Annotated in this window: 44 protein-coding genes, 8 tRNA genes and 2 riboswitches (2 of these 54 running past the window's edge); of the genes, 46 read left to right on the top strand and 6 right to left on the bottom strand. The window is 41.7% G+C overall.

Annotation, left to right across the window (positions count from 1 at the left end; all coding sequences use genetic code 11):
* The 37 genes from G631_RS0107510 to G631_RS0107325 form a co-directional block, all read left to right on the top strand.
* Window positions 1-249 carry the 3' end of a M18 family aminopeptidase gene (locus G631_RS0107510; RefSeq protein WP_026488928.1) on the top strand. 1,074 nt of this gene lie to the left of the window's left edge, so 249 of the gene's 1,323 nt are visible here — the last part of the coding sequence; its start codon lies off the left edge, out of view; it ends in the stop codon at window positions 247-249.
* A gap of 75 nt (window positions 250-324) precedes the next feature.
* The gene (locus G631_RS0107505; protein ID WP_026488927.1) at window positions 325-1,629 is read left to right on the top strand and encodes an SseB family protein; all 1,305 of its coding nucleotides are present in this window, start codon (window positions 325-327) and stop codon (window positions 1,627-1,629) included.
* A gap of 108 nt (window positions 1,630-1,737) precedes the next feature.
* Window positions 1,738-2,622 carry a chemotaxis protein CheX gene (locus G631_RS0107500; protein WP_026488926.1) on the top strand — a complete coding sequence of 295 codons (885 nt, stop codon included), beginning with the start codon at window positions 1,738-1,740 and terminating at the stop codon, window positions 2,620-2,622.
* Window positions 2,623-2,646: 24 nt separating this feature from the next.
* Window positions 2,647-3,000, top strand: a complete 354-nt coding sequence (locus tag G631_RS0107495) for a response regulator (RefSeq protein ID WP_026488925.1) — start codon at window positions 2,647-2,649, stop codon at window positions 2,998-3,000.
* Between the two features lie 82 nt (window positions 3,001-3,082).
* Window positions 3,083-3,805, top strand: coding sequence for an elongation factor P 5-aminopentanone reductase (ymfI, locus tag G631_RS0107490; RefSeq protein ID WP_026488924.1), 723 nt, complete (start codon window positions 3,083-3,085; stop codon window positions 3,803-3,805).
* A 127-nt stretch (window positions 3,806-3,932) separates the two neighbouring features.
* Window positions 3,933-4,871: a thioredoxin-disulfide reductase gene (trxB, locus tag G631_RS0107485; protein ID WP_026488923.1), complete on the top strand. Its 939-nt coding sequence runs from the start codon at window positions 3,933-3,935 to the stop codon at window positions 4,869-4,871.
* A 118-nt stretch (window positions 4,872-4,989) separates the two neighbouring features.
* Window positions 4,990-6,327, top strand: a complete 1,338-nt coding sequence (locus tag G631_RS0107480) for a C40 family peptidase (RefSeq protein ID WP_026488922.1) — start codon at window positions 4,990-4,992, stop codon at window positions 6,325-6,327.
* A 532-nt stretch (window positions 6,328-6,859) separates the two neighbouring features.
* Window positions 6,860-7,390, top strand: coding sequence for a ribosome hibernation-promoting factor, HPF/YfiA family (gene hpf / locus G631_RS0107475; RefSeq protein WP_026488921.1), 531 nt, complete (start codon window positions 6,860-6,862; stop codon window positions 7,388-7,390).
* A gap of 287 nt (window positions 7,391-7,677) precedes the next feature.
* Complete coding sequence (locus tag G631_RS0107470; protein WP_026488920.1) at window positions 7,678-8,871, top strand: acetyl-CoA C-acetyltransferase; 1,194 nt, start codon at window positions 7,678-7,680, stop codon at window positions 8,869-8,871.
* A gap of 71 nt (window positions 8,872-8,942) precedes the next feature.
* Entirely contained in the window at window positions 8,943-9,737 is a 795-nt protein-coding gene (locus G631_RS0107465; RefSeq protein ID WP_026488919.1) for an enoyl-CoA hydratase-related protein, read from the top strand.
* A 187-nt stretch (window positions 9,738-9,924) separates the two neighbouring features.
* Window positions 9,925-10,797, top strand: coding sequence for a 3-hydroxyacyl-CoA dehydrogenase family protein (locus G631_RS0107460; RefSeq protein WP_026488918.1), 873 nt, complete (start codon window positions 9,925-9,927; stop codon window positions 10,795-10,797).
* Window positions 10,798-10,882: 85 nt separating this feature from the next.
* The gene (locus G631_RS0107455) at window positions 10,883-12,043 is read left to right on the top strand and encodes an acyl-CoA dehydrogenase (protein WP_026488917.1); all 1,161 of its coding nucleotides are present in this window, start codon (window positions 10,883-10,885) and stop codon (window positions 12,041-12,043) included.
* 44 nt (window positions 12,044-12,087) lie between these two features.
* Window positions 12,088-12,879, top strand: a complete 792-nt coding sequence (locus G631_RS0107450; protein WP_026488916.1) for an electron transfer flavoprotein subunit beta/FixA family protein — start codon at window positions 12,088-12,090, stop codon at window positions 12,877-12,879.
* 203 nt (window positions 12,880-13,082) lie between these two features.
* On the top strand, window positions 13,083-14,132 hold the full coding sequence (locus tag G631_RS0107445) for an electron transfer flavoprotein subunit alpha/FixB family protein (protein ID WP_026488915.1): 1,050 nt from the start codon (window positions 13,083-13,085) through the stop codon (window positions 14,130-14,132).
* A 118-nt stretch (window positions 14,133-14,250) separates the two neighbouring features.
* Window positions 14,251-14,445, top strand: coding sequence for a hypothetical protein (locus tag G631_RS0107440; protein WP_026488914.1), 195 nt, complete (start codon window positions 14,251-14,253; stop codon window positions 14,443-14,445).
* 182 nt (window positions 14,446-14,627) lie between these two features.
* Window positions 14,628-17,597 (top strand): alpha-L-rhamnosidase, encoded by a 2,970-nt coding sequence (locus tag G631_RS0107435; protein ID WP_207637878.1) that lies wholly within the window; start codon window positions 14,628-14,630, stop codon window positions 17,595-17,597.
* 27 nt (window positions 17,598-17,624) lie between these two features.
* Window positions 17,625-18,725 (top strand): S-methyl-5-thioribose-1-phosphate isomerase, encoded by a 1,101-nt coding sequence (gene mtnA / locus G631_RS0107430; protein ID WP_026488912.1) that lies wholly within the window; start codon window positions 17,625-17,627, stop codon window positions 18,723-18,725.
* Between the two features lie 423 nt (window positions 18,726-19,148).
* Window positions 19,149-20,162: an energy-coupling factor ABC transporter permease gene (locus tag G631_RS0107425; protein ID WP_026488911.1), complete on the top strand. Its 1,014-nt coding sequence runs from the start codon at window positions 19,149-19,151 to the stop codon at window positions 20,160-20,162.
* Window positions 20,163-20,290: 128 nt separating this feature from the next.
* On the top strand, window positions 20,291-21,001 hold the full coding sequence (gene cbiQ / locus G631_RS0107420) for a cobalt ECF transporter T component CbiQ (protein ID WP_242829076.1): 711 nt from the start codon (window positions 20,291-20,293) through the stop codon (window positions 20,999-21,001).
* A 3-nt stretch (window positions 21,002-21,004) separates the two neighbouring features.
* Window positions 21,005-21,748 carry an energy-coupling factor ABC transporter ATP-binding protein gene (locus G631_RS0107415; RefSeq protein ID WP_035789479.1) on the top strand — a complete coding sequence of 248 codons (744 nt, stop codon included), beginning with the start codon at window positions 21,005-21,007 and terminating at the stop codon, window positions 21,746-21,748.
* Between the two features lie 165 nt (window positions 21,749-21,913).
* Complete coding sequence (locus G631_RS0107410; protein WP_026488908.1) at window positions 21,914-23,095, top strand: acetyl-CoA C-acetyltransferase; 1,182 nt, start codon at window positions 21,914-21,916, stop codon at window positions 23,093-23,095.
* Window positions 23,096-23,128: 33 nt separating this feature from the next.
* A complete protein-coding gene (locus tag G631_RS0107405; RefSeq protein WP_026488907.1) occupies window positions 23,129-24,244 on the top strand; it encodes an HD domain-containing phosphohydrolase in 1,116 nt (371 codons plus the stop codon).
* Window positions 24,245-24,304: 60 nt separating this feature from the next.
* Window positions 24,305-24,378, top strand: a tRNA-Arg gene (locus G631_RS0107400).
* A gap of 346 nt (window positions 24,379-24,724) precedes the next feature.
* Entirely contained in the window at window positions 24,725-32,647 is a 7,923-nt protein-coding gene (locus G631_RS20140; RefSeq protein WP_051196991.1) for a pectinesterase family protein, read from the top strand.
* Between the two features lie 112 nt (window positions 32,648-32,759).
* Window positions 32,760-33,908, top strand: a complete 1,149-nt coding sequence (locus G631_RS0107385; protein ID WP_026488906.1) for a THUMP domain-containing class I SAM-dependent RNA methyltransferase — start codon at window positions 32,760-32,762, stop codon at window positions 33,906-33,908.
* A gap of 6 nt (window positions 33,909-33,914) precedes the next feature.
* Window positions 33,915-34,961, top strand: coding sequence for an N-acetylmuramoyl-L-alanine amidase (locus tag G631_RS0107380; protein WP_081671279.1), 1,047 nt, complete (start codon window positions 33,915-33,917; stop codon window positions 34,959-34,961).
* The gene (gene rdgB, locus G631_RS0107375; RefSeq protein WP_026488904.1) at window positions 34,958-35,575 is read left to right on the top strand and encodes an RdgB/HAM1 family non-canonical purine NTP pyrophosphatase; all 618 of its coding nucleotides are present in this window, start codon (window positions 34,958-34,960) and stop codon (window positions 35,573-35,575) included. The genes G631_RS0107380 and rdgB overlap by 4 nt, the downstream gene beginning before the upstream one ends.
* A 44-nt stretch (window positions 35,576-35,619) precedes the next feature.
* Window positions 35,620-36,102: a metallophosphoesterase gene (locus tag G631_RS0107370; protein ID WP_026488903.1), complete on the top strand. Its 483-nt coding sequence runs from the start codon at window positions 35,620-35,622 to the stop codon at window positions 36,100-36,102.
* Between the two features lie 99 nt (window positions 36,103-36,201).
* A tRNA-Pro gene (locus tag G631_RS0107365) sits at window positions 36,202-36,276 on the top strand.
* Between the two features lie 18 nt (window positions 36,277-36,294).
* A tRNA-Gly gene (locus G631_RS0107360) sits at window positions 36,295-36,365 on the top strand.
* Window positions 36,366-36,395: 30 nt separating this feature from the next.
* A tRNA-Arg gene (locus tag G631_RS0107355) sits at window positions 36,396-36,469 on the top strand.
* A gap of 100 nt (window positions 36,470-36,569) precedes the next feature.
* A tRNA-His gene (locus G631_RS0107350) sits at window positions 36,570-36,643 on the top strand.
* A 114-nt stretch (window positions 36,644-36,757) separates the two neighbouring features.
* Window positions 36,758-36,829: transfer RNA gene (locus G631_RS0107345), tRNA-Gln, on the top strand.
* 50 nt (window positions 36,830-36,879) lie between these two features.
* A tRNA-Lys gene (locus tag G631_RS0107340) sits at window positions 36,880-36,952 on the top strand.
* Window positions 36,953-37,011: 59 nt separating this feature from the next.
* Window positions 37,012-37,091 (top strand) — tRNA-Leu (locus tag G631_RS0107335).
* 148 nt (window positions 37,092-37,239) lie between these two features.
* Window positions 37,240-38,637: an MATE family efflux transporter gene (locus G631_RS0107330; RefSeq protein WP_026488902.1), complete on the top strand. Its 1,398-nt coding sequence runs from the start codon at window positions 37,240-37,242 to the stop codon at window positions 38,635-38,637.
* A 118-nt stretch (window positions 38,638-38,755) separates the two neighbouring features.
* On the top strand, window positions 38,756-39,547 hold the full coding sequence (locus G631_RS0107325) for a radical SAM protein (protein ID WP_242829075.1): 792 nt from the start codon (window positions 38,756-38,758) through the stop codon (window positions 39,545-39,547).
* A gap of 161 nt (window positions 39,548-39,708) precedes the next feature.
* On the opposite strand, the gene G631_RS0107320 is transcribed toward G631_RS0107325, so the two are convergent.
* From G631_RS0107320 to typA, 3 genes are all read right to left on the bottom strand, one after another.
* Entirely contained in the window at window positions 39,709-42,450 is a 2,742-nt protein-coding gene (locus G631_RS0107320; protein WP_026488900.1) for a transglycosylase domain-containing protein, read from the bottom strand.
* A 797-nt stretch (window positions 42,451-43,247) separates the two neighbouring features.
* Window positions 43,248-43,880, bottom strand: coding sequence for a YigZ family protein (locus G631_RS0107315; protein WP_035789478.1), 633 nt, complete (start codon window positions 43,878-43,880; stop codon window positions 43,248-43,250).
* A 131-nt stretch (window positions 43,881-44,011) separates the two neighbouring features.
* Window positions 44,012-45,841 carry a translational GTPase TypA gene (gene typA / locus G631_RS0107310; protein WP_026488898.1) on the bottom strand — a complete coding sequence of 610 codons (1,830 nt, stop codon included), beginning with the start codon at window positions 45,839-45,841 and terminating at the stop codon, window positions 44,012-44,014.
* Between the two features lie 185 nt (window positions 45,842-46,026).
* Window positions 46,027-46,198, top strand: a riboswitch (Lysine riboswitch).
* Window positions 46,199-46,311: 113 nt separating this feature from the next.
* On the opposite strand from typA, the gene dapA reads away from it, so the two are divergent.
* From dapA to hisA, 3 genes are all read left to right on the top strand, one after another.
* Window positions 46,312-47,196 carry a 4-hydroxy-tetrahydrodipicolinate synthase gene (gene dapA, locus G631_RS0107300; protein WP_026488896.1) on the top strand — a complete coding sequence of 295 codons (885 nt, stop codon included), beginning with the start codon at window positions 46,312-46,314 and terminating at the stop codon, window positions 47,194-47,196.
* Window positions 47,197-47,266: 70 nt separating this feature from the next.
* Window positions 47,267-48,022, top strand: a complete 756-nt coding sequence (dapB, locus tag G631_RS0107295; protein WP_026488895.1) for a 4-hydroxy-tetrahydrodipicolinate reductase — start codon at window positions 47,267-47,269, stop codon at window positions 48,020-48,022.
* Window positions 48,023-48,052: 30 nt separating this feature from the next.
* Window positions 48,053-48,883, top strand: a complete 831-nt coding sequence (gene hisA, locus G631_RS0107290) for a phosphoribosylformimino-5-aminoimidazole carboxamide ribotide isomerase (RefSeq protein WP_026488894.1) — start codon at window positions 48,053-48,055, stop codon at window positions 48,881-48,883.
* A gap of 159 nt (window positions 48,884-49,042) precedes the next feature.
* Here hisA and G631_RS0107285 read toward each other — a convergent pair whose 3' ends face one another.
* The gene (locus tag G631_RS0107285) at window positions 49,043-49,243 is read right to left on the bottom strand and encodes a cold-shock protein (RefSeq protein WP_013281837.1); all 201 of its coding nucleotides are present in this window, start codon (window positions 49,241-49,243) and stop codon (window positions 49,043-49,045) included.
* 204 nt (window positions 49,244-49,447) lie between these two features.
* Here G631_RS0107285 and G631_RS0107280 point away from each other — a divergent pair, with 204 nt between their 5' ends.
* Window positions 49,448-49,735, top strand: a complete 288-nt coding sequence (locus G631_RS0107280; protein ID WP_026488893.1) for a YerC/YecD family TrpR-related protein — start codon at window positions 49,448-49,450, stop codon at window positions 49,733-49,735.
* A gap of 80 nt (window positions 49,736-49,815) precedes the next feature.
* Here the strand turns inward: G631_RS0107280 and G631_RS18425 are convergent, their stop codons facing one another.
* The gene (locus tag G631_RS18425) at window positions 49,816-50,277 is read right to left on the bottom strand and encodes a bactofilin family protein (RefSeq protein ID WP_051196989.1); all 462 of its coding nucleotides are present in this window, start codon (window positions 50,275-50,277) and stop codon (window positions 49,816-49,818) included.
* A gap of 15 nt (window positions 50,278-50,292) precedes the next feature.
* A complete protein-coding gene (locus G631_RS0107270) occupies window positions 50,293-51,075 on the bottom strand; it encodes a murein hydrolase activator EnvC family protein (RefSeq protein WP_026488892.1) in 783 nt (260 codons plus the stop codon).
* Window positions 51,076-51,218: 143 nt separating this feature from the next.
* A riboswitch (cobalamin riboswitch) is annotated at window positions 51,219-51,445 on the top strand.
* A gap of 195 nt (window positions 51,446-51,640) precedes the next feature.
* Here G631_RS0107270 and G631_RS18420 point away from each other — a divergent pair.
* The 5 genes in view from G631_RS18420 to cbiD are tightly spaced (at most 12 nt apart) and all read left to right on the top strand, a layout consistent with a single transcriptional unit that may run on beyond the window.
* Entirely contained in the window at window positions 51,641-53,257 is a 1,617-nt protein-coding gene (locus tag G631_RS18420) for a sirohydrochlorin cobaltochelatase (protein ID WP_330365677.1), read from the top strand.
* The gene (locus G631_RS18415) at window positions 53,244-54,755 is read left to right on the top strand and encodes an ABC transporter substrate-binding protein (RefSeq protein WP_051196987.1); all 1,512 of its coding nucleotides are present in this window, start codon (window positions 53,244-53,246) and stop codon (window positions 54,753-54,755) included. The genes G631_RS18420 and G631_RS18415 overlap by 14 nt, the downstream gene beginning before the upstream one ends.
* Window positions 54,756-54,767: 12 nt before the next feature.
* Complete coding sequence (locus tag G631_RS0107255; protein ID WP_026488891.1) at window positions 54,768-56,237, top strand: cobyric acid synthase; 1,470 nt, start codon at window positions 54,768-54,770, stop codon at window positions 56,235-56,237.
* Between the two features lie 11 nt (window positions 56,238-56,248).
* Window positions 56,249-56,875: a precorrin-8X methylmutase gene (locus G631_RS0107250; RefSeq protein WP_026488890.1), complete on the top strand. Its 627-nt coding sequence runs from the start codon at window positions 56,249-56,251 to the stop codon at window positions 56,873-56,875.
* 6 nt (window positions 56,876-56,881) lie between these two features.
* A protein-coding gene (gene cbiD, locus G631_RS0107245; RefSeq protein WP_051196985.1) for a cobalt-precorrin-5B (C(1))-methyltransferase CbiD crosses the window boundary here: on the top strand, window positions 56,882-57,671 show its 5' portion. 359 nt of this gene lie beyond the right edge of the window; 790 of the gene's 1,149 nt are visible here — the first part of the coding sequence; the start codon lies at window positions 56,882-56,884; the stop codon falls past the right edge of the window.

Raw genomic sequence — 57,671 nt, 5'->3', positions numbered from 1 at the left:
ACAGATGCTGTTTCTGCTGCTACTTTTAAGATGATGTGCGACAAGGCAGGTGTGCCTTACCAGAGCTTTACAAACCGCTCTGATATGCCAGGAGGATCAACACTTGGTAATATTTCAACTGCTCAGGTGGCTGTCAATACTGTAGATATTGGTCTTGCACAGCTTGCAATGCACTCTCCATATGAGACTGCAGGCAGTAGAGACCCTGAGTATCTTGCTGCAGTATCACAGGTCTTTTACGAGAGCTGAGAAATAATAAAATATCCATTTCAGATTTTTTTATTCGTCGGGGCGAATTCTGAAATGGCCAATTTAGGAGGAATTATGGGTTTATTTGATTTGTTTGGAGGGAAGAAAGCTTCTGAGGAAGCCAAGGCGCAGGAGGAACTTAGCGCTGCAAGCCAGAAGGAAAAAGAGATGCAGGCTGCAATGGATGCGCATGCAGATATGGAGTGGCCAGGATTTCCACGTCTTAATCCGGTAAACGGCCAGGAAATTGGCGAGGATGCCATGCCTGAGACAGTGACACAAGAGAGGAAAAATGAGATAGGAGAGATGATCTATGACGATGATATCTCGCCAGATTCTCTTAGATTTTTATCTAATCAGGAAGTGCTGTTTCTTTTAACTGCTCTTGAAGTGTTCCAGAAGAAGGCTCCACTTCCAGGTTTTGAAAAGAACCACAGAAAGATCTATAACGAACTTTTAAACAGGGTAAGAGATGCAGAAACTTTGTACGTTCTGTATGATGCAACTACAGGCTATCCGTTTATAGATCATGGCTTTGGAAATGTTTATTTCGAGAAGGAACTTGCCGAGAAGGCAGCAGGTCTTTTTGCCAAGCAGTTTAGAAAACTTATGGTCAGAGATATCAAGGTTGAGAATCCTGATGATACAGCGGCTGTAAAGAGAGGTTTCTTTGATTACCTGTATTATATAGGTGTTGAGAACATTTTTGTGGATAACGGAGCTTACAGAGCAAGATTTAAGAGAAACGAGATAGTGGCTGCGCCTGGTGATTGGAATAACGAAGACCTTGGCAAGCATCCTGTTAATCCCGCACTTAATTTTGCAATGCTTGACTTCATCGAAGAAATCAGATGGCCTGTTCAGTATGAGAAGAGGAATGAGATTATAAGAGCCAAGGAGATGAGGATGTTATCACTCATCAGATCCAGCAACTTTATTGTGCCTATGCAGCATGAAGGTCCCGCTGAGGTTCTAGAAGATGGCAGAATGAAGTTCAATAAGGATTCCAAGTTCAAGTTCCTTATGCTCAATACCAAGGATGACAAGCACTTTCTTCCTATATTTACAGATGGTATAGAATTTGGCAAGAAGCTTCGCGGTACTGAGTGGAATGCTGCTGTATTCAAGTATCAGGATATTTTGAAATTTATGTCTGACAAGGATGGCATCACCATTAACCCAGAGGGACAGAGCATTGTTCTTCCAAGAGAGAGAATGGCCATGTTGGAGGCCGCTGGAATACAGGCGGACAAGATGAAGGCACAGGCTGGAGTAGGCCCTAAACCAGCGACCAGCTCAGCTAGTGACTCTCAGGACGTGGCTGTACAGAAAGCTTTAAATCAGGCCATGGCTCGCATGAACGAGAAAAAAGATAACTGATAATTAGCTTGTTAATAAACGGATATTAGTCTAAAATATATAATGTAGACTAATATCCGTTTTCGTATGTATTAAAGAGTTGCTTTTAGTACCTAACGAGGTAAAAATATGCTGGATAGATTACTGGGAAACTATATGCTTGAAAAGGGTCTTCTTAGTAAGGGGCAGTTAATTCAGGCGTTTCAGACTCAGGAGAGTAAAAGAGCCAAGCTCGGCGTAATTGCAGTATCAGAAAAACTCATGACCATAGCTCAGGCAGAACAGGTAAATGCTCTGCAGGCATCTATGGATAAGCGTTTTGGAGATATTGCTATTGAAAAGGGATATCTATCAGAAATTCAGTTGTCCAGACTTCTGGAGCTTCAGGGTAATTCATACCTGTCATTTGTCCAGTCCCTGGTTGATGATGGGCTTCTATCTATGGAGCAGGTAACAAAGGCAGAAGAAGACTATCAGAAGGAAAATGGATTTACGGCCACAGATATGGCGGAACTTAAATCAGGGAATATTGACAGAATAGTTTCTATCTTTATTGATAGCGCTGATGAGGCTTACAAGAAGCTCTTTTCCATGGCAATCAAAACTATGTACAGATTAGTGGATAATCATGTGTATATAGGCAAAGCCTATAGAACAAATTCTATAAGAGCAGAAGTTTTGGGTTATCAGAAATATAGAGGTGATGAAAAGGCAACAGTGGCCATCAGTGGGAAATATGCTGATGTGCAAAAGGTTGCTATAGCCTATACCAAGGAAGAATTTATTGAAACGGAGGAGGATGCACTAGACGCCACCTGTGAGTTCATAAACTGCATTGATGGACTCTATGCTACTGAAAAGAGCCTTGAGGGCATCAAGATTGAACTTGATCCACCGGAATTCTTTGTATCCTATACGGAGGCTACAGGTCCTATAGTGGCTATACCGGTTTATCTTAGTGGCGGAGAGATTCTTTTCTTTGGAACAATAGCAGAGGACATGAAGATCGGATAAAGGTTAATCCTTTGGAGGAAGGCAATGAAGACTGTACTAATAGTTGATGATTCAAGAACATCACGCAGGATACTAAGGGACATTCTCGAAAAAGCAGGCTACGAAGTTGTAGGTGAGGCAGTAAATGGTCAGGACGGTTTTGATCAGTATGTTAAGCTTGGACCGGATGTAGTAACCATGGATATTACAATGCCTCAGGTAGACGGCCTTGAGTCTTTAAAGCTGATAAGGAAATTCAATCCAAATGCCAAGGTTATTATGATCACCGCGGCCGGACAAAAAGAGAAAATGGTAGAGGCAGTAAAATACGGGGCTATAGAATTTATTGCCAAGCCATTTATGGAATCTAGCGTGTTAGAGGCACTTAAGCATTGCTAATAAAGGAGATATTTGCGACAATATAAGCCGAGGGGATTTTTGGTCTCTTCGGCTTTTCTTTATGTTTTTTTGGAGGCTTTTTATGAATAGAAAGGTACTTATTACAGGAGCGTCAAGAGGAATAGGACGCAGCATTGCAGAAGGCTTTGCCAGAGAGAAGGATAATCTTTTCCTTATTTGCCAGAATAGTTACGATTCACTTAGCTCTTTTGCACGGGAACTTTCAGATAAATATGGAATAAAGGCAAAGGCCTTTGGATGTGATGTGGGAGATTATGAGAGCCTTAGGCAGGTCTTTTTGCAGATAGAGGATCTTGACATTGTTGTTAACAATGCTGGTGTGGCCTGGCTTGGACTTTTGACGGATATGGAGATTACAGATTGGAAAAAACTGATGGCCACAAATCTGGATTCAGTCTTTTATACAAGTAAGCTTGCGGTTCCTATGATGGTTTCAAAACACAGCGGAAGAATAGTAAATATTTCCTCTGTATGGGGAAATGTTGGCGCATCATGCGAGGTGGCCTATTCAGCTTCCAAGGGCGGCGTTAATTCTTTTACCAGGGCTCTGGCAAAAGAACTTGCACCAAGCGGTATAGCTGTTAATGCGGTGGCCTGTGGTGTTATAGATACAGATATGAACAGAAAACATTTATCTGAGGAAGATATGGAAGAACTTCGATCCGAGATTCCAATGGACAGGATAGGTGACCCAAAAGAGGTAGCAGAACTCGTTATAAAAGTCTGTGAGGCTCCTATATATATGACGGGACAGATAATCACAATTGACGGAGGCTGGGTGTAATATAGCTATTTAATTTTCTTTTTAGAAAATAGGTCTTTACAAAAGCAATATGATATTATAAATTAAATTGTACACAATCTAAATAAAACGTAAATTTGATTTTTTTTATAGCAAAAGGAGGCATTTTATGTACGATCTTATTATAGTAGGTTCAGGACCAGCAGGTCTTTCAGCAGCAGTTTACGCCAAGAGAGCAGGACTCAAAATGATCATTATTGAAAAGAATCCTGTGAGCGGCGGACAGATAATCGACACTTACGAGGTAGATAACTATCTTGGAATTCCTGGTGTCAATGGATTTGACCTTGGAATGAAGTTCAGAGAACATGCTGACAAGCTTGGAGCAGAGTTTGTAGACGCCACAGTAAGCGCTATAGAAGTGGTAGAGGCAGGTTCTGATACAAAGGCTCCTGTTTATAAGGTTGTAACTGACAATGGCGAGTTTGAGTCAAATACGGTTATCCTTGCTACAGGCGCACATCATTCAAAACTAGAGATTTCCGGAGAAGAGGAATTTATCGGAAAGGGTGTTTCTTACTGCGCAACATGTGACGGTGCTTTCTACAGAGGAAAGGTTACAGCTGTTAATGGCGGCGGTGATGTTGCTGTTGAGGATGCTATTTTCCTTTCAAGATTCTGCAGCAAGGTTTACCTTATTCATAGAAGAGATGAGCTTAGAGCAACAAAGATCCTCCAGGAAGAGCTCTTTGGTCTTGAGAATGTAGAAGTTATCTGGGATAGCGTTGTAAAAGAAATCAAGGGCGAGGATAAGGTCAATCAGCTCGTTATAGAGAATGTTAAGACCAAGGAAGTAAGTAATGTGGATGTTGATGGAATCTTCGTTGCTATTGGAATTCGTCCTTCAACTGACCTTGTGGATGGCCTTGTAGAGCTTGATGGACAGGGATATGTTGTAGCAGGTGAGGATGGAGCAACTTCTGTTCCTGGTATTTTCGTAGCTGGAGATTCTCGCAAGAAGAGACTTCGTCAGATTGTTACAGCTGTAGCTGATGGAGCCAATGCAGTAACTGCAGTTCAGGATTTCCTTGTTGGAAAAGAAAGATAAAAGCAATAAAATTTACTAAAAAAATACCTGCGAGTGACTTACGATTTGACAAAATTTAATAAATAGTTTATATTCGTAAAAGATGTAACAAATTTCGTAACAATTTTGGAGGTTCGTTTTGAGAAAAGCAAAAATGCAGCTTCTTGCTTTATCAGTCACAGCTGCTATTACTTTTTTAGGTTCTAATGTAGACGCTTTTGCTGCATCCAATACATCATCTAACAAGGTGACAAGCGTAATGCCTCAGGCAGGTATAACATATGCACTCGGCAGCAATCAGGTTTCACTTTCAAACCTGCAGCAGTCAGTAGAAACTAGTAAGACACAATCAGAGAATTCATCCACTAATAGTACTTCTTCAGATGAAGTGGATTTATCAAATGCAGTAACAGATGTAACACCACTTGCTTCAACAGTAACAGATAACGTTCTTAGAGATATCCAGAATGCTACAGGTGCTGTTATCAAGGATTCAGCAGCAGCTTCTGAAGGCTCTTCAGAAACAGCGCAGGATTCCGAGGAAGAGATGTTTAAGTCTCTTGTTATTGCCAAGGTAACTAATTACGTAAACGTAAGAGATCTTCCCAGTGAGGAAGGTGAGATAGTTGGTAAGCTCTATGACAAGTCAGTTGGTACTTTTATAGAGGAGAAAGATGGATGGTACAAGATCCAGTCAGGTTCCGTTGAAGGTTACGTCAAGGCAGAGTTCTGTGTAACTGGAGATGACGCAGTTGAACTTGCTAAGGAAGTTGGAACCAGAATTGCTACAGTAACAACTACTACTCTTAAGGTTAGAAATGGTGCTGGACTTGATGCTGAAGTTATAGGCCTTGTTCCTATCGAGGATGAACTTGTAGTTACAGAGGAACTTGATGGATGGGTTAAGGTTAGTATCGAGGAAGGTGATGGTTACGTTTCAACTGATTACGTAACTCTTTCTACAGAATTTGTTAAGGCTGAATCCAAGGCAGAGGAAGAGGCTCGTCTTGCCAAGGAGGCTGCAGCAAGAGCAGCAGCTAATAAGGCAGCTAAGAGTAGCACATCTACTTCTTCCAGCTCATCATCTGGATCAAGCTACAATTCAGCTAGTTCATATACAACAGAGACCAGCTCAATTGGTTCTGCAGTTGCCCAGTTTGCTTGCCAGTTCGTTGGAAATCCATATGTATATGGAGGAACAAGCTTAACAAATGGTGCTGACTGTTCAGGTTTCGTTATGAGTGTATATTCTAACTTCGGTGTTAGTCTTCCTCATAGTTCAGGTGCTGACAGATCAGTGGGAGCAGCGGTTGATGGACTTGCAAATGCTCAGCCTGGTGATATTGTCTGCTATTCAGGTCACGTTGCTATCTACATTGGAAACGGACAGATCGTACATGCTTCTACAGCCAAGACTGGTATTAAGATTTCTAATGCTGATTACCGTTCAGTACTTGCTGTTAGAAGAATCTTCTAATAATAAGAATATTAATTGATAATATAGTGGAACTAATAGATCATTTGATTTGTTAGTTCCATTTTTTTCTATTATATGATTTCGTATATCGCTGCAATCCAGGGTAATACTGGCTGCTTGCCTTTTGAATCTTACTGATTTCTCTGATATGCACTAAAGTACAAAAGTCAACATAAATTAATAATTTTTTTTTCACACATTTTTCAAAACTTATCCACAATCCACAAAATAAAAAGTCAGCTTTTAACTACTTATACACGAAGTTATCCACATTGTCCACAAATATCCACAATTGGAAGTGGATTTTACGCAATCGAAAACAAGGGATATTTTTTGTGCATAATACACAAAAAGACTCTGTTAATAAAAAGATTATCTTTATTGGACGGTTATAAATTGCACGGATGACTTGTTAAATGGTATAATAGCGTATAGACAAAAGCGGCATAAAATGCACTATTGTCTTAAATATGGCCAGAGATATTTCTTTTTTCAGAAATTATCACAAGGCGACAGCAAAGGGGATGATTGCATGAAATTTACAATCGTAGGTAAGAACATCGAAGTAACACCCGGTCTTCGTAGTGCAGTTGAGGAGAAGATAGGCAAGCTGGAGAAGTACTTTACTCCCGACACAAATGCAAATGTTACTCTTAATGTGGACAAAGAGAGACATAAGATCGAAGTCACCATTCCCGTAAAAGGAAAAATCATCAGAGCAGAGCAGGTCAGCAACGATATGTATGTATCAATTGACCTGGTAGAGGAGGTTATTGAAAGACAGCTCAAGAAGTACAAGAGCAAACTTGTTGATAAGCAGCAGGCAGAAGCCAGCAATTTTAAGAAGGAATATATTGAATCAGACTATATGGACGATGAAGATATCCGTATAGAGCGTATGAAGAAGTTTGATCCCAAGCCTATGTATGCTGAGGATGCGTGTGTTCAGATGGAACTTTTAGGCCACAACTTCTTTGTATTTGTAAATGCAGAGACTGATCAGGTTAATGTGGTTTACAAGAGAAAAGGTAACACTTACGGACTTATTGAGCCTGAGGTATAAGCGGAAACGAATAAACTTTGCACAGTTTCCGCCATTTGAATGAAATCTAGAAATAGCAGTGCTATAGGAATATGGCACTGTTATTTTTTTAACAACATATTGATAAATATATATCAATTTATGGCTTTTTAATAAAAATAATACGTAAGGATGATAGTTTTTGTTGCATTTGCCCAAGGTGGATGCTATAATTATTCTGTTCTGATAAAAAATTATCAAACTAGTTTTAAACATTCGGATACATTTTTTTGATGTGTCCACAATAAACAAAATGGAGGAAATAAATTATGGCACAGAAGGTAGTTATAGCAGGTGCTTGCAGAACAGCTATTGGTAAGATGGGCGGAGCCCTCAGCAATACTCCTGCAGCAGAACTTGGCTCAATCGTAATCAAAGAGGCACTTAACAGAGCAGGTGTTAAGCCTGAGTTAGTAGATGAGGTCCTTATGGGATGCGTTATCCAGGCAGGTCTTGGACAGAACGTAGCTAGACAGGCATCTATCAAGGCAGGTCTTCCAATCGAGACTCCTGCTGTTACACTTAACGTAGTTTGCGGATCAGGCCTTAACTGTGTCAATATGGCTGCTGACCTTATCAAGGCTGGCGAGGCTGATATAGTTGTAGCAGGTGGTATGGAGAACATGTCAATGGCTCCTTATGCACTTCCAAATGCACGTTTCGGATATCGTATGAACAACGGAACAGTTGTAGATACTATGGTTAACGATGCTCTTACAGATGCATTCAACCACTATCACATGATGATCACAGCAGAGAATATCTGCGACAGATGGAACCTTACAAGAGAAGAGCTTGACGAGTTCTCAGCTAATTCTCAGCAGAAGTGTGAGAAGGCTATGGCAGAAGGCAAGTTCAACGATGAGATCGTTCCTGTTCCTGTAAAGGTTAAGAAGGAAATGGTAGAGTTCAAGGTTGATGAGGGCCCTCGTGCTGGAACAACTGTTGAGACTCTTGCTAAGCTTAAATGCTGCTCTGGTAAAGAGGGCGGACTTGTAACAGCTGGTAATGCTTCAGGTATCAACGATGGTGCTGCAGCAGTAGTTGTTATGAGCGAAGAGAAGGCTAAGGAGCTTGGAATCAAGCCTATGGCTACATGGGTAGGCGGAGCTCTTGCAGGTGTTGAGCCTGAGATCATGGGTATCGGCCCTGTTGCAGCTACTAAGAAGGTTCTTAAGAAGACAGAGCTTTCACTTGATGATATCGATCTTATCGAGGCTAACGAGGCATTTGCAGCACAGTCTGTTGCTGTAGCTAAGGACCTTGGATTTGATATGAGCAAGGTTAACGTAAATGGTGGTGCTATTGCACTTGGACATCCAGTTGGAGCATCAGGATGCCGTATCCTTGTTACTCTTCTTCATGAGATGGCTAGAAGAGAAGATGTTAAGAAGGGTCTTGCTACTCTTTGCATCGGCGGCGGAATGGGATGCGCTACAATCGTAGAACGCTACGAGGCTTAATATGTTTATTGTAGCCTGCTGTGCTTGCGCAGCAGGCTATTATCAATAATTTTCACAGGAGGAAATTAGAAATGGGTTTCGTTAATTGCGAAGTAAAAGAAAACATCGCTGTTGTTACAATCAATCGCCCAGAGGCACTTAACGCACTTAATTCACAGGTGCTTGATGACCTCGCTGCTGCTTTTGACAGTATCGACACAAACGTTGTAAGAGCTGTTGTCCTTACAGGTGCAGGAGAGAAGTCATTTGTTGCAGGCGCTGATATTGGCGAGATGAGTACTCTTTCAAAGGCAGAAGGAGAAGCTTTTGGTAAAAAGGGTAATGATATATTCCGTAAGATCGAGCAGTTCCCTGTTCCAGTTATCGCAGCAATCAATGGATTTGCACTTGGCGGTGGCTGCGAGATTTCTATGAGCTGCGATATTCGTATCTGCTCAGACAATGCTATGTTTGGTCAGCCAGAGGTTGGTCTTGGAATCACACCTGGATTTGGCGGAACACAGAGACTTGCAAGACTTATTGGTGCAGGAATGGCTAAACAGCTTATTTATACTGCACGTAACATCAAGGCTGATGAGGCTTACAGAATTGGTCTCGTTAATGCCGTATACACACAGGAAGAACTTCTTCCAGCTGCTGAGAAGATGGCTAGCCAGATTGCTGCAAATGCTCCTATCGCTGTTAGAGCTTGCAAGAAGGCAATCAACGATGGCCTTCAGGTTAACATCGATGATGCTCTTGTAATTGAAGAGAAGCTCTTTGGTTCATGCTTTGAGACAGAGGATCAGAGAGAAGGTATGGCTAACTTCCTTAGAAAAAAGGATGATCCAGCTAAGGTTAAGGTTGTAGCTTTTAAAAATGCATGATTAGGGATTCAAAGTCGAAAATTTTTTTGCTTGCAAATGAAAATTTGAGACCTTGAAGACCGGCATTTTTATGAGGAAGAAGCACGAAAGTGCGGATTCTGAATAAAAATAGCATGACGAAAGCAAAGCGGAGTCATGCGTAATCATGCATAAAAATATATATTACACACAATAGGAGGAAAATAAAATGAAGGTAGCTGTTATTGGTGCAGGTACAATGGGTTCAGGTATTGCACAGACATTTGCTCAGGCTCAGAGCGTTGAGAAAGTATATCTTTGCGATATCAAGACAGAGTTCGCAGAGGGCGGATTTGCTAAGATTAAGAAAGGCCTTGACAAGCAGGTTGCTAAGGGCAAGAAGACACAGGAAGAGGCTGATGCTATCACAGCTAAGATCCAGACAGGTCTTAATGACATCTGTGCTGATGCTGATCTTGTAGTAGAGGCTGCTCTTGAAGTTATGGACATCAAGAAGAATCTTTTCAAGGAGCTTCAGGACAACATCGTTAAGAATCCTGATTGTATCTTTGCTTCTAATACATCATCACTTTCAATCACAGAGATTGGTTCAGGTCTTGCAAAGCCTATCATTGGTATGCACTTCTTCAACCCAGCTCCTGTTATGAAGCTCGTTGAGGTTATCCAGGGTGCTAACACACCAGATGACATGGTAGAGAAGATCAAGAAGATTTCTGAGGATCTTGGAAAGACTCCAGTACAGGTTAATGAGGCAGCTGGATTCGTTGTTAACAGAATTCTTGTTCCTATGATCAACGAAGGTATCTTCGTATATTCAGAGGGCGTTTCAGATATCGCTGGTATCGACACAGCTATGAAGCTTGGATGTAACCATCCTATGGGACCTCTTGAACTCGGTGACTACATCGGACTTGATATCGTTCTTGCTATCATGGATGTTCTTTACTCAGAGACAGGTGATTCCAAGTATCGTGCTTGCCCACTCCTTCGTAAGATGGTTCGTGGTAAGAAGCTTGGTGTTAAGACAGGCATCGGTTTCTACAACTATGCTGATGGAAATAAGGTTCCAACTGATATCTGATCGCTTAGCAAGTTATTGAACGAACTTAGCAATTAGGTACATTTGAATAAAAAATTTTTGAAAAAGAAATACGGAGGAAATTATAATGGATTTTCAGCTTGATCAGCAACATGAAATGGCTAGAGCTCTTTTTAAAGATTTCGCAGAAAAAGAAGTAAAGCCAAACGCTATAGAGGTTGATGAGACAGAGGTTTTCCCTATGGAAACCGTTAAGAAGATGCAGAAGTACGGCTTCATGGGTATTCCAATTCCTAAGGAGTACGGCGGACAGGGATGCGATCCTCTTACTTACATCATGTGCGTAGAGGAGCTTGCAAAGGTTTGTGGTACAACAGCAGTTATCGTATCTGCTCACACATCACTTTGCTGCGATCCTATCATGACATACGGAACAGAGGAGCAGAAGCAGAAGTACCTTGTACCTCTTGCAAAGGGCGAGAAGCTCGGTGCATTTGGTCTTACAGAGCCTATGGCTGGTACAGATGCTCAGGGCGTTCAGACTAAGGCTGTTCTTACAGAAGATGGTAAGGAATGGGTTCTTAACGGATCAAAGTGCTTCATCACAAACGGTGAGGTTGCTGATATTTACATCATCATTGCTTACACAGATATCGTAGAAGATAAGAAGGGTAGAAAGCAGAAGAAGTTCTCAGCTTTCATCGTTGAGAAGGGAACACCAGGATTCACATTTGGTACAAAAGAGAACAAGATGGGTATCCGTGGTTCATCAACATACGAGCTCATTTTCCAGGATTGCCATATTCCTGCAGAGAACCTTCTTGGCGCAAGAGGAAAGGGATTCCCTATCGCTATGCATACTCTTGACGGCGGACGTATTGGTATCGCTGCTCAGGCTCTTGGTATTGCAGAGGGCGCTCTTGACAGAACAGTTGAGTATGTAAAAGAGAGAAAGCAGTTCGGAAGAGCTATCGGTGCTTTCCAGAATACACAGTTCCAGCTTGCAAACATGGCTACACAGTGTGAAGCTGCAAGACTCCTTGTATATCAGGCTGCTGATGCTAAGAAAAATAAGGATGTTTACTCAGTAGAAGCTGCTAAGGCTAAGCTTTTCGCAGCTGAGGTTGCTATGGATGTAACAACTAAGGCTGTACAGCTCCATGGTGGTTATGGTTACATCAGAGAGTACGAAGTAGAGAGAATGATGCGTGATGCTAAGATCACAGAGATCTACGAGGGTACATCTGAGGTTCAGAGAATGGTTATCTCTGGAGCATTGCTTAAGTAATAGTGATCATCTGAAATATATAATCTGATAGAAGGAGAATAAAAATGAAAGTTGTAGTTTGCATTAAGCAGGTCCCTGATACAAAGGGCGGCGTTAAGTTCAAACCCGATGGAACATTGGATAGAGGTGCAATGCTTGCTATCATGAACCCTGATGACAAAGCAGGTCTTGAGGCAGCACTTAGATTAAAGGATCAGTATGGCGCAGAGGTTACAGTTCTTACTATGGGACTTCCTAAGGCTGATGCCGTACTTAGAGAAGCTCTTGCTATGGGCGCAGACAAGGCAATTCTTGTTACAGACAGAGTTCTTGGTGGCGCTGATACATGGGCAACATCTTCAACAATTGCTGGAGCACTTAGAAATCTTGAGTATGATCTCATCATCACAGGCCGTCAGGCTATCGATGGAGATACAGCTCAGGTTGGACCACAGATTTCTGAGCACCTTCATATTCCTGTAATTTCCTATGCTGAGGAAATCAAGGTTGATGAGAAGGCTGGCACTGTAGAAGTTAAGAGACAGTTCGAAGACAGATATCACATTGTTAAGGCTAAGATGCCTTGCCTTGTTACAGCTCTTTCAGAGCTCAATGAGCCTAGATATATGACTCCTGGCGGAATCTTTGATGCTTTTGCCAAGGAAGTTACAGTTTGGGGCAGACCAGATCTTAAGGATGTTGACGATTCTAACCTTGGTCTTAAAGGATCACCTACACAGATTGCAAAGGCTTCTGATAAGGTTAAGAAGGGTCAGGGCGAGAAGGTTGTTCCTGATTCAGCTGATGAAGCAGTTGACTATATCGTAGGTAAGCTTACTGAGAAACATGTAATTTGAGTGATATAGGGAATGAGTAAACACGGTGCAGTGCTTGCACTGTGCAGCGTGTTTATGAAATGACCGAACAGACATGAGGAAAAAGATATGTGAATGAAATGAAAATATCGATTTCCGAATGTATGTAGCATGGCGAGAGCGAAGCGGAGCCATGCGTATATCACAAATAAACAATAAATTGATTTGAATAAAGGAGAAGAGTCATGTCTTTAGAAGAATATAAGGGTGTATTTATATTTGCTCAGCAGGTAGACAATGAACTTTCAAGCATTGCGCTTGAACTTCTGGGCAAAGCCAAGAATCTTGCAGAAGATCTTGATGAGAAAAAAGTAACAGCTGTACTTCTTGGAAGCGATGTTAAGGGACTTGTTGACAAGCTTGCAGAGTATGGTGCTGATAGAGTAATCGTAGTTGATGATCCTGCACTTAAGGATTACAGAACAGAGCCTTATACACACGCTCTTGCATCTGTAATCAATGAGTACAAGCCTGAAATCCTCCTTGTTGGTGCTACAGCAATCGGTAGAGATCTTGGTCCTAGAGTATCATCAAGAGTACATACAGGTCTTACAGCTGACTGTACACAGCTTGAAATCGGAGATTTCCCTCTTGAGCCATCACCAGCTAGAGAGACCAAGCACAAACAGCTCCTTATGACAAGACCTGCATTTGGTGGTAACACAATCGCTACTATCGCTTGCCCAGACTTCCGTCCTCAGATGGCTACAGTTCGTCCAGGCGTTATGCAGAAGATTGATCCTATCAAGGGAGCAAAGGCAGAGGTTGTTGAGTACAATCCTGGTTTTGAAGAGAATGATTGCTATACAGAGATCGTTAAGATCGTTAAGGAAGCATCTTCAGTTGCTGATATCCAGGCAGCTAAGATCCTTGTATCTGGTGGTCGTGGAGTTGGTTCTGCAGAGAACTTCAAGCTCCTTGATGACCTTGCAGAGGCTCTTAACGGAACAGTATCCTGCTCACGTGCAGTTGTAGATTCAGGCTGGAAGCCAAAGGATCTTCAGGTTGGACAGACAGGTAAGACTGTAAGACCTCAGCTTTACTTCGCAATTGGTATTTCTGGAGCAATCCAGCACGTTGCAGGTATGGAAGAGTCTGATATCATCATCGCTATCAACAAAGATGAGAATGCTCCTATCTTTGATGTAGCTGATTATGGTGTTGTTGGAGATCTTAACAAGATCCTTCCAGCTCTTACAAAGAAGATCAAAGAGGCTCTTGAGCAGAAAGCCTGATAAATAAGACATTTCGGGAGGCCGTCACTTTTGTGGCGGTCTTCTTTTTTCCTTTTGTGGTATTTACTTGTGGGTATATGGTAAACTAAGTGAATATGAAACGGAAGGAAATAAAAAAATGGATAAAAAACAGAAATTACTAGATCTCATAGATAAGGCTGGTAAGGGCAGCATCGAAGCAGCTGAGCAGATTGCAGTAGGCTATTATAAAGGCGAGTTTGGTGAAAAGAACCTGGCCAAAGCCAAGAAATGGGCAAGCTATGCTGCCAAGCACGGCAGCGAAGTAGCAGAGGATCTGCTTAAAGAGCTATAAGATGTTTTGGCTGTAGAGGGTATAGAATTACAATAATTATTTGGGGACTTAAGTAAGAAAAATAATACATAATGGCAAAAGAATATAAAAAGATAATTGGAAAGATTAAAAGAAAATCATTAGTAGGGGTGCTTCTGGCTTCGATAATTGTGATTTCCGGATGCGAGAATCTGAGAAATTCAATGGAATTGGGTAAAATAGCAGAAAATGCGGATGAAAGTAGTGCTGAGAGCAGTGATAATAAGATTTTTCCCTATGTTGATGAAACTTTGAATGATATGCAGGCTGCACATTTCATCAGTGCTGCCTATGATGGCTATGAGTCCTGTGCGAGTAACTATTTTTATGAAGCGTCTTGCAAGATAAAGCTTGAGGATAATGAAGCAAGCTTTGTATTAGGAGATCCCTTTGGCGAACAGGGGAAGCTTGTTTTAATAGAAGTCAGGGATTTTTATTCTGATGAATATGCAAGGCTGGTGGTGAAACAGTTTGAAAATGGGCAGGAGAGAGATGATCTATGCTCTGAGGAGATTTCTTTTGATAAAAGTTCAGATAATCAATATGAAATATGTGTAACAGCATTCCCGGAAGTAGAAGGTATCACAGGTTCACTTCTTGGAATTTCAGTTAACAACGAAAATATAGGTGATTTTGAAGTAGAGAAGTTTCCTCTAGGTACAGTAGGAACTTATAAACGAAGAGGAACAAAGCCTGTTTATTTCGATGATTTCGAAGTGTTAGACCTTTATGCTGAACCTTCCAAGGTCATTTTCAAAGAGGATTTTGAAGGAAACTTTGTAAATGAACTTGTTGAATATAGCTATGAGAACGAGGCAACAAGTGCTTTTTCACCATACCATATTGATATAGATGATTCAGAAGAGGGAAAAAGATTATCAGTAAAAGCTGGCTTTGTGCTGTCACCAGCAAAGGCTAAGCCCGCTCCTAGCTTTAGGAGGACTTTTGTTACAGAAGATAAAGAGATAGAAAATGCTTATCTATGTCTGACTGCTCTTGGAAGCGTGGATGCTTATTTAAACAAACAAAAAGTTACAGATAACTTTTTTGATCCAGGGAAAATGTCATTTACCGACCATTTAAATTTTGTGGTCTATGATGTTACTTCCTTTGTGGAAAAAGATAATGAATTGCAGTTTGATTTGTTTCATGGATTTTTTGACAGAGGCGTTGGGTATCCTGAAACTGGCGGAGGCTGGGATGGATTATTAGGTGTAAAAGGTGTTCTTTCAATAAAATACAAGGATGGAACAAAGCAGATAATAGCCACAGATGATAGCTTTGAAGTGTGTGTGGATACAAGGTATAGATTCAATGATATTTACAATGGGGAAGTCATTGATGATAGGTTTAATGCAGACAACAGCAAATATACAAGTGTACTTGTGGATTCAGTTAGTGAGAAATATCTTAAAGTTCCGCTGACATTAAAGAAAAATCCTGGTATACAGATTGCGGAAACCTTGGACTGTGTAGACGTTTCAGAGCCAATACCTGGAACTTTTGTATATGACTTTGGCAAAGACTTTTCTGGAACAATCAGCATTAAGAAAGAAGCTCTTTTTGCGGCTGGAGCAAAAGAAGGAAGCGTTTGCACTTTTAGATATGGAGAAATTTTAAATTCAGAAAACCTTATAAATTCAGATGATGTACCTGGAACCGTATTTGTGGAGAACTTATTATCTGCTGATGCGACAGACTACTATATTCCAGGTGGTGCGTTTGAATATTCTGAAGAAGATATTTCTTTTAGTCATACCTACCATGGTTTCAGGTATGTTCAGATAACAGGTCTTGAAAAGGCAATTGATAAAGAGGCTATAAAAGGCTTGTTTATTTCTTCTGCTATAAAGGAAACAGGTAGCTTTACCTGTTCCAATGAGATTATCAATCAGTTCTATGATAATTCAAAAAATAGCATGCGAAGTAATATGATGGATGTACCTACGGATTGCGCTCAGAGAGATGAAAGGCTTGGCTGGTGCGGAGATGCCCAGATGACATCACTTTTTGGTATGTACCAGTATGATTCAAAGCTCTTTTACGAGAATTACGTAAAAGAAATGGTGGCAATGCAGACGGAGGAAGGAATGTATATGGATGCAATTCCTGTGAGGTACACCTTCGGAGGACATAACTGCTGGGGCGATGCGCCTGTAATAATTGCCTGGAATTTATATCTCCAATATGGTGATAAAGAGATACTGGAAGATAATTTTGACTCTTTTGCAAGGTGGATAGATTATCTCAAAAATACATCTGAAGATTATTATAGGGACGGAGGCGGTTATGGAGATCACTTGTCAGCTCAGGGAACCCCAGGAAGTCTTTCTGATACAGCATGGTGTGCGCACTCATCGAGACTGGTTGCTAAGATGGCTCAGATATTGGGGAGGGATGATGACTATTCCAGACTAAATGAAATTGCTGAAGCCTTTAGAGCAAAGTGGCAGGAAACATTTATAAAATCGGATGCTTCAGTGGAAACAGGTATTTTAACTGACGAATCAGAGACTGCATATGCTCTGGGAATTGATTTTGGCCTATTTGAAGAAAATTATGAGAGAATGGCAATTGATAGGCTAAAGCTACTTACAGAGTATGGACTATACATGTTTTATCCAGGGTATTCAGGAATGGATAGCTATTTGCCCGCGCTTTCAAAGGGAGGGTATGGAGAAGATGCTATAAAGGTTCTTTCAAATACTGAACCTGGTGGAATAGCATATCCTCTTACTATGGGACTTACCACCAATCCTGAAGAACTTGGGGCTTTTAAGAATACTGACGATGATGGCAACGAGTTCGATAATGGCGGATATGTGGTTAGAGGATCACTTGATCATGCTGCGTATTCTGCGGTGTGCTCTTATTTGTTTACTGGAATATTGGGGATAAAACCAGATGAAGAAAAACCTGGTTACCAGCATTTTTTCATAGAGCCTACTGTGCAGGGACTTGAGTATGCAAGTGGTAGTTTTTGTAGTAAGTACGGCGAGATTGCTGTTTTCTGGAATGCTACAGATAAAGTGATAACATGTACTGTTCCAAAGGGAAGCACTTGTACACTTGTATTGCCGGATGGAAGTATTACTGAACTACCTGAAGGACAACACGAAGCTTATTGGAATTAAAAAACATTTAGTACGAGAGGTAATAACATGAAAAGCATATTGGATTACGAAACAGTTTCACTTATAGATGAGGATGATGCCATAGAGATCATTGATCAGACCCTTCTTCCTGGTAAAATTGAGATCATACGTCTTCACACAGCAAAAGAAATATGGGATGCAATTTACCTTCTCCAGGTAAGGGGAGCACCAGCAATAGGCGTAAGTGCAGGTTTTGGTCTTTATCTTCTCATGAAACATTCAAAGGCTTCCTCTTATGAAGAATTTATGGCTGAGCTAAAAGAAAAGTCAGATTACCTCAATTCATCAAGACCTACAGCAGTTAATTTGTCTTGGGCACTTAAAAGAATGGAGAGCCATGTAGCCAGCTATTATGAAAAAGTTAAAGAAGATGCGTTGTCCTTTGATGATGCTCGAACAAAACTCATAAACGAAATGAGAGATGAGTCAGAGAGAATAAAAGCTGAAGATGTTGATGTCTGCCGCAGGATTGGAGAAAATGGCCTGACTCTTATAAAGGATGGATATGGCCTCCTTACTCACTGCAATGCAGGACAGCTTGCTACCTGCAAATATGGAACAGCAACAGCACCAATGTACCTGGCTCATGAAAGAGGTATGAAGATAAAAGTATACTGCGACGAGACAAGACCACTCCTTCAGGGAGCAAGACTTACAGCCTTTGAGCTTCACTCTGCAGGAATAGACACAACACTCTTATGTGATAACATGTCAGCATCACTTATGAAGAGCGGTGCAATCAATGCCATATTCGTTGGATGTGACAGAGTTGCCGCTAACGGTGATGCCGCTAATAAAATTGGAACCAGCGTTGTGGCAACAGTTGCTAAGCGTTACAATATTCCATTTTATGTATGTGCACCTACATCAACCATCGATATAAATACAGCCACAGGCGCTGATATAAACATTGAGCAGAGAAAGCCTGAGGAAGTAACAGAAATGTGGTACAAGGAGCGCATGGCACCAGAAGGCGTTAAAGTCTATAACCCAGCCTTTGATGTTACAGACGCAGACCTCATCACTGGCATAGTAACAGAATACGGCGTCCTTCATGCACCTTACGACATAGCAATCCGCGACCTCTTCACCCAATATAAGAGATGAACACATAAAACAGTTGCTGATAAATTAATTTATCACGGTATCATAAGCAACTATACAGTGCTAAGACATATATTGTACAAAATATATCCCCCCCGGGGGCTTGTGAACACTATGTGATTTCCCCTATACTTCTTCTAGTGTACTGACTCATTCATAATTAACCAAATTGCTTGTCAGTACACTAGTGACAATCGTAGAGCAGGTTGACTGCGAAGCTTGCGCAGAAAGAGTGTATGTTATTTTACGACTTTTCAAACTATGTAGATGAGACCAATCAATTTCAAGTGCCTATGCACGCAGAAATTGATTCTCTGGGCTCATCGGAATTCCCAGTTTGACAGGAGTAAAAAACATACATCTTTCGAAGTAAGCTTTACAGTCAACCGTCTTGATAAATATAGAAGTACGGGAGGAAATCACACAATGCATATGGCTGACGCCCTTGTGGCACCAGCAGTAGCTGGAACAATGTATGTTTTATCAACAGGAGCAGCAGGAGTTTCTGTTAAAAAAGTAAGAGAGGAAAATGACCCAAAGAAAATTCCAGTAATGGGCGTTATGGGAGCATTCGTATTTGCTACACAGATGCTCAACTTCACCATTCCTGGTACAGGATCATCTGGACATCTTTGTGGAGGAATGATGCTATCTGCTATGTTGGGACCTTACGCAGGATTCCTTACTATGATAGGAGTACTCCTTGTTCAATGCCTTCTTTTTGCTGACGGTGGGCTATTGGCTCTTGGATGTAATATATGGAATATGGCCTTTTATGGGTGCTTTATAGGAGCGCTATTAATTTGGAGACCTATTATGAAGAAAGGTGCCAGCAGATTGAAGATTGCCATTGCATCGATTTTAGGATGCGTTCTGACTCTTCAGCTTGGCGCATTCTCAGTTACACTTGAGACATTCTTTTCTGGAATAACAGAGCTTCCTTTCTCAGTATTTATGGCAACAATGCAGCCTATTCATCTTGCCATCGGATTTGTAGAGGGACTTATTACTGCAGCCGTTCTTATCTTTGTCAATGAGGCAAGACCAGAACTTCTCTGGGGCGTAGGCAGAGATGAAAATGTGGTAAAAGAAGGAAAACTCTCTTTCAAGGGAACAATCATAGCTATTGCAGTAGCAGCAGCTATCTGCGGCGGAGCTATTTCTCTTTTTGCTTCAGCATTCCCTGATGGACTTGAGTGGTCTATGGAGCAGGTTGCTGGAACAACAGAGCTTGAGGCAGAAGGTGGAGTATACGACACAGCTGCAGGCATCCAGGAGACAACTTCTCTTTTGCCTGATTATGCATTTAAGGACAGCGAATCAGCTGTCGGAACAAGCTTCTCTGGTATAGTTGGAGCGCTCGTGGTAGTTGGTGTCTGTGTTGGAGCATCATATGCTTTTAGATTCTTTAGAAAAAAAGAAAACACTAAGATTGCGTAATAGGCTAAATATGCATATTAAGTGATGTTATTTTGGGCCGGATATAATATACTTAGTACATGAACTCAATAGAAAAAAATCTTCGCGAATTAAATAAATTACAAAACTTGCAGCAGCGTTCTCATTGGATGAATAGTCTTCATCCTTTGGGGAAGCTGCTTCTTAGCGTTTTGTATATTTTTACAGTTGTTTCTTTTAACAAGTATGCGCTGGCGCCCCTGATCGTCATGTCTGTATATCCTTTTTTTTCCTTTATTGTGGGAGAGTTGTCCTTTAAAGAGGGAATCTATAGGATGAGGCTGATATTGCCATTGGTTTTGTTTGTGGGAGTATTTAATCCATTTCTAGACAGGCAGATTGTGGGATATATTGGTAAGTTGGCAGTTTCGGGCGGCGTGCTGTCCATGATCACAGTGATGATCAAGGGTTTTTATAGCGTTTTGGCTGTGTACATTCTGATAGCAACAACATCGATTGATGATATATGCTATGCCTTAAGAGTACTGCATTTCCCAAGAATCATGGTAATAGTGGTCATGCTGATCTACAGATACTTTGGAGTAATGGCTGTGGAGGCGGACAGGATAATGACAGCATACAAACTAAGAGCTCCCTCACAGAATGGCATCAATTATAAGGCCTGGGGAACATTGGTTGGACAGTGGCTTTTGCGCAGCATGGACAAGGCAGAAAGAGTTTATGAGAGCATGCTTCTTAGAGGTTTTACAGGAGATTTTAGGATCAGGAAAAAGAAAGTGCGGCTTGCTGACATTTTTTATCCAGTTATTTGGATTGTCATATTTGTAGTTATCAGACATTCAGGGATTTTTGGAGAGTGAGAAATGCATACAGGTATTCATGGAGAAATACTTAAAATTGAACATTTGAGCTTTGCTTATGAAAAAGAAGAACCGGTTCTAAGTGATATAAATCTAATGGCTCATGATGGCGAGAGTATCGGTATAATCGGAGCTAACGGAATCGGAAAATCCACGCTGATGAAGCTTCTTGTGGGATTGTATCTTGATTATGAAGGCGTTCTTGAGATTGCAGGACATCCAGTAGACAAGAAAAACTTAAATCACGTCAGAGAGCATATCGGATACGTGTTTCAGGACTCAGATAGTCAGCTCTTTTTATCAACAGTTGAAGACGATGTGGCCTTTGGACCTCAGAACTACGGCTTATCAGATGATGAGGTTGAGAAAAGGGTAGTAGATGCTCTGGAGAAAGTCCACATTACAGACCTTAGAAAAAAGCATACCTATAAACTATCCGGAGGAGAGAAAAAACTGGCTTCAATAGCCACGATCCTTGCCATGAATCCGGATATCATAATCATGGATGAGCCTGAGGCAGCGCTTGATCCAAGGAACAGGAAAAATCTTATCAGGATTATAAATGAGATTAATTCTCTAAAACTCATCACTTCACATGACCTGGACTTTATCATGGATACCTGTGAGAGAACGATTTTACTGGATGAGGGCAGGATCATAGCTGATGGAAGGAGCACTGAGATATTGCAAAATGAATCTCTTTTGACAGAGCACGGTCTGGAATTGCCGCTTCGATTACAGAAGTGATATAGGCACCTTCAAAGTACCATAAACTCGCGGATTGATTGTAAGGGATTCGTTGAGAAATAAACAATATAGTGATAAAATTAATAATAATGCACAGATAATAGTGGTTGTTATTGATTTTAGATATATGCAGCATAAAACATTAGTTAATGACGGAGGAAAGTTATGGCAAGAAAAGTAGTTTTAGCGGGAGCATGTAGAACAGCGATTGGTACAATGGGTGGAACTTTATCAACCACACCAGCACCAGCACTTGGAGCAATTGTAATAAAAGAAGCTCTTAAGCGTGCAGGAGTTAAGCCTGAGCAGGTTGACGAAGTTTATATGGGATGCGTTATCCAGGCAGGACTTGGACAGAACCCGGCAAGACAGTCAGCAATCAATGCTGGTATTCCGGTAGAAGTACCTGCTACAACAATAAATGTCCTGTGCGGATCAGGTCTTCACTGCGTAAACCTTGCAGCCAAGCTCATTGGTATGGGAGACGCAGATATAATCGTTGCTGGTGGAATGGAGAATATGTCAATGGCTCCATACCTTATGCAGCAGGGCCGTTACGGATACAGAATGGGTTCTGGAGAACTTCAGGATGCAATGATAAAGGATGCGCTTACTGATGCTTTTGGTGGATATCATATGGGTATCACAGCTGAGAACATTGCTGAGCAGTGGCATCTTACAAGACAGCAGCTCGATGAGTTTGCTGCATGGTCACAGAATAAAGCTGAGGCAGCTATTGCTGCAGGCAAATTTAAGGAAGAAATCGTTCCTGTAGAGATCAAGAAAAAGAAAGAGACAATAATATTTGATACAGATGAAGGCCCTAGAAAGGGTGTAACTGTTGAGGGTATTTCCGGACTTAAGCCAGCATTTAAGAAGGACGGCGGTGTAGTAACTGCTGCAAACTCATCAGGAATCAATGATGCAGCTTCTGCAATCATCGTTATGAGCGAAGAAAAGGCAAAAGAACTTGGTGTAAAGCCACTTGGAACCTGGATTGCAGGTGAACTTGCAGGCGTAGAACCTAGCATTATGGGTATTGGCCCTGTAGCAGCAACTCAGAAGGTTATGAAGAAGGCTGGATATACAATAGGTGACTTTGATCTTATCGAGGCTAACGAGGCTTTTGCAGCTCAGTCAGTAGCTGTTCAGCATGACCTTGGATTTAGCAATGATGTTCTCAATGTAAATGGTGGTGCTATTGCACTTGGACATCCTGTAGGATGCTCTGGAAACAGAATCCTTGTATCTCTTTTGTACGAAATGCAGAGAAGAGATGTTCATAAGGGACTTGCTACTCTTTGTGTTGGCGGCGGAATGGGCTGCGCAGCTATTGTTGAGAGATAATAGGACCTGATTGGCTATAGACAGGAGGATCACATGGCAGATCGTTCGATTCTAGTTGTTGATGACAATGAGATCAACAGAGGAATTCTAGGCGAGATTTTCAAGGATCAATACAATATCCTTGAGGCAGGCAACGGTATCGAGGCTATGAAGTCGATTGAAGAGAATGAAGAAAAGCTTGCGGCTATTCTTCTTGATATTGTTATGCCTGAAATGGACGGCTATGAGGTCCTTGAGGCTATGCGCAAAAAGGATAACTTAAATGATTCTATCCCTGTTCTGATGATCACAGCTGATACCTCCACGGAAGCGGAGCGTACCAGCTATCAGAAAGGGGCAGCTGATGTAATACATAAGCCTTTTGACCCTGTTATTGTGGATAAAAGAGTTTCACGTACTGTGGAGCTTTTTGACAGCAAAAACAACCTTGAAGTTCAGGTTGATGATCAGACCAGGGTATTAAAGAAACAGTTTGCATATCTTAAAAAGCAGGAGGAAAGGCTTAAAAACAGTAACGAAAGAGTTATTGATACCATCGCGACTATTGTAGAATTCAGAAGTATGGAGACTATTTATCATCTAAAGAGGATAAAAGGCTTTGTACGTACACTTGCTCTTACAGCCATGAACAATTACCCTGAGCTTGGGCTGAATCCACATCTTATCGATGTTATAACCCAGGCGTCAGCAATGCATGATATTGGAAAGATATCTGTACCGGATTCTATTCTCTTAAAGCCGGGGCGCCTCACAAGCGAAGAGTTTGAGGTTATGAAGTCCCATACAACAAGGGGAAGCGAAGTCATTGAGAGCCTAAGGGATGTTCAGGACAAGGAATATTTTGAAATATGCCTTGATATATGCAGGCATCATCATGAAAGATACGATGGCGGAGGATATCCCGATGGCTTAAAGGGAGATGAAAATTCTATCGCTGCACAGCTTACAGCTATTTCTGACGCTTATGATGCTCTTGTCAGCGACAGAGTATACAAATCTGCTTATCCTGTAGACAGGGCTTTTGAGATGATAAAAAATGGTGAGTGCGGCGTGTTCTCACCTAAGATCCTGGCATGCTTTGAATTTGCAAGGCCAGACCTTGAAAGGCTTGTGGCTGAGACTAAGGCTGCAGAAAATGCAGAAAATTAAAAAATATGTTGACAAAGAAACTGCTCGTGCATATAATATATTTTGTTGCTAAAGCGACATGTGCGTGTAGCTCAGCTGGATAGAGCGTCTGGCTACGGACCAGAAGGTCGTGGGTTCGAATCCTGTCACGCACACTTGAGCATTCAGATTATTGATCTGGGTGCTCTTTTTTTTATTCTTTTTTAATATTTTTCTGTTATCTGACAATTCTTTTTATTTCCATGAAACCGCATACATTGATTTAGGGTAAAAAATGCCTTGTTTGACAAGGGACGAAAAAGTAGACGCGTTAGTGCAATATATACAAAAACCACCCATGAAACTTTGTTTACTTTTAAGCAATATAAATGAAATAAACTTACGTTTCTCTCTTGTTTTCGTCAATGTGAATATGCTAAGATTAAGTCACATTTCATATAGGAATGTAAGCGGTTACATTATTAAAAAAGTGTAAACTTACGTTTTGTTGGGAGGAAAAATATGATCAGAAAGACGAAATGGCACAAGGTAAGTGCCAAAGTCATTGCGTCAGCATTGGCGGCGGCTACGGGGCTTTCATCTTTCTCGGGCATTGCACCTGGAAGTGTTGTATATGCTGAGACGGATGAAGAGAAGGAAGCAACTTATGAAACAAGTGCTTCTTCTGAAAAGAGCAGTGATGGGGCAAAGGCTTCTTCAACAGAGAGCTCTTTAGATGAGAGCGATGAAGGAGCTTCAGAGAACTCATCTGAGGTTTCAGATGCTTCTTCAGATTCAGCTGCACTTGATGACAGCAAGGAAGCAGAAGAGACAGACGAAAAGTCAGATCAGGAAGAACTTGCTAACAAACTTGCAACTTCTGATTCTGAGGACACTACCGCAGACAGGAACTTTGATAATTCCAAGACTGATGTTTGGGATTTTGGAGCCGAGGATCTTGGAAGCAACTACAATAACAGACTGGATGTAGCTACAATCAACAGCTTTTATTCAGTAGAGGCTGGGACAAAGGGTGTTAATATTGCATCTTTCTCAGTTGATAATGGAGACTTTGTTTTTGAGGATGGCGGATATTCTACAACTCACAGACTTAGAACTACCAATCTTGCACTTACTCACTATGATGAGAAGTCTCTCAAGGATAGTGATGGAAATGTTTATTCCGGATATATCTATTCCAATAAAGGTTCAACAGATGCTGTTTATGTAGCTCTTGAATGTCAGGCAGACGACACCATTACTGCATATGTAGCAAGTAACGGAACAGATTCTGAAGTTCATTTTAGAAACGTGGAAGATGCTTCTGATGACGCCTTTTTTGTTCATAAGAATGGTGGAAGTACAGTAACAAAGATGGTCTTCTATCCAGCAAATACAGCACAGTACAAGCTTTTTTCAGCAAGTGAGAAGCTGGTACTTGCCAGAGTTCTTAGAGAGCATGCCAAGTATTCAGATCTTACTGGCGAAGTAGAAGGATTTGAAGGCACAGGCTCTTTTGACATCGTATTTACAAACAAGGCTAATGGCAATGTTGTTAAGGCAACAGTTGCTGATGGCAAATATACAGCTAGGCTTGCACAGGGCTTTGACTATGAGCTCAGCCTTGAAGGTGCAGATGAATATGTTATTACTTCTGATAAAACTGTCAATATAAGTGAAGATACACAGAAAGATATATCTGTGGAGGGAATATCTCTTGTTGATGTAACTGGTAAGATTACAGGCATTGACGAGGATGAACTGGCAGATTTTGTGGCAGCAGCAGACTTTTCTTTTGTTCCACAGGATGAGAATTCTGTATTTGTTCCACAGATCAAGCTTTCTCTTGTAGAAGATGCTATCGAGTATGAAGTAAGACTTCAGAAGAGCGTAGAGTACGCAGTATCTGTAGAAGATAAAGAAGGTACAGCTTTTGTCGAGAATTACGATCTTCTTACAACAAAGCTTACTGCAGAAAGTGACAAAGAGACTGCAATTGAGTTTGAGGCGAAGCCTGTGTACGATGTGACGATCGTTCCATCAGGGGCTACCAAGGCAGATCTTTCAGAGGCAGTTTTCACATTCACAAGACTGGATACTGAAAATGATTTTGCTAAAGACGGATATGTATATGAGTTTACTGGCACAGAGGGTATAGCTCTTAGAAATGGTCAGTACAAGGTTGAGGTTTCCAACTCAGGAGCATATGTACAGAAGCTCACAAGCGACCTTGTAGTAGACGGCGCAGCTGTTAGCAAGGGAATTGCCTTCTCTTCTGATATAACAGAGTGGGATTTCGCAGATGCTTCTTTTGTTTCTAAGTTTGCAAATGCTACTGAAGGAACTTATAACGGTCTTTCATGGACAAACGGAAGATCTCATAACGGTGTGTATCTGTATAGTGGAGCTGGCACAATTTCCGTTCCTGTAAAGGGAGATTGCCAGATTCAGGTAACTGGTAATTATCAGTACTCCTACTACTTTGAAAATGAGAACGAAGCATCAGTTGGTGTAAAGACTGGAACAACTTCAAGTAATGAGACATATACCTATGACTATAAGGGCGGAGCAGGATATGTAGATATCACTGTTCTGGGTTCATCTTATCTGACCAAAATAGCAGCTGTATATCAGACAGAGTACAAGTCAGAGCTTACAGTTGGCGCAGATAAAGAGTATAAGACAATTGGCGATGCACTTGCAGCTGTTCGTCTTATGGATAGAAAAGATGGCGAGCGAGTAACGATCAAGGTTCAGCCAGGCAACTATGAAGAAATGCTTGTTATTGATGTTCCTAATGTAACTCTTGAAAATGCAAGCAATTCACCATCAAATGCACTTACAAATTCTGGTGTGGATATCGATGAGAATGCAGTTCGTGTGACTTGGTACTATGGCCATGGCTACACATACTACAGCATGAATAGTTCTTACAAGTATGATGCAGAGGCTCTTGCAGCTAATAAGGCTAATGGATATACAGAGGTTATTAACCCTGGTTCAGGTACTGCTACATACTGGAATGCTTCAGTAGTAGTTGATGCTGCAGGATTTGAAGCAAAGAACATTATCTTCGAGAACTCTTTTAACCAGTACATGTCTGAGAAGGCAGCAGAGGATGTTATCGTTCCTCAGTCTGGTGCCAAAGAGGGAACAGTAAAAAGAGCTTCTATGAAGGCCTTTGATACAACTGTTCAGGATAAAAAATATGTAGAAAGAGCAGCAGCACTGGCACTTACAAAGTCAGCTACAGAGATCTATTTTGAGAACTGCCGCATTATTGGCCGTCAGGATACACTTTACGGTGCAGACAATGCTACAGCAGCTTTCTACAACTGCGCAGTATATGGCGGAACAGATTATATCTTTGGCGGAATGACAGCAGTGTTTGCAAAGTGTGATCTTGTTCTTAATACAAGCGAAGATAAAAATGATGTGGCTTATATAACAGCTGCACAGCAGGCATCAAGTGCTCAGCGCGGATATCTTATGTATAACTGCACAGTTAAGAGCACAACACCAGGTGTAGATACAGCATCCAAGTATGTATCCAAGCCAGGTCAGTTTGGAAGACCATGGAAGGCAAATACATCAGAGGTAGTATTCTTTGATACAGTTGTTGAGGCTACAAACTGGAAGGATGGAGCCTATGATGAAAATGCCAAGACTTCACTTATCCAGCCAGCTGGTTGGAACACATCTCTTAGTGGAGAGTCGGCAAGAAACGTTGAGTATGGCACCTATGAAGTTTCTGGTGAGAACAACAGCGCAAATCGTGTGACATGGGTACAGCAGCCACAGACTGCAGTCCTTGCAGATGGAACAGCTATTTCAGTAGCAGCTTTCCTTGGAGACTGGGATCCATTTACAGCAAACGGCAAGGATATGTCAATCAAATTCCCAGATGGAAGCTCACAGGATGAGCCTGCAGCACCAACTCCTTCTGAAGGACCAGTTTCTCAGACTACAGAGTTTGTATTTGAATCAAGTTCACTTGAGCCATTCGCAGCTGGAGCAAAGGCTGATGGAGATACACAGAAGGCTGGCACAGAGGATTACTTCACACTTATTTACAGTGCTAAGTCAAAGGTAGATTCCAGTAGCAAGACATGGGAAGATGATTATACATCTGCTCAGAGAGTAAACTTTGGTGGCGTTGCTTCTACAGAGAAGAATGCGATCAAGTTTACAACACAGAACGCAGCAACCATTAAGGTATGGTGGGCACAGGGCGGAGATGACAGCCGTCAGATCACTGTTCTTGACAAGACTGGAGCAGCAGTTGCTACTACACAGGGAACATGGACCAAGAATTCACCATATATTTCAACTCTCAGAGTTGAGGAAGCTGGAACTTACTTCCTTGGTAACAGCGTAAACAATAACTACATCTTCAAGGTTGTAGTAACTGAGGATGTTGTAGCAGAGCCTGTAACATATGTGCTTGAGACAGCGCAGATGGCAACATTTTCTGCTGGAGCAAAGGCTGATGGAGAAGCAGAAAAGACTGGAACAGATGACTTCTTTACAATTATCTATTCAGCTAAGACTAAGGTAGATACCAGCAGCAAGACCTGGGATGATGGCTATACATCAGGAGTCAGGATCAACTGGGGTGGAGCCGGCTCTACCGAAAAGAATGCAGTTAAATTTACTACATCAAGCGATAATGCAACAGTAAAAGTTTGGTGGGTTTGCGGTGGCGACAACCGTCCTATGGCAATTCTTGATGCCTCCGGAGCAGAGGTATCAAATTCCGGTGATGGCGCAGTCAAGAATAGCCTTTATATCTCAAGCTTTGAACTTGAAAAGGCTGGAACTTACTATCTTATTCCTTCAGGCGGATCTAACTATTTCTTCAAGGCTGAGGTTACAGATGGAGCAGCAGCTGTTGTAGAAGAAAGAGCTGACTGGAGCAGTGTTGCAGCACCCGTTGTTTCAGAAGTTAAGCTTAACTCTTCTGATGCTGGCAAAATCGATGTTACTGTACAGGGTGCAGTTGGATTTGATGGTGGTGACAGTCTTGTTATCACAATGTTTGACGCTGAAGGAAATGAGATTTCTTCCGTAAATTCAATTGCAGAAGGAACTTCCTTCACAAAGAGCTTTGTGCCAACAAAGACAGGCCAGTATACATTCAAGGCTGTTCTTTCCAGAGATGATGAAGAAGAGATTAAGGAGTCCGTTATGACAGATGCTTTCTCATTTATTCTTCCTCTTGCAACACCAGCATTTAAAAATGCAGTAAATAAGGGAAATGGAACAGTTGTAGTTAAGTTCTATTCAGTTCCAGAAGCAACATCTTATTCGCTTCTTGCTACAGATAAGACAGACTCTGCATCTTTGGACAAGGCAACTGTTACTCCAGAGGCAGCAGTTGACAATGATACAACAGAATATTCTTATACATTTACAAATCTGAACATTGGCCATGAATATGAGATATCACTGGTGGCTAATCGCGGCGATGATGTTTCAAAAGCAGCTATTCTTTCTGTGGATATCACAGAAGAAAGTGAGCGCGAGTGGGTATTTGCAGCATTTGGTTCAGGAGTATCCAAGGGATCACATACAGGATATTCAGTAAATGATGATGGATCAGTGACTGTATGGAACACAGGTAATAAGGGCAAGATTGTACCAGCTTCTACAGATGGCCTTGCTTTCTATTACACACCAGTTCCAGCTGGCAAGAACTTTACTCTTACAGCTACAGCTACAATTGATACATGGGCATTTACTAATGGCCAGGAAGGCTTTGGCCTTATGGCTGCAGACAGAGTTGGGGTAAATGGTAACAGCGCAACCTTCTGGAACAATTCCTACATGGCATCTGGAACAAAGGTTGAGTACTACTATGATGCTGACAAACAGGATGCAACAGAAGATGTTACACCAGATAAGATCACAATGAAGCTTGGACTTGGCGCTCAGGAGAAGGTAGGTGCTACAACTGAGAATCTTCCACTTCTTGAGGCCGGCGATACAGCAACTATAAATGAGGCATTTTCTTCTCATATGTATCCTCTTGAAATTAGCTGTGGACCACAGGGAACAGGCACATACAACCTGTTTGCAAAAGAGACAGCTGGAACAGCAAAGGGTACAATTGAGAATCCGATCACAACTGTAACTCTTCGTATCCAGAAGAATAACACAGGCTTCTTTGTAAGTTATCTTGATGAGAACGGCAATGTACTCAGAACAAAGAAGTTCTATGATACAGAAGCTCTTAGTGCTATAGATTCTGATAATATTTATGTTGGTTTCTTTGCATCAAGAACATTTAAGGCAACATTCAGCAATATTGAGCTTACAGTAATTGATCCTTCTGAGGATGCTCCTGCAGAAGAAAAGCCAGTTACATATGTAGCTCCAAACTACCAGATTGTTTCAGCTACATATTCAAATACTGCTAAGTATGAGCTTCAGTATTCAGGAAACGCAGACGGAATCCTTACTGTAAAGGATGCGTCTGGTAAAGCACTTATTGATGCTCAGGAAGTAAAAGCTGGCGTGGTAACAAGCGTAGTAACCAAGCTTACAAAGGGCGATAATGCATTTACAGTTACATTTACTCCAAATGCTGATTTCCTTCCTGACAATGATGATCATAAGAGACTTTCATCCTATGAGACAGCTGAGTTTGAGCATGTAGTAAGATATGCAACTGTTAATGATGATGAAAAGATCTATGTAACACCTGCTGGTAAGGCAGATGCACAAGGAACAGAGGCTGATCCTGTAGATATTTATACAGCTGTTAAGTATGCTCAGCCTGGCCAGACAATTGTTGTGGCAGCAGGCACATATAGTCTTAAGAGCACAGTTAAGGTTGAGAGAGGAATCGATGGAACACCTTCAAAGCCAATCAAACTTATAGCTGATGGTGGAAGAGCAGTATTTGACTTTAACAACGCTTGCGCAGGATTTATCTTTGCTGGTGATTACTGGCATGTAAAGGGAATTGACTGTACAAAGTCTGGTAATTCCCTTAAGGGTATCCAGGTATCTGGTAGTCATATAACACTTGAAGATATCCGTGCCTACGAAAATGGTAATACTGGTATTCAGATCAGCAGATATCTTTCAACAGATGCTAGAGATGAATGGCCTAGCTACGATCTTATCCTTAACTGCACTTCCTATAGCAATGCAGATGCAGGTTACGAAGATGCAGACGGATTTGCTGCAAAGCTTACCTGCGGTGATGGAATTGTATTTGACGGATGTATCTCTTACAACAATGCTGATGACGGATGGGATCTTTTTGCCAAGGTTGAATCAGGTCCTATCGGACAGGTTACAATTAAGAACTGTGTAGCCTTTGCTAATGGATACGGTGTTGATGGTAAGGATGAAGGAAATGGTAACGGATTTAAGATGGGCGGATCTAGCATTTCTGGTCCTCATAAGCTCATCAATTCAGTAGCATGGGGAAATAAGGCTAAGGGTATTGATTCAAACTCTGGCCCTGATATCCAGGTATTTAACTCAATGTCATTTAATAATGGCAGCAACAATGTAGCTCTTTATACTAATGACACAGCAAATACAAACTACTATGTTGACGGTGTTCTTTCATATCGTACTACTGGAACAGGCACAAATGAGAACATCAAGGCTAAGGGAACACAGGATAAGAACAATATCTATGGCAAGCTTAACTTCTTCTGGAATGATGGCGAGAGTGCTAACTCAGAAGGACTCAAGGTTTCCGATGACTGGTTCGCATCACTGGAAGCGCCTTATGCTAACGCTTCAGATCCATATGCAGTTGCAGCTTCACTTAGAACATCTGATGGCAGAATATCTCTTGGAGATTTCTTAAAGCTCACAGATACAGGTGTATCCGCTCTTACAGCAGCTGGAATTGATGCTGTTGATGTAGTTGCTTCTCTTAACGGAAGTTATGAGGCTGTTAAGGATGAAAGAGATATTGCTGGATCTTCAGAAGATGCTGCTGGAGATGCGGAAGAGGAAGAACCAGTAGAACCTGAAATAAAGGGCAATTTTGTTACAAAGTGGGGCAAGACAACCTTTGTTACAGAAGATGGTCAGACTCTTACAGGACTTAACAAAATTAATGGAAATCTCTACTTCTTTAAGGCAAATGGCTCAATGGTCAAGAGCGACTATGTAACTGTAGATGAGTATACATATTACATGGATGCAGAAGGCAGGGCTGTTACAGGATTTATGACAAAGTGGAGCAACAGATACTACTTTGATGAGAACTACCATCAGGTTAAGAATAGCTTCTTTGATGTTGATGGTTATACCTACTATGCAAAAGCAAATGGTGGAATCGTTAGACAGGATTGGATCACAGTTGGTGATAACAAGTATTATGCTAAGGGTGATTACACACTTGCCAAGAACGAAACTATCACAAAATGGGGCAAGAAATATACATTTGATGAGAATGGTATTCTTGTAAAATAAAAAAGTTTACTACTCTGAGGAGCTCGCTATAATAGCGGGCTCCTTTTTATGATATAATGACCTTGTTTGTAAAAGAGTGAACAAATAATTTTTTAATTGAAAGAAAGAGTATATGAAGAAAATGGAACTTATAGCTCCTTGCCATTTTGGCCTGGAAGCGGTACTAAAAAAAGAAATTATTGACCTTGGATATGATGTTGTGGAGTCAGTGGATGGCAGAATCACCTTTGAAGGAGATGCTGATGCTGTATGCCGCGCCAATATCTGCCTTAGGACTGCAGAGAGAATTCTGATCAAGGTAGGAAGTTTCCACGCAGAATCCTTTGAGGAATTATTCCAGGGAGTCAAGGCGCTTCCGTGGGAGGAGTTTATTCCAGAGAGAGGTAAATTCTGGGTTAAAAAGGCCTCTAGTGTAAAGAGTAAGCTCTTTAGCCCATCAGACATACAATCAATAGTTAAAAAGGCCATAGTGGAGCGAATGAAACAGAGTTATCATACTGACTGGTTCAAAGAGGATGCGGAAAGCTATCCTATCAGGGTTTTTCTCATGAAAGATGAAGTAACAGTTGCTCTTGATACCACAGGAGATTCTCTTCACAAAAGAGGCTACAGAAAGCTGGAATCCAAGGCACCTATAGCAGAGAATCTGGCAGCTGCGCTTATCATGCTGACACCTTGGCATGGAGACAGGATTTTGGTAGATCCATTCTGCGGTAGTGGAACTATTCCTATTGAGGCAGCAATGATGGCAGCAAATATAGCTCCTGGTATGAACAGACATTTTACTGCTGAGAGCTGGACACATATCATTACACCTCAGAACTGGACCGATGTCAGAGACGAGGCCAGAGATGAGATAGATACTAGTGTAGAAACAGATATTCAGGGATATGACCTTGATCCTGAGATGGTTGAAATAGCCCGCATCAATGCCAAAAAAGCCGGTGTTGAGAATATGATCCATTTTCAGGCAAGAGATATTGCAGATTTAAGTCATAGGAAGAAATATGGCTTTATAATAACTAATCCTCCTTATGGTGAGCGTATTGGCGACCAGAAGGAATTACCAGCCCTTTATAAGACAATTGGAGCAAGGTATAAAGAACTTGATGCCTGGTCAATGTATCTTATAACCGGATTTGAGCAGGCTGAGAAATACATCGGCAAGAAGGCTGACAAGAATCGTAAGATCTACAACGGTATGATAAAGACTTACTTTTATCAGTTTATGGGACCCAAGCCCCCTAAGAGAAATGGATGATTGATTATGAATAATGCAGGAATGAAGAAGTTTTTTTACCAGACATCTGTCTTCACGGGGGTCTGCATGATCATGATGCTTCAAAGGGCAGCCACCAAGCATATCCTGATAACTGATGCTGCTGGGAAGGAGATAGACAGAAGCTTTAGCGAGGAATCTTTTAATCTCCTTATCAGTAGTGAGGTTTCCAATGGTCAATCAGGGAAATTAACTATCCCACTTCCAAAGAGCGTGAGCTCTGATGATATTATTCTGGAAGACAGATATATTGATCACGAACTTCTGATATACATAGATGGGCGTGAAGAAGGATTTTATCTGGATAATGCGGTGTTGACGGATCTGGATATCATAGAGAGTGCTGTGTGCATTTCGGAGAATGACTCAGGAAGTGTGTGCCTTGACTTTAAACTAGATGGACTATATGCTAACGAGAGTTCTTTGACGGAGTCTAGTACTATTGAGGTGAGCTTTTTTAAGCCCTATGACAAATATGACAACATTGTTGTGGTTGACCCTGTGGCGCCTGATACAGTGGTAGAACGTGACTCTGCAGATCCTTTGGAAAAAGATATAGCGCTTGATGTAGCTCTTTTGCTAAAGGGAGAGGCTGAAAAGGCTGACGATCGCAGTACTAAGTTTTATTATACGAGACTTTCATCAGGAGAGGTTTCACCTGAAAGGGTCAGTGAACTGATAGATGAGACTGAGGCGGATCTTGTACTGCGGATTGGAACAGAAAGCTATGAGAATCATCAGGATGGGGTAAGGTCTTACTATAATGGTGAGTTCTTTTTGAGAGGATTTAATAATGCTGAATTTGCGGGACTTATGGCAGCATCCTGCGCTTCAAAAGCTGGGGCAGATGTGGTAGGTGTCTATGAAACAAATGATGATATTTTATCCTATAGCCAGGTTCCATCTGCAAGGGTATCAGTGGGAAGTCTTGGAGGAACACAAGACCAGGAGAGATTATCTGATAAGTCATACAAACATAAACTTGCAGAAGGGCTCTATCAGGGCATAATGCAGGGATTTGAGGAGATAAAATGAGAATAGTATTTGCAACTGGTAATAAAGGTAAACTCAAGGAAATACACAAGATTCTAGGAGATCTTGGGATGGAAATCTTGTCTATGGCAGATGCCGGAGTGACTGATGATATAGAAGAAAATGGATCAACATTTTCTGAGAATTCGATGATCAAGGCAAGATCAGTAGCGAGGAGCTTAAAGGCTCTCAACCCGCAGGATGACAGCATTGTCCTTGCTGATGATTCGGGGCTTGAAGTTGATTATTTAAATGGAGAACCAGGAATATATTCAGCCAGATATATGGGCAAGGATACATCTTATGATATAAAAAATCAGGCTATAATAGACAAACTTGATGGGGTGGCAGAACAGCAGCGTACAGCAAGATTCGTATGCGCGATTTCTGCTGTTTTTCCTGATGGCAGGGAGTTTGGAACGCTTGGTAAGATGGAGGGCCATATAGCTCATGAAATAGCTGGATGTAATGGTTTTGGATATGACCCTATATTTTTCCTGCCTGAATATGGCAAGACAAGTGCTGAGATCACAGAGGATGAAAAAAATGCCATCAGCCATAGGGGTAAGGCCCTTAGGGAAATGGAAAAGGTCCTTAGAAGAGAAATTCAGGGCTGATCATTGGCTAAAAAATGGCGTAAAGAAAGGTTTTGTTTGGAAGTATGCATAAGTATCTAGTTGTAAGTGATACTCACGGAAGAGATCAGAATTTTTATGATGTTCTTGATATAGAAGAGCCATTGGATGGAATAATACACTGTGGCGATTTTGAGGGCTCTGAGGGAAAATTTGCTCTGGCAGTAGGTTGCCCTGTGTATTTTGTATCAGGCAATAATGACTTTTTCTCTGACCTTCAGAGAGAGTTGGAATTTGAACTTGATGGTCATACATTTTTTGTAACCCATGGTCATAATTATTTTGTAAGTATGGATCTTGAGAGTATAAAGAGTGAAGGAATATCAAGAGGAGCAGATATTATTATCTTTGGTCACACACATAAACCAGTTGCAAAAAATGTTGATGGTGTATATCTGTTTAATCCAGGTAGCTTATCTTATCCGAGACAAGAAGGACGAAAACCCAGTTATTTAGTGCTTTCCATCCAGGATGATGGTGAATTATCTTATGAAATAAAGTACTTATAATTACGAAAAAAAACTTGTAAAAATAGTGTTGACATTTGCTTCAAAATCATTATATAATACTTCTTGCGTTACGGCTTAAGGCAATAACGAAAAACGAATCGGGGTGTGGCTCAGCTTGGCTAGAGCACCTGCTTTGGGAGCAGGGGGTCGCAGGTTCGAATCCTGTCACCCCGACTTACGTAACGCACATCTGCGGGTGTAGTTCAATGGTAGAACACCAGCCTTCCAAGCTGGATACGTGGGTTCGATTCCCATCACCCGCTTTGGATATATTTTATCCAACACTTCAACGTGTGTCCGTAGCTCAGCTGGATAGAGCAACGGCCTTCTAAGCCGTGGGTCGGGGGTTCGAATCCCTTCGGGCACACTTATTTTTTTGAGCAGAGTACTGACCTTGGTCTGTACGAGCCAAGGGTAGATACAGACAATGGTTAATGTCTGAGTGATCTTCCCAGTCCGTTAATATGGTGGCTATAGCGTAGTTGGTTAACGCGCCAGATTGTGGTTCTGGAGATCGAGGGTTCGAGTCCCTCTAGCCACCCTTTAAGAGAATCTCCGATTTATGTCGGAGCATTTTTCTTGAATATGCTTTCAACTTGGCATACAATTATTATGTAGAAGCTCCAGCTGAATGTGGCTTAAGCTCTTACAATCTTGGGCTATCGCCAAGCGGTAAGGCACAGCACTTTGACTGCTGCATACGACGGTTCGAATCCGGCTAGCCCAGCTAGATGCGATGGATTGTTATAGTGTCGCAGCGAAGATACAAGATTATATGGGATACTAGCTCAGGTGGTAGAGCACTTGACTTTTAATCAAGTTGTCGGGGGTTCGAATCCCCCGTGTCTCATTGTTAATCCCTAGACTTCGTTTGAAGAGTAGGGATTTTTATTTTATAATTTTCACTATGCGGATATGGCGGAATTGGCAGACGCGCTGGATTTAGGTTCCAGTGGGCGACCGTGCAGGTTCAAGTCCTGTTATCCGCAGGATTAGAGGGTGTTTCATGTTTATACATGAAGCACCTTTTGCTTTTTACTTTTAATTTACAAAAAATTATTTTACAAATCATGTATCATGTATATAGGTGATAAATGATTTCTTTGAAACATAAGGTTAGAAACAGGTGCGGAAACAATGTTTGGAATAAAAAAGGCTACATCAGATAACATAATAACTGAAGGCTCCATTTGGAAGGGCATGATCTCATATTTCTGGGCTCTTCTTTTGGGAGCTTTTTTTCAGCAGTTTTATAACACCGTAGATGCTGTTATTGTGGGTAAGGCTGTTGGAAGTGAAGGACTTGCTGCTGTTGGCGGATCTGCCGCAATGGTAGTCAATCTTTTTGTGGGCTTTTTTATGGGGCTTTCTTCTGGAGCAACTGTAGTAATTGCGCAGTTCTATGGCGCTGGCAGGAAGGAAGAGGTTAAAAAGGCCGTGCACACAGCAATTGCCATGGCTATCTCTGGTGGCATTCTGATAACCATAATAGGCCTTATAACCTCGTCATGGGTTATTGATATTATGAAGACGCCTCCAGAGGTAATAGAGGCCTCTACGGCTTATTTGAGGATATACTTTATTGGAATGGTTGCTAACCTCGTTTATAATATGGGAGCTGGTATCCTTAGGGCGGTAGGTGACTCTCAAAGACCGCTTATAGTTCTGATAATCAGCTGTTTTGTTAATATCTTTTTAGATATATTCTTTGTCATAGGCCTTGGACTTGGCAAAATGGGAATTACTGAGGGTGTTATTGGTGTGGCTATAGCAACAGTAATGTGCCAGGTACTTAGCGCCATTATTGTGGTATATATGCTTGCAAAGAGTAATGATTCATTTAAACTTTACATAACAAAGATAGGAATAGACAAGGGGATGCTCTTAAGGATCATCAGTATTGGCTTTCCTGCAGGAATCCAGACTACAATGTATACTCTTTCCAATATGCTTATTCAGGCTTCTATTAATAGTTTTGGAAAAGATACCACGGCGGCCTGGGCAGCTTATGGTAAAATTGATGTTCTGTTTTGGATGACTATTAGTTCTCTTGGAACCGCGGTTACTACCTTTGCTGGGCAGAATTACGGCGCTGGCAAGTATGACAGGGTGAGAAGTAGTACAAGACAGGCCTTTGCAATTGCAGCAATAATAACAATTCCACTTAGTATTGTTTTATATTTCTTTGGAAAGGGCTTTTTATACATATTTGTGGATGATATGTCTGTAATCAATATTGGTATTCAGATGATAAAATTCCTGGCCCCATTTTATGTGACTTATGTGGGAGTTGAGATTTTTTCTGGAGTTTTGCGTGGTATGGGATCCGCTCTGGTTCCTATGCTGATTACTCTAAGCGGAATCTGTCTTCTGAGGGTTGTATGGATCCTGGTGGCCTTTCCATATAACAGAACAATTGAGATGGTGGAGACTAGTTACCCGATTACATGGATAACAACTTCGATTCTATTTTTCTTTTATTATATCTACTATGTGAGAAAGCATAAAATAAGCGGTGCAGCCAGTGAGAGATGATCATGCAGAATATCATAATTGCATATTGTGCCCTAGAAAATGTGGAGTGGACAGAAACTTAACTACTGGCTTTTGTAAGGTAAAAAGTGATCTATGTGTTTCGAGAGCGGCCCTTCATATGTGGGAGGAACCCTGTATTTCAGGGACATCAGGCTCTGGAACGGTTTTCTTTTCCGGTTGCAATATGGGCTGTGTCTTTTGCCAGAACAAGGCTATCAGCCGTGGGCAGACATACAAGGTTATTAGTACTGACAGGCTTGTGGATATCTTCTTTGAACTTGAGGAAAAGGGCGCCAATAATATTAATCTCGTCACAGGTGATATGTTTATCCCAACTATCAGAACTGCCATAGAAAGGGCCAAAAACAGAGGAATCAAGATCCCATTTCTTTTTAATACCTCATCCTATCTGGAGCTTGAATCTGTAAAAAGCCTGGATGGCCTTGTTGATATATATCTTCCAGATTTTAAGTATATAAGAGATGAGGACTCTGTTAGGTATAGCAGGGCACCGGGCTATGTAGAAGCAGCTAAGGCGGCCATAGAAGAGATGGTAAGACAAAGGCCTGAACCTGACTTTGTGGAAAAAGAGATATCTGGTGAAAGGATCATGACCAAGGGCGTTGTAGTAAGACATCTCTTGATGCCTGGAATGCTGATACAAGGCAAACTTATAGTGAAATATCTTTATGATAAATATGGAGATAATATATATATTAGTCTCTTGAATCAGTACACCCCTAACGGAGAACTTTCCAGATACCCTGAAATTGACCGAAAGGTAACAAAAGGGGAATATGATAGCCTTGTGGATTATGCGGCCCAAATTGGCGTTGTAAATGGCTTTATGCAGGTAGGCGAAACTGCAACAGAGAGCTTCATTCCACAATTTGATCTTGAGGGCGTATGACCCTCATCACTGACAAATGCAGGTTTTCTTAGATGTTTCCGCAGTTTTAATGCACATACTGCAGCGTAAACTTGAAGGACGGTGAGTAGTACAGCAATAGAAAATGCCATAACCCGCGATGCGGGATATGGCATTTTTTTCTTAAATAGAACGATGGCCTGTTAGTTGCCGGCAGATACATCTGCTGGAACTTCATTGACTACTGAGTCGGCTGCTGGTTGTTCAGGAGCAGGAGCTTCTGGATTGGCTGCCTGAGCTGCGGCTTGAGCTGCCTGAGCCGCTGCAATTGCTTGAGCTTGTTCCGCAGCAATTATAGCGTCAATTCCTTCCTGAGTCATGAACTCTCCAGTGTGATGGCAGGTATTAAGAACACGGACCTCATTGCCATTCTCATCAGTCACTGTAGTATAAGCCGAATTGGTCGGTGTGTAATTTACGAAGCCGGACTGTAGAGCTGCTGGAACTTCGGGGGTGAGCTCAAATACACCTGCTGTCTTAAATGGACAGAACTCTGTAGCTGGACGACCGTCGATAGCACACATAGTTCCCGCATAGTGGACATCACAGCTTTCTGTTGGAACTGTTCCTTCTTCAAAGTATTCACTCATAAGAGTTCCATTACACAAGCCTTCTATAGGAGCTTTGCCAGATCTTGAACATACAGTAGCTGTTACAATTCCGGATGGAACAGAAAAGCCAGAGTATGGAAGATCTTCGTGAATCTTGGACATGACCTTTCTCCACATTGTCTTGGAGAGATTTTTCTCAGCAGGATCACCCATGTGAGCGTTGTTGTCATAGCCAGTCCATGTAGTTGCTGTGTAGTAGTTGGTATAACCTGCAAACCATACGTCAACATAGTTTGTAGTTGTACCAGTCTTACCTGCAATAGCAGTTGTGCCAAAGTTTACTGATCCACCGGTGCCGCTTGTAACAACGTCTGACATAGCACTTGTTAAAAGAAATGCAGTTGTCTCTTTTAAAACTCTCTTAGACTTGGGCTCAGTATTATCAATGATCACATTGCCATCGTGGTCGACAATTTTAGTATATAGCTTAGGCTCAATGTATACACCACCATTAGCAATTGCTGCGTATGCGGCATTGAGCTCAATATTTTTTACACCAAAGGTAAGTCCACCAAGAGCAGTTGACTGCTGGATATCGGAGTAAACTTTACCGTTTATGACCACTCCATCAGTTATGGTAGTAAAGCCAAAATTCTTGAGGTAGTCGTATCCGAGCTGAGGAGTGATAAGTGTAAATGCCTCAACTGCAATGACGTTCATAGAATCTCTGATGGCTGTTCTTACAGTATTAAGACCTCTATATTCAGATCCCCACCAGTTTTTTACAAGAGTTCCATTATCATAGGCAAATGGGGCATCGTTAAATACAGTAGCAAGCGTGAGGCCGGCGCTGTCAATACCAGGAGCGTAGGTTGAAAGAACTTTGAAGGTAGAACCTGGCTGACGATATGCATCTGTTGCTCTGTTAAGTGTTCTGCTGGCAGTTTTCTGACCACGGCCACCTACCATGGCAACCACATATCCTGTGCTGTGATCCTCTACAGTAATAGAAACCTGAGGCTGTGGAGTAAGTGTTATCTTCTCACCAAGAACTGTGTCGCCCTCGCCCATAACATCGGCCTTGTAAGCGTCAATTGCTTCCTGGGCTGCTTCCTCAGAGGAGTAGAGCAGGTTAAAGCCTTTTATACGTTCTTTGTAATAGGACTGGTACATTTCTGTGCTATGGTTAGTCACGGTACCATCTGGGGACTGAACTGACAATTCATAGCTCAGAAGCCACTTGGTTCCTGATGGATAATTTTCTTCGTTTTGATAAACTTCATCACAAATAGCCTGGATCTTGGAATCCTGTGTTGAATAGATCTTAAGTCCACCGCTGTATAAAAGTGTATAGGCCTGAGTCTCGTTGTATCCAGCTGCTATGAGGTCATCAAGTACATCGTTAGTCAGAGCGTCTACAAAGTAAGAATTGATAGTAGAATCTCCGCCTGTCTCCTGATTGACATTCTGAATCCTGGAATATACGTCATCCTCAAGTGCTGAATCACGCTCAACTTCTGTAATGAAGCCGTACTTACACATGTCATTCAGAACCTTTTTACGTCTCTCGGCATTCTTCTCAGGATGAGTAATAGGATTGTATCTACTAGGATTCTGAGTAATAGCAGCTATACATGCGCTCTCTGAAAGAGTAAGTTCGCTACAGGATTTATTAAAGTAACGAAGAGAAGCTGCCTGAACACCTAGTGTGTTTGATCCAAGGTTGATAGTGTTCAGATAGTTGAGGAGTATTTCCTGTTTGGACATAGTCTTCTCAAGCTGAACAGCCAAGTACTGCTCCTGAATCTTACGTTTAATCTTCTGCATGGTAGCTTCATTGGTCCATCCGGAAAAGACGTTATTCTTGATGAGCTGCTGGGTTATAGTACTGGCACCCTGCGAAAAATCACCACCAGATTTAATGCCTTCAACTCCAGCTCTTATGATACCCTGGATATCGATTCCGTTATGCTCATAGAATCTGTTATCCTCAATGGCAACAAATGCATTGGCCAGATTTTCAGGAATCATATCCCAGGTTACAGGAATACGGTTGGAATCTGTAGAAACAAGCTTGGCAATCTGATTGCCATCTGTATCATATACAAATGTTGAAAAGCCTTTTGGAGTAACGCTGATATTTGTGATATCAGGCGATGTGTCTCTAATGCCATTAAACACACCAAGTCCTGCACTGGAACCAATGATAACTGTTCCAATCATCAGGGAAAGAGCTGCATAAAGGCCAAAAAGAGAAATCTTTTTACCCCATTTATCTGTACCGGAGTTAAGGGCTCTCGCCTGCGCTACGATACCTCTTTTTCCATAATTCATAAATTATCCTCGCTAAGCTTGATGCAGTTCATAGGAAGAAAGCTGCATCTGATTATAATGTCGCATACTACAACACCTTATTATAACCCCTGCGCCTGCGAAAGACAAATTTTAGGTCCACCTCCCATTTACAGTTGCGGGGAGAATCCCCTGCTCCTCCGAGTAAGTGTGGAACGATATTCATGAGAGTTTTTTTCGTCTGTGTAAGGAGGGTGTATTCATGAGACTTCTGGAAGGTCATAAGAATTCTGCTTCGGTTCAACATGTCCGAGCGCCAATGGGCAGCTTTTTACTCACGCCAGTTTCCGTAGTGCTCGTCACTGACAAATGCAGATTTTCTTAGATGTTTACGCAGTTTTTCTTTTAATGCGCATGCTGCAGCTAAAACTTGCAGGACGGGAAGTAATATTACAATAGAAAATGCCATCGCCCGTGATACGGGCCTATAAAAGAAATACGACATCAACTTCTTCAAGCGAGCTTGGAAGATTGATGTCGTATTTCTTTTAGGCGCAAGGCGCCAAATGGCATTTTCTTATAAAGATAAATATCCCCGTCCTGCTTCAGACAACGCTTCGCATGCGCGGGAAAAACTGCTGTGGAAACATTAGAAAATTGCATTTGCCAGAAAAGACTCGCATAGGAAACTGGTCGATTCGCAAGCGCTGCCCTGGCGCGAGTTTTGAACCGTAGAATTCTTATGTCTCTTCCAGAAGTCCATGAATATCCGAACTGAAGCCGACGAAAAAACTTTCTGAATGAGTGATCGCACTTACTCGGAGCGGCAGGGAGGTGGCTTAGAGGAGGTAGTAGCCTTTGTCACCTTCTGAGATCTGGATCTGACCTTCACATTTCTGGATGAGACCAGCTGTGATGCGGGAAATGTCGGACTCTCTTACACATATATCGAACTGGACATCAGCTTCGTAGCGGGAGTCTGCGATAGGAATCTCATTCTGAGACAGATAGTACTGGACATTGTTGATCATGTTGTAACCAACTGTAAGAGTTAGCTTCTGAGCGTAGGTCATGACACCAATCTCAGAGGCTGCAAGCCCTGCCTGGGCAGACTGAGTGTAGGCGCGAACAAGGCCGCCAGTTCCTAAAAGAACGCCGCCAAAGTATCTTGTGACTATGATCAGGGTATTGGTAAGTTCTGCACCATTTATTACTTCCAAAATAGGTTTGCCTGCAGTGCCAGAGGGTTCGCCATTATCACTGCACTTAGTGTTCTCGCCATTTGGGCCGATGACATAGGCATAGCAGTTGTGCTTGGCATCCCAGTATTTCTTGGAAATTTCAGCAATTTTGGCCTCTGCATCCTGCTGACTTTCTACGGAAAAGACATTGGCAATAAAGCGGGATTTCTTTTCCACAATCTCGCCTGTTCCTTCTGAAGTTATTATCTTGTAGGATTCTCTTTCACTCATGGGCTTAATTATACAGACTTAAAAGTAAAATTCAAGGATTATGAGAGCTGGGGAAAGTAATGACAAAAAAGGCTGCCGCACTAAAAAGTACGACAGCCTGGGATATATCTTGTTGAGCCATATTCTGGCAATTATTTCTTGAAGCTTGCTCTCTTACGAAGTGTAGGATCAAGAATTCTCTTACGGATACGAAGGCTTGTAGGTGTTACCTCAAGGAGCTCATCGTTGTCGATGAATTCGATACACTGCTCAAGAGACATAACACGAGGTGGAACAAGTCTAAGAGCTTCATCTGAAGAAGAAGTTCTTGTGTTTGTGAGGTGCTTGGTCTTACATACGTTAACCTCAACGTCCTCACTCTTTCCGCTGGTTCCGATAACCATACCTGAGTATACCTTGTCACCAGTCTTGATAAAGAGAGTACCACGGTCCTGAGCATTGAAAAGACCATAAGCAGTAGCTTCTCCAGTCTCGAATGCGATAACAGAACCAGTCTTACGATAGTTCATATCTCCCTTGTATGGAGCATATCCGTCAAAAATGGTATTGATGATACCATTACCCTTTGTATCTGTCATGAACTCACCTCTATATCCGATAAGCCCACGTGATGGGATGTTGAACTCAAGACGAGTGTAGCCACCGTTTCCGGCACCCATATTTACGAGTTCGCCCTTTCTCTCGCCAAGCTTCTGGATAACGCTTCCTGAGAATTCATCAGGTACATCAATGTAGCATTTCTCCATAGGCTCAAGTTTGTGACCAGCTTCATCTGTATGATAGATAACCTCAGCCTTGCTGACTGCAAACTCAAAGCCCTCACGACGCATAGTCTCGATAAGAACTGAGAGATGAAGCTCACCACGGCCAGATACCTTGAAGGTCTCAGTTGTATCTGTATCTTCTACACGGAGAGATACGTCTGTATTAAGCTCTCTATAAAGTCTGTCACGAAGGTGACGGCTTGTTACGAACTTACCTTCCTGACCAGCAAGAGGAGAGTCATTAACAATGAAATTCATTGAAATTGTAGGCTCAGAAATCTTCTGGAATGGGATAGCAACCTGATTGTCAACTGAGCAGATTGTATCACCAATCTTAAGATCCTCGATACCAGAAATAGCAACGATAGATCCAATCTTGGCTTCCTGAACCTCTACTCTTCCAAGTCCATCATACTCATAGAGCTTGCTGATCTTGGTCTTGATACGTCTATCAGGCTCATGGTGGTTAACAACAACAACTTCCTGGTTAACCTTAACAACACCGTTATCAACCTTACCTACACCGATACGTCCTACATACTCGTTGTAATCGATTGTGCTGATAAGAACCTGTGTGCTGGAATCTGGATCACCAACAGGAGCTGGGATGTAGTTGATAATAGTATCAAGAAGAGGCTTCATATCTGTGCCCTGCTCATCCATTGAGAGGGAAGATGTTCCTGCCTTGGCTGATGCAAATACAAATGGGCAATCAAGCTGATTGTCATCTGCGCCAAGGTCCATGAGAAGCTCAAGTACTTCGTCAATAACTTCCTTAGGTCTTGCCTCTGGTCTGTCAATCTTGTTGATACAAACGATAACTGGAAGACCAAGATCCATAGCCTTACCAAGAACGAACTTAGTCTGTGGCATAGGGCCTTCAAAAGCGTCAACAACAAGGATAACGCCATTTACCATCTTGAGTACTCGCTCAACCTCGCCACCGAAATCAGCATGGCCTGGAGTGTCAATAACGTTGATCTTGATGTCTTTGTATGTGATAGCAGTATTCTTGGACATGATGGTGATTCCACGCTCTTTCTCGATATCGCCGGAATCCATTACACGTTCAACAACTTCCTGACCAGCGCGGAAAACACCGCTCTGACGAAGGAGCCCATCTACAAGAGTTGTCTTACCATGGTCAACGTGGGCAATGATAGCTACGTTTCTTACATCATTTCTAGTCTGCTTCATAAATCTTTTTATCTCCTTAATATAGAAAAAACCCATTACATTTCAAACTAGTGAATTGTAGCACGCGTCTATATATTGGTCAACCAAAAAAATTATAAACTCATAATGACATCTTTATAGGAAAAAATGCCACTGTATTGACAAAAACTTGACAGCGGTTGTACTATTTAAAAAACAAACATAAGACTTTAGATAGAGGTTGCGTATTTAATGAGTAACTACGTGGATGTGTCAGGCACAGTAGAAGCGTTGTGGAAGGTAAATATGCCGAAAGGTCTGATTCCTGTAGATCAGATGCTTGGGCATGCAGTTAATAGCTGCATGACTGTCATCGCAAGATGGGGCGCTATCAAATTCATTCTTATATTAGTTACTGGGAATAGGATTTTGTAATGGCTCATCAGATATATCTGCTGAGCCATTTTTACGGTTTTAAACTATGCTAAAGTCTGCATTCTAAGGAGGATAACATGGCAATTTTTAAGGGAGCAGGAGTAGCTATCGCAACTCCATTTAAGGAAAACGGAGAAGTTAATTATGATGAGTTTGCAAGACTCATTGAATTTCAGATTGAGAATGGAACAGACGCTATTATCGTGTGCGGAACTACTGGTGAAGCTGCAACAATGTCGGAAAAAGAGCATATGGATGTAGTTAAATTCTGTATAGATAAGGTCAATAAGAGAATTCCTGTTATTGCAGGAACTGGCTCTAATTGCACACAGACAGCTATAGAGCTCTCACAGCTTGCACAGGAGTACGGAGCAGATGGAGTTCTCTGCGTAACTCCTTATTACAATAAGGCTACTCAGAAGGGGCTTATCCAGCATTTCACAGCCATTGCCAATGCTATCAGTATTCCTATGATCCTGTATAATGTGCCTAGCAGAACTGGCTGCAACATTCTTCCTGAGACTGTGGTAGAACTGTGCAGAACTTGCAAGAACATTGTTGGTATCAAGGACGCTACAGGTAATATCGCTCAGACATCACTTATGATGCAGCTTGCAGAAGGCAGCGTAGATCTTTACTCAGGCAATGATGATGAAATCGTACCTATTATGTCTGTTGGAGGACTTGGTGTTATCTCTGTCCTTTCAAATGTAGCTCCCAGACAAACACATGAAATATGTCAGAAGTGCCTTGAGGGTGATTTTGCATCAGCAAGACAGCTTCAGTTCAAGGCTCTTCCTCTTGTGAAGGCTCTTTTCTCTGAGGTTAACCCAATTCCAGTAAAGAGCGCACTTAAGATGATTGGCTTTGAGGCTGGCCCACTTCGTCTTCCTCTTACAGAGATGGAGGAGACACACAGATCAGCACTTGAGGCTGAGATGAAGAAATTCGGACTTATCTGATAATGACAAGAACAAAGTGGACAATGCTTAGCAGAAAAAAGCTAATACGATAGAAGAGAGGAAATAAGCGATGACTAAAATGATCATGCATGGCTGCAATGGCCGTATGGGACATGTTATTGTAGATTTGGTAAAAGAGGATGAAGATATCCAGGTAGTTGCCGGAGTAGATGCTTTTGGCGAGAATAATTATGAATTTCCTGTTTTTAAGAGCCTTTCTGAGTGTAATGTTGAGGCTGATGTAATTGTTGATTTTTCTAATGCTTCTGCTGTAGATGGACTTCTTGATCATGCAGTGGCAAAGGGAATTCCAGTTGTTTTGTGCTCTACAGGCCTTTCAAAGGAGCAGCTAGCCAAGGTAGAGGAGGCTTCTTCCAAGGTGGCAATCCTTCGTTCTGCCAATATGTCAGTTGGAGTTAATGCTCTCTTAAAGGTACTTAAAGAGGTTTCACCTCTTTTTGCAGAGGCTGGCTTTGATATCGAAATTGTTGAAAAGCATCATAATCAGAAACTTGATGCGCCTTCAGGAACAGCTATTGCTCTTGCAGATGCTATCAATGAGTCCTTTGATGACAAGTACGAATATACCTATGACAGGAGCCAGAGAAGAGAAAAACGCCGCCCCAAGGAAATTGGTATTTCTGCAGTAAGAGGTGGTACAATCGTAGGTGATCACGATGTTATCTTCGCTGGCCATGATGAAGTTGTGACATTCTCACACAGGGCCTATTCCAGAGCTATCTTTGGAAAAGGAGCCATCACAGCAGCCAAGTTCCTTGCTGGAAAGCCAGCTGGAATGTATGATATGGCTGATGCGCTTGCATAATGATGATAAACAGCGGGGGAGGAGCCAAAAGTGAGATTCAGACCTTGCATTGACATACATAATGGAAAAGTTAAACAGATTGTTGGAAGTAGCCTTCAGGATGCTGGAGAAAAGGCAACTGAAAACTTCTCGTCCTTGAAGAAAGCTGACTTTTATGCCCGAATGTATCGCGAAATGGGACTTTGTGGCGGACATATAATAATGTTAAATCCAGTAGAAAGTCCCTACTATGAGAGCACAAAGAGACAAGCCCTTGCAGCACTGTCTGCTACACCTGGACTCCTACAGATTGGTGGAGGAATAAATAGTGACAATGCTCAGGATTTTTTGGATGCTGGTGCATCTCACGTTATTGTTACTTCCTATGTCTTTAAAAATGGAAAGATAAATAAGACCAATCTTAAAAGACTAGTAAAAGCTGTAGGCAAGGAACATATTGTTCTGGATCTTTCCTGCAAAGCTGCTCTTGTGGATAAAGATGGAAATCCTGTAGAAATACAAACTACAGATACAGCTGATAATAGCAAAAAATATTTTGTTGTTACAGATCGCTGGCAGAAGATGACAAGTGTTGAGCTAAATAAGGAAACTCTTGATGATCTTTCTCAGTACTGCGACGAATTTCTGATCCATGCTGCTGACGTCGAGGGCAAGCAAAACGGTGTAGAAGAGAATGTTGTGAGAATACTTGGAGACTGGGGCAGGATTCCTGTAACTTATGCAGGCGGAGTACATACAATAGAGGATATCGGAATAGTCAGGAAACTTGGAAAAAACAGAGTGGATATCACTGTGGGAAGCGCACTTGATATTTTCGGTGGAAGTTTAAAAATAGATGAAGTGATAAAGAGTTGTATTTAAAGAAAAAAGTTTCTAAATTCGTTAGGTCAAAAAAGCCATCCGGTTTGCACCAGATGGCTTTTGTTGATTAATCATTGTTACAATCTTGCGAATTCAATATATATATATTAGAATAAGGCACTTTGTAGTCTGATTAAATTAGCTCTGAATTACCTTGGATCAAAGCTTGTTAACGTTTACGGCCTGAGGTCCCTTTTCGCCCTGGATTACATCATACTCTACAGAAGCACCCTCTTCGAGAGACTTGAAACCTTCCATGTTGAGTCCTGAATAGTGTACGAATACATCATTTCCAGCCTCGTCAGAGATGAAACCGTAACCCTTCTGGTTGTTGAACCACTTAACAGTACCTTTGTTCATTGTAATACCTCCACTAAAAATAAAAAAATAATCGTTCTGTTGTACTATGACAACAAAACTAGATTATCACATATAAGTGCAAAAGTAAAGGCGAAAAAACACTTTACTTTACTGGTTCAGAGTGATAAAATGTTTAAGCACGAAAGTATTTTATACGGAATACAGAGAAAATTATGGCGAAAATAAAATCAAGGAGACTTACGTATGAATAAGAAAATCAGAACAGATGCAGTTGATCACCTGTTTAGCGCTATACTATGCCTTCAGAATAAGGAAGAGTGTTATAGTTTTTTTGAAGATCTTTGTACAGTAAACGAACTTTTATCTTTATCACAGAGATTTGAAGTTGCTTCTATGCTTAGGGATCACAAGACTTATCTTGAGATTGCTGAGAAAACTGGTGCGTCAACAGCTACTATCAGTAGAGTTAACCGTTCTCTTAACTACGGAGACGATGGTTATGAGCTTGTATTCGAGAGAATGCAGGATTGAGTAATTTGTATTTTAATATGCCTAAATGAAAAGTCGAGTGCCGGTCAGACACTCGACTTTTTTATCTATTATATTATAAATTATTTCTTATCTTCGTTCTTATTGTCGTCTTTTTTGGTTTCTTCGCTTTTTTCAGCAGCGGCTCTTTCCTTGGCAATTGCAGCTGAGTTCTTGTCAAGATTTGTCATTTCACATTTGCCCTGGAATACGGCATTCTCATCAATGATGATTCCCTTACAAGTAACATCTCCAAAAACCTTGCCAGTATCGCTGATTTCAACCTTGCCCTGAGGAGAAGTAATATTTCCGTTTATTGTTCCTGCTACATAGACGTTCATGGCTGAAACTGTTCCATCAATTCTTGCTTCCTGACCAACAATAAGTGCGCCACTGATAGTGACATTACCTTTTACAGTGCCATCGATTCGCGTGGAATCCTTGGTGGTAAGAGGACCGTCAATAACCGCACCTGGACCGATTATAGTTCCAACCTGCTCCAGAGCTGATTCGATAGTCGCAGCTTCTTTCTTGTTTCCAAACATTTTTTTTCCTCCGTTTTATCCGTTAATCTCAATTAACTCTTCTGGATCAATATATTTGCCGTCCTGCTGAAGCTGATATCCAAGGGAAGTATTGTGTTCACCCACAACAAAAATGATGTCGCCCTTGTCTATGGAGCTTCCCTCTGTTACCAGGGGATCGCCGGCATTTCTATAAATGGAAATGTAACCATTGCCGTGGTCGATTGAAACCATATTGCCAAACTTGGCATCAGTAGTAACACTAAGCACTGTTCCTGTTCCGGAAGCTATAACGTTGCTGCCTTCCCCAGCTGTGAACATGACAATTGGGTTGCCTGTAGCAGAATCCTTGTTGTCATCTGTAAGCTCAGTAATAGTAGTAGAGTTGGTGTCGTCAACTGCGCTTGTCATAGAAGCTGTTCCTGAAAGAGGAAAACCTGTAGGCATAGCAAGAGCCTGTGCCTCCTCCGCAGAAATCTGTTCATCTTCAAGCCTCTTATTGATTGCAGCAGAGAGCTGTTCTACCTCCGTCTGCAATTTATCATTATCGGCAGCTAAAGAACTGTTTTCTTCTGTAAGTTCCTGTATCTCCGCGCTCTGCCGTGACTGCATGTCTCTCAGCGAACTAATTGTTATAGCAGAATAGATAATGTAGCATACGATTGCCAGGGCTATAACAAAACATGAGTACGCAAGCAGCTGAGTCTTGAAATGATTGAGATGCAAACGCTTGGTGCTGCCGTCTGAATCTCCAGATATGATCATAAAGGTATAATGACGTTTATGCCTATGTTTTTTAGGCTTGATATCTTTGCTCATATAAACCTCCGACTAACATCACATTTTACCATAACAACCGTCATTCATGCAACAATTTACGCTTGGACGTACAAATGCCTGACTTATCAAGAAAGTTTTGGCCGGTCTACCCTAATCAGGGGTTATGTGTTATTATGACTTTATAATTTAATAAGGCGGAAGGTGTCTGCAGTCAGGATTTTTCTGATGTGCAGATGAAAAGGGAAGCGGGTGTAAGTCCCGCACGATCTCGTCACCGTGATTCGTTGGCTTTTGCCAGCAGCTCTTTATAACCACTGGGAATACGCAAATAGTATCCTGGGAAGGGAAGATGCTGCGTCTTAAATGACAAACGATCAGCCGGGAGACCTGCCTGTCGCTGTACAAAGGGTGCTATCTTATGAGAGCAGCCAAGGTCACGAGGAATTGACTGTACGAAGCCATTTAGCAAAAGATGTATGTCTTTTGCTGTTAGTTTTGTGCGCTTAATATGCGCATTTGATATGGATGCTTTGTAGGAGAATCTCGTGATGAGGTTCTCTTTTTTCTTATGTAAATATGCACCCAAAAAAGGAGGCAAATTATTATGAAAAAAAATCTAGTAGCAATGATGCTGACAGCTACACTTGCATTTGGCTTGTGCGCTTGTAATGGCTCACAGCCTGCAGAAAGTGTGGAGAGTAGCACAGTAGCAGAAAGTAGTGTAGAAGAGGCAAGTGTAGCAGAGACTACTCCTGCAGAAAATGCAGACCAGGCAGCTCTTGAAGATGGAGTATACGATGCCAGCTTTACAACAGATGGTTCCATGTTCCATATAAATGAAGCATATGGCGACCAGGGCCTTTTAACTGTTGCAAACGGTGAGATGACCATACACATTACACTTCCTTCCAAGAACATAGTTAATCTTTTCCCTGGCACAGCAGAAGATGCCCAGAAGGAGGGTGCAGTTCTTCTTGAACCTACTACTGATACAGTAAAATATGAAGACGGAACAACAGAGGAAGTATACGGCTTTGATGTTCCGGTTCCAGCAATTGACCAGGAGTTTGACCTTGCCCTTATCGGCACAAAAGAAAAATGGTATGACCATAAGGTAAAGGTTTCAAACGTTAAACCACATGAGGGAGATGACGATCAGGCTATGGCAGACCATGTAGCAGATCTTATTGATGCAATCTACGTTCAGGAATGGACTGAGGATACAGAAAAGCAGTGCAAAGAGGCAAAAGAGGCATGGGATGCACTTACAGATGAGCAAAAAGAGCTTGTCGAGGGAGAAAGCGCAGATCCTGACTACTTTGGAAGAGATACAGGAGATGCTTCCAAGGATGATCCTCTTAATGCTGATGATATCGGAGAAAAAGAGATACTTGTAGTAAGCTTTGGTACTTCTTTTAACGACAGCAGAGCTAATGATATTGGTGGTATTGAGAAGGCAATAGCCAAGGCATATCCTGACTGGTCAGTAAGAAGAGCGTTTACAGCCCAGATTATCATCAATCACGTACTTGCAAGAGATGGCGAGAAGATCGATAACGTTGATCAGGCTCTTCAGAGAGCAGTGGACAACGGCGTAAAGACACTTGTGATTCAGCCTACTCACCTTATGCATGGTGCAGAATATGACGAGCTTTGCGCAACACTCAAGGATTATGAAGATAAGATTGAGACAGTAGTTATTGCACAGCCACTTCTTGGTGAGGTTGGAAAAGATGCGACTGTGATCAATGAGGATAAAGAGACAGTTGCCAAGGCTATTACTGATGCAGCAGTAAAGGAAGCTGGATTTGCAAGCCTTAAGGATGCTGCTGATGCTGGAACAGCTTTTGTATTTATGGGACATGGCACATCACATACTGCCAAGATTACTTATTCACAGATGCAGACTCAGATGGATGAACTTGGCTATGAGAACGTATTTATCGGAACAGTTGAGGGAGAACCAGAAGAGACAGAGCTTTCACAGGTTATTGATAAGGTTAAGGAAGCAGGATACAAGAAGGTAGTTCTTCGTCCTCTTATGGTTGTTGCAGGTGACCATGCTAATAATGACATGGCAGGAGATGAGGAAGATTCATGGAAGAGCAGCTTTGAAGCAGATGGCTCTTTTGAAAGCGTAGATTGTCAGATTTCAGGACTTGGAAGAATTGAAGAAGTTCAGAAATTATATGTGGAGCATACAGGAAGTGTACTTAAATAAAAAAAACTATAAGTTTATCTTATTGTTTTTGGCCATGCTTGTTTGCTTGTGGGGATGCGGCAGAATTCCAGATGGGGAATATGCCGCATCTGTTACTCTTACGGGAGGAAGCGGAAAGGCTTACATTGAAAGCCCCTGCAAGATAGAGGTCAAAAATGGACAAATGACTGCGGATATTGTATTTAGCAGTCCAAATTATGATTATATGATAGTAAGCGGCAAGACTTATTCTCCCGTCAATGAGGAAGGAAACTCTGAATTTATTATCCCTGTGGTCCTTGATAAAGAAATGCAGGTTCAGGCAGACACTACTGCTATGAGTTCGCCGCATCTTATAGATTACACACTTACTTTTTCTCTGGTGGAAGAGGATGCGGCTATTGAAGATAGTAAGGAAGACAACGCCCTTAAGACTAATGCTTCAGAGAAAGACAGGCTTGAAAGTCTGAATGCCCCTGTGCTAGAAGGGTATAGTCTTTTATCAAGTGATGAAAATGACTATGCTCAGGGTTTTAGAATACACAGGTATGAAAAAGATATAGCCATGATAACTGTGGATGATGGCAGAAAGTATCTGATACTTCCTGAGGGCGTAAAGTGCCCGGACAAGCTTCCTTCTGACACTACTGTGATAAAAAGGCCACTTTCTGATATATATCTGGCCGCTACCGGGGCAATGTGCCATTTTGACAGCCTTGGTGCTACCTATCTTGTCAGCCTTTCAAGCATTCAGGAAAAAGACTGGTACATCGCTTCTGCAAAAGAGGCAATGGAAAATGGAAGTCTTATCTATGGAGGCAAGTATAATGCCCCTGATTATGAGATGATCCTGGAAAAGAAAATACAGCTGGCTATAGAAAATACTATGATCCTTCATGCTCCAAAGGTCTTAGAGAGACTTGAAGATCTGGAAATACCAGTTTTTATAGACAGGTCAAGTTACGAAAATGAACCCTTGGGAAGACTTGAGTGGATCAGGGTATATGGGCTTTTAGCAGATAAAGAAAAAGAGGCTGGGGAATTTTTTGACCAGCAGAAGCAACTTGTGGAGAGCCTTGATAAAAGCGGCACTTCCGAGAAAAAGGTTGCAGTGTTTTCTGTCAATTCCAATCATCAGATAGTTACAAGAAAAGGAAATGACTACTTATCAAAAATGATAGAGCAGGCAGGCGGCGAGTATCTGTCACCTGTGGAAAACCAGGAAGATATGGCATCTACTCAGATGACCATAAGTGTGGAAGCTTTTTTGGCCTATGCAAAAGAAGCAGATATCCTCATATACAATGGAACAATACAAAATGCACCAACTACAATCGATGAGCTTACCTCTGTAGACAAGCTTTTTTCTCAGTTTGATGCTGTAAGAGAAGGAAACGTGTGGTATACGGATAAAGCTCTGTATCAATTTGCAGGAAAGACTGGAACTATAATCGAGAATTTGAATCAAGTTATCATGAGCCAGGAAAAAGAGACAGAGTTTTTCCATGGGCTTAACTAAGGAGATACTTAATTGGCAAAAAATCTAATGATACAAGGAACCATGTCGGGAGCGGGAAAGAGTATTCTGACAGCGGGAATGCTGAGGGTGCTATACCAGGATGGCTACAAGGTGGCCCCTTTTAAATCCCAGAACATGGCCCTTAATTCATATGTGACTATAGATGGAAAAGAGATAGGAAGGGCCCAGGCGCTTCAGGCCTTTGCCGCCCACAAAAAGCCAAGTGCCGACATGAATCCTATCCTGCTAAAACCAATGGGAGATACAACTTCCCAGGTCATAGTAGCAGGGGAGCCTGTCAGCAATATGAGAGCGGCAGACTATTTTAAGATAAAAAAAGATTTTATTCCGGACATCCTAAAAGCCTATGAAAGGCTTGCTGATGAAAATGACATAATTGTGATAGAAGGCGCAGGGAGCCCTGTTGAGATAAATTTGCGGGCAAATGATATTGTGAACATGGGACTTGCGGAACTTGTAGATGCCCCAGTTCTTCTTGCAGGAAATATAGACCCTGGCGGAGTTTTTGCCCAGCTCCTTGGAACTGTGAGCCTTATGCCGCAAAAGGAAAGGGACAGAATAAAGGGTCTTATCATAAACAAATTCAGAGGAGATGTAAAGCTTCTTGAGCCTGGACTTGAAATGTTTAAGGCCTACTGCGATATCCCCTTTGCAGGCGTAGTTCCTTATGTAAAACTAATGCTTGATGAAGAAGATAGCGTTTCAGAAAGACTTAAAACATCATCAGGCTTTAAGGGGGAAGGAAAGGTAAAAGTAGCTGTAGTGCGACTTCCCTTTATCAGCAATTACACTGACTTTTCAATATTTGATAGTGACCCGGAAATAGAAGTTATCTACACAGATTCAGAAGATGCTCTAAGCCAGGCTGATCTGATAATCCTGCCAGGAACCAAAAATACAATTGGAGATCTTAAATGGCTTAAGGAGACAGGTCTTTTTAACAGAATAAGAGATCTGGCTGAAAAGGGAAGCATTGTTGTTGGCATCTGCGGAGGTTATCAGATGCTGGGAATTAGTGTTTCTGATGAACTTGGCGCAGAGAAAAAGGGCCTGGAGGAAGGCTTATCCCTCCTTCCTGTGAGCACAGTATTTAAAAGTGAGAAGACCTTGAAGCAGGTTGAGGGAGTAGTAAAAGGCGCAGATGGAATATTTGATAGCTTAAACGGTTGTCAGATAGAAGGCTATGAGATTCACATGGGAAGCAGCATGGCTTGTAGTGATAACAAGAACCTTGTAGTTACCAAGGGAAATGTCCTTGGCTCCTATGTTCATGGAATTTTTGACAGCAGGGATTTTACAAAGAGACTTGTGGATATTGTCTGTGAACACAGAAAGCTTCCTAAAAGAGATTTTAAGCTTGAGAGCAAGAATGATATTCAGGAAAAAGAACTTGATAAGCTGGCGGATACACTAAGAGAGAGCCTTGATTGGAAGCTTATCTATAATGCGATTGGTTTATAAGGAAAAGATATATGGAGATAAAAAAGGTTTTGCCATCAGAAATAGAAAGCGAGAGCTTTAGGATAATAAGAAGTGAGCTTTCTCAGATGGGAAAAGAGATACCAGATGACATAGAACCTACTGTTGTAAGGGCGATACATACAACGGCAGACTTTGACTATGCTGATACCCTGGTATTTTCTGAAAATGTAATAAAAAAAGCCAAGGATGCCATAAGAAACGGAGCAAGTATTGTGACTGACACCAATATGGCTCTTTCAGGGATAAATAAAAAGGCTCTTTCAAAGTTTGGTGGAGAAGCTTTTTGTTTTATGGCAGATGAAGAGGTGGCACAGATAGCCAGAGAAAGGCAGGTCACAAGGGCATATGTCAGCATGGAGAAGGCATCCCAGATAGGAAAGCCTCTTATCTTTGCAATTGGAAATGCGCCAACAGCCCTTATAAGGCTAAGAGAATTGTATGATGAAAAGGGCTTTAGACCGGAACTTATAATAGGAGTCCCTGTAGGCTTTGTAAATGTAGTTGAAGCCAAGAAGCTTATCCTTGAAATGGATGTTCCTTATATTGTTAATGTGGGACGAAAGGGCGGAAGCGGGGTAGCTGCTGCTATCTGCAATTCTTTTTTGTACAATATGTGAAAAGATATGGATAATAATCTATACATTGAAAAAGACGGACAGAAATTAAGGTGCGGATACACCACTGGAAGCTGCGCAGCTGCAGCTGCTAAGGCGGCTCTTATGATGCTGATCTGTCAAAAAGAAATTAATACAGTATCTATCGTTACTCCCAAAGGGCCTAAATTTCTTGCGGAGATACTTGATATAGACAGGACAGATAGGTGCGTATCCTGCGCTGTAGTCAAGGATGGCGGAGATGATCCGGACGTTACAAGCGGGATGAAGATATATGCCAAAGTGTCCTTTCTAGAGACTTGCGAGCAGGATGTGCTAATATCCGGCGGAGAGGGGATTGGCAAGGTTACAAAGCCAGGCCTTGACCAGGCTGTCGGGGAAGCTGCCATAAATTCCATACCGCGGAAGATGATAAAGGAAAATATTAGAGAGGTCCTACAGGATAATGGCTTGTCTGATAAAGGTGTAGCTGTTGAAATAAGTGCTCCAGGCGGAGAAGAAATAGCTAAAAAGACCTTTAATCCAAAACTCGGAATTGTGGGTGGCATCTCAATTCTGGGAACAACCGGGATAGTAAAGCCTATGAGCGATGAAGCAATAGTTGCCACCATAAAGACTCAGATAAGCCAGATGAAAGCCCAAAATGAGCAGGTACTTTTGATGGCACCTGGAAACTATGGCCTTAAATTTCTAAGAGATGAATATGGAATAGAAGAGGACAAGGCTGTAATGTGTTCCAATTTTGTCTATGATACAGTGAAAATGGCAGCAGATGCGGGCTTTTCAAAGATTCTTTTCT

Source organism: Butyrivibrio sp. XBB1001 (genome assembly GCF_000424505.1).
Lineage (GTDB): Bacteria > Bacillota > Clostridia > Lachnospirales > Lachnospiraceae > Butyrivibrio.
This window is presented reverse-complemented; position numbering and strand designations above follow the sequence as displayed.

What these genes read in the sequence shown, in the direction of transcription:
- G631_RS0107505 (WP_026488927.1), top strand. Translation starts at nt 325, where the DNA reads ATGGGTTTATTTGATTTGTTTGGAGGGAAGAAAGCTTCTGAGGAAGCC.
- G631_RS0107500 (WP_026488926.1), top strand. Translation starts at nt 1,738, where the DNA reads ATGCTGGATAGATTACTGGGAAACTATATGCTTGAAAAGGGTCTTCTT.
- G631_RS0107495 (WP_026488925.1), top strand. Translation starts at nt 2,647, where the DNA reads ATGAAGACTGTACTAATAGTTGATGATTCAAGAACATCACGCAGGATA.
- ymfI (WP_026488924.1), top strand. Translation starts at nt 3,083, where the DNA reads ATGAATAGAAAGGTACTTATTACAGGAGCGTCAAGAGGAATAGGACGC.
- trxB (WP_026488923.1), top strand. Translation starts at nt 3,933, where the DNA reads ATGTACGATCTTATTATAGTAGGTTCAGGACCAGCAGGTCTTTCAGCA.
- hpf (WP_026488921.1), top strand. Translation starts at nt 6,860, where the DNA reads ATGAAATTTACAATCGTAGGTAAGAACATCGAAGTAACACCCGGTCTT.
- G631_RS0107470 (WP_026488920.1), top strand. Translation starts at nt 7,678, where the DNA reads ATGGCACAGAAGGTAGTTATAGCAGGTGCTTGCAGAACAGCTATTGGT.
- G631_RS0107465 (WP_026488919.1), top strand. Translation starts at nt 8,943, where the DNA reads ATGGGTTTCGTTAATTGCGAAGTAAAAGAAAACATCGCTGTTGTTACA.
- G631_RS0107460 (WP_026488918.1), top strand. Translation starts at nt 9,925, where the DNA reads ATGAAGGTAGCTGTTATTGGTGCAGGTACAATGGGTTCAGGTATTGCA.
- G631_RS0107455 (WP_026488917.1), top strand. Translation starts at nt 10,883, where the DNA reads ATGGATTTTCAGCTTGATCAGCAACATGAAATGGCTAGAGCTCTTTTT.
- G631_RS0107450 (WP_026488916.1), top strand. Translation starts at nt 12,088, where the DNA reads ATGAAAGTTGTAGTTTGCATTAAGCAGGTCCCTGATACAAAGGGCGGC.
- G631_RS0107445 (WP_026488915.1), top strand. Translation starts at nt 13,083, where the DNA reads ATGTCTTTAGAAGAATATAAGGGTGTATTTATATTTGCTCAGCAGGTA.
- G631_RS0107440 (WP_026488914.1), top strand. Translation starts at nt 14,251, where the DNA reads ATGGATAAAAAACAGAAATTACTAGATCTCATAGATAAGGCTGGTAAG.
- G631_RS0107435 (WP_207637878.1), top strand. Translation starts at nt 14,628, where the DNA reads ATGGAATTGGGTAAAATAGCAGAAAATGCGGATGAAAGTAGTGCTGAG.
- mtnA (WP_026488912.1), top strand. Translation starts at nt 17,625, where the DNA reads ATGAAAAGCATATTGGATTACGAAACAGTTTCACTTATAGATGAGGAT.
- G631_RS0107425 (WP_026488911.1), top strand. Translation starts at nt 19,149, where the DNA reads ATGCATATGGCTGACGCCCTTGTGGCACCAGCAGTAGCTGGAACAATG.
- cbiQ (WP_242829076.1), top strand. Translation starts at nt 20,291, where the DNA reads ATGAATAGTCTTCATCCTTTGGGGAAGCTGCTTCTTAGCGTTTTGTAT.
- G631_RS0107415 (WP_035789479.1), top strand. Translation starts at nt 21,005, where the DNA reads ATGCATACAGGTATTCATGGAGAAATACTTAAAATTGAACATTTGAGC.
- G631_RS0107410 (WP_026488908.1), top strand. Translation starts at nt 21,914, where the DNA reads ATGGCAAGAAAAGTAGTTTTAGCGGGAGCATGTAGAACAGCGATTGGT.
- G631_RS0107405 (WP_026488907.1), top strand. Translation starts at nt 23,129, where the DNA reads ATGGCAGATCGTTCGATTCTAGTTGTTGATGACAATGAGATCAACAGA.
- G631_RS20140 (WP_051196991.1), top strand. Translation starts at nt 24,725, where the DNA reads ATGATCAGAAAGACGAAATGGCACAAGGTAAGTGCCAAAGTCATTGCG.
- G631_RS0107385 (WP_026488906.1), top strand. Translation starts at nt 32,760, where the DNA reads ATGAAGAAAATGGAACTTATAGCTCCTTGCCATTTTGGCCTGGAAGCG.
- G631_RS0107380 (WP_081671279.1), top strand. Translation starts at nt 33,915, where the DNA reads ATGAATAATGCAGGAATGAAGAAGTTTTTTTACCAGACATCTGTCTTC.
- rdgB (WP_026488904.1), top strand. Translation starts at nt 34,958, where the DNA reads ATGAGAATAGTATTTGCAACTGGTAATAAAGGTAAACTCAAGGAAATA.
- G631_RS0107370 (WP_026488903.1), top strand. Translation starts at nt 35,620, where the DNA reads ATGCATAAGTATCTAGTTGTAAGTGATACTCACGGAAGAGATCAGAAT.
- G631_RS0107330 (WP_026488902.1), top strand. Translation starts at nt 37,240, where the DNA reads ATGTTTGGAATAAAAAAGGCTACATCAGATAACATAATAACTGAAGGC.
- G631_RS0107325 (WP_242829075.1), top strand. Translation starts at nt 38,756, where the DNA reads ATGTGGGAGGAACCCTGTATTTCAGGGACATCAGGCTCTGGAACGGTT.
- G631_RS0107320 (WP_026488900.1), bottom strand. Translation starts at nt 42,450, where the DNA reads ATGAATTATGGAAAAAGAGGTATCGTAGCGCAGGCGAGAGCCCTTAAC.
- G631_RS0107315 (WP_035789478.1), bottom strand. Translation starts at nt 43,880, where the DNA reads ATGAGTGAAAGAGAATCCTACAAGATAATAACTTCAGAAGGAACAGGC.
- typA (WP_026488898.1), bottom strand. Translation starts at nt 45,841, where the DNA reads ATGAAGCAGACTAGAAATGATGTAAGAAACGTAGCTATCATTGCCCAC.
- dapA (WP_026488896.1), top strand. Translation starts at nt 46,312, where the DNA reads ATGGCAATTTTTAAGGGAGCAGGAGTAGCTATCGCAACTCCATTTAAG.
- dapB (WP_026488895.1), top strand. Translation starts at nt 47,267, where the DNA reads ATGACTAAAATGATCATGCATGGCTGCAATGGCCGTATGGGACATGTT.
- G631_RS0107285 (WP_013281837.1), bottom strand. Translation starts at nt 49,243, where the DNA reads ATGAACAAAGGTACTGTTAAGTGGTTCAACAACCAGAAGGGTTACGGT.
- G631_RS0107280 (WP_026488893.1), top strand. Translation starts at nt 49,448, where the DNA reads ATGAATAAGAAAATCAGAACAGATGCAGTTGATCACCTGTTTAGCGCT.
- G631_RS18425 (WP_051196989.1), bottom strand. Translation starts at nt 50,277, where the DNA reads ATGTTTGGAAACAAGAAAGAAGCTGCGACTATCGAATCAGCTCTGGAG.
- G631_RS0107270 (WP_026488892.1), bottom strand. Translation starts at nt 51,075, where the DNA reads ATGAGCAAAGATATCAAGCCTAAAAAACATAGGCATAAACGTCATTAT.
- G631_RS18420 (WP_330365677.1), top strand. Translation starts at nt 51,641, where the DNA reads ATGAAAAAAAATCTAGTAGCAATGATGCTGACAGCTACACTTGCATTT.
- G631_RS0107250 (WP_026488890.1), top strand. Translation starts at nt 56,249, where the DNA reads ATGGAGATAAAAAAGGTTTTGCCATCAGAAATAGAAAGCGAGAGCTTT.